General features: G+C 59.3%; 59 protein-coding genes and 3 pseudogenes (1 of these 62 running past the window's edge). 37 read left to right on the top strand and 25 right to left on the bottom strand.

The annotated features are described in order from the left end of the window. The 3 genes from ahpC to galU form a co-directional block, all read right to left on the bottom strand. Nucleotides 1–443: the 5' portion of an alkyl hydroperoxide reductase subunit C gene (ahpC, locus tag GKKCFE_RS09110; protein ID WP_047227636.1), read on the bottom strand. 121 nt of this gene lie to the left of the window's left edge; 443 of the gene's 564 nt are visible here — the first part of the coding sequence; it begins with the start codon at nt 441–443; the stop codon falls past the left edge of the window. A gap of 177 nt (nt 444–620) precedes the next feature. Next, the gene (gorA, locus tag GKKCFE_RS09105; protein WP_139050580.1) at nt 621–1,979 is read right to left on the bottom strand and encodes a glutathione-disulfide reductase; all 1,359 of its coding nucleotides are present in this window, start codon (nt 1,977–1,979) and stop codon (nt 621–623) included. 305 nt (nt 1,980–2,284) lie between these two features. Further along, nucleotides 2,285–3,124, bottom strand: a complete 840-nt coding sequence (gene galU, locus GKKCFE_RS09100) for a UTP--glucose-1-phosphate uridylyltransferase GalU (protein WP_047227638.1) — start codon at nt 3,122–3,124, stop codon at nt 2,285–2,287. Nucleotides 3,125–3,357: 233 nt separating this feature from the next. On the opposite strand from galU, the gene GKKCFE_RS09095 reads away from it, so the two are divergent. Both GKKCFE_RS09095 and GKKCFE_RS09090 read left to right on the top strand, forming a co-directional pair. Then, on the top strand, nt 3,358–3,573 hold the full coding sequence (locus GKKCFE_RS09095; RefSeq protein WP_047227639.1) for a hypothetical protein: 216 nt from the start codon (nt 3,358–3,360) through the stop codon (nt 3,571–3,573). Between the two features lie 116 nt (nt 3,574–3,689). Beyond that, entirely contained in the window at nt 3,690–3,971 is a 282-nt protein-coding gene (locus tag GKKCFE_RS09090) for a hypothetical protein (protein ID WP_047227640.1), read from the top strand. Between the two features lie 16 nt (nt 3,972–3,987). Here GKKCFE_RS09090 and GKKCFE_RS09085 read toward each other — a convergent pair whose 3' ends face one another. Both GKKCFE_RS09085 and GKKCFE_RS09080 read right to left on the bottom strand, forming a co-directional pair. Continuing rightward, nucleotides 3,988–4,218 carry a hypothetical protein gene (locus GKKCFE_RS09085; protein WP_047227641.1) on the bottom strand — a complete coding sequence of 77 codons (231 nt, stop codon included), beginning with the start codon at nt 4,216–4,218 and terminating at the stop codon, nt 3,988–3,990. Nucleotides 4,219–4,327: 109 nt separating this feature from the next. After that, on the bottom strand, nt 4,328–4,678 hold the full coding sequence (locus GKKCFE_RS09080; RefSeq protein ID WP_139050581.1) for a hypothetical protein: 351 nt from the start codon (nt 4,676–4,678) through the stop codon (nt 4,328–4,330). A gap of 199 nt (nt 4,679–4,877) precedes the next feature. Here GKKCFE_RS09080 and GKKCFE_RS09075 point away from each other — a divergent pair, with 199 nt between their 5' ends. Both GKKCFE_RS09075 and GKKCFE_RS09070 read left to right on the top strand, forming a co-directional pair. Beyond that, the gene (locus GKKCFE_RS09075) at nt 4,878–5,180 is read left to right on the top strand and encodes a DUF1883 domain-containing protein (RefSeq protein ID WP_003182962.1); all 303 of its coding nucleotides are present in this window, start codon (nt 4,878–4,880) and stop codon (nt 5,178–5,180) included. Nucleotides 5,181–5,207: 27 nt separating this feature from the next. Then, the gene (locus GKKCFE_RS09070) at nt 5,208–5,378 is read left to right on the top strand and encodes a hypothetical protein (protein WP_171061392.1); all 171 of its coding nucleotides are present in this window, start codon (nt 5,208–5,210) and stop codon (nt 5,376–5,378) included. A gap of 201 nt (nt 5,379–5,579) precedes the next feature. Here the strand turns inward: GKKCFE_RS09070 and GKKCFE_RS09065 are convergent, their stop codons facing one another. The 6 genes from GKKCFE_RS09065 to GKKCFE_RS09040 form a co-directional block, all read right to left on the bottom strand. Continuing rightward, on the bottom strand, nt 5,580–6,833 hold the full coding sequence (locus GKKCFE_RS09065; protein ID WP_445577759.1) for a hypothetical protein: 1,254 nt from the start codon (nt 6,831–6,833) through the stop codon (nt 5,580–5,582). A gap of 411 nt (nt 6,834–7,244) precedes the next feature. Next, the gene (locus tag GKKCFE_RS09060) at nt 7,245–8,306 is read right to left on the bottom strand and encodes a hypothetical protein (protein WP_445577758.1); all 1,062 of its coding nucleotides are present in this window, start codon (nt 8,304–8,306) and stop codon (nt 7,245–7,247) included. Nucleotides 8,307–8,554: 248 nt separating this feature from the next. Next, entirely contained in the window at nt 8,555–8,914 is a 360-nt protein-coding gene (locus tag GKKCFE_RS09055; RefSeq protein ID WP_419417383.1) for a DUF6124 family protein, read from the bottom strand. 344 nt (nt 8,915–9,258) lie between these two features. Beyond that, nucleotides 9,259–10,602 (bottom strand): hypothetical protein, encoded by a 1,344-nt coding sequence (locus tag GKKCFE_RS09050; protein WP_445577757.1) that lies wholly within the window; start codon nt 10,600–10,602, stop codon nt 9,259–9,261. 24 nt (nt 10,603–10,626) lie between these two features. Then, nucleotides 10,627–12,228: a hypothetical protein gene (locus GKKCFE_RS09045; protein ID WP_445577756.1), complete on the bottom strand. Its 1,602-nt coding sequence runs from the start codon at nt 12,226–12,228 to the stop codon at nt 10,627–10,629. 142 nt (nt 12,229–12,370) lie between these two features. Beyond that, nucleotides 12,371–13,813, bottom strand: a complete 1,443-nt coding sequence (locus GKKCFE_RS09040) for a hypothetical protein (protein WP_139050583.1) — start codon at nt 13,811–13,813, stop codon at nt 12,371–12,373. Nucleotides 13,814–14,049: 236 nt separating this feature from the next. Here GKKCFE_RS09040 and GKKCFE_RS09035 point away from each other — a divergent pair, with 236 nt between their 5' ends. The 3 genes from GKKCFE_RS09035 to ada all read left to right on the top strand — a co-directional run bounded on the left by GKKCFE_RS09035 (nt 14,050) and on the right by ada (nt 16,607). Further along, nucleotides 14,050–14,778, top strand: coding sequence for a 2OG-Fe(II) oxygenase (locus tag GKKCFE_RS09035; protein WP_139050584.1), 729 nt, complete (start codon nt 14,050–14,052; stop codon nt 14,776–14,778). Further along, the gene (gene alkB / locus GKKCFE_RS09030; RefSeq protein WP_409078012.1) at nt 14,765–15,445 is read left to right on the top strand and encodes a DNA oxidative demethylase AlkB; all 681 of its coding nucleotides are present in this window, start codon (nt 14,765–14,767) and stop codon (nt 15,443–15,445) included. The genes GKKCFE_RS09035 and alkB overlap by 14 nt, the downstream gene beginning before the upstream one ends. 88 nt (nt 15,446–15,533) lie before the next feature. Further along, entirely contained in the window at nt 15,534–16,607 is a 1,074-nt protein-coding gene (ada, locus tag GKKCFE_RS09025) for a bifunctional DNA-binding transcriptional regulator/O6-methylguanine-DNA methyltransferase Ada (RefSeq protein ID WP_047227644.1), read from the top strand. Here ada and GKKCFE_RS09020 read toward each other — a convergent pair. Continuing rightward, nucleotides 16,571–17,059, bottom strand: a complete 489-nt coding sequence (locus GKKCFE_RS09020; protein WP_188252373.1) for a GyrI-like domain-containing protein — start codon at nt 17,057–17,059, stop codon at nt 16,571–16,573. The two genes, ada and GKKCFE_RS09020, sit on opposite strands and share 37 nt — an antisense overlap. A 149-nt stretch (nt 17,060–17,208) precedes the next feature. On the opposite strand from GKKCFE_RS09020, the gene GKKCFE_RS09015 reads away from it, so the two are divergent. The 7 genes from GKKCFE_RS09015 (at nt 17,209) to GKKCFE_RS08985 (ending at nt 23,680) form a co-directional block, all read left to right on the top strand. Continuing rightward, nucleotides 17,209–18,276: an NAD(P)H-dependent flavin oxidoreductase gene (locus GKKCFE_RS09015; protein WP_445577755.1), complete on the top strand. Its 1,068-nt coding sequence runs from the start codon at nt 17,209–17,211 to the stop codon at nt 18,274–18,276. A gap of 611 nt (nt 18,277–18,887) precedes the next feature. Then, on the top strand, nt 18,888–19,640 hold the full coding sequence (gene modA, locus GKKCFE_RS09010; protein ID WP_445577754.1) for a molybdate ABC transporter substrate-binding protein: 753 nt from the start codon (nt 18,888–18,890) through the stop codon (nt 19,638–19,640). Beyond that, on the top strand, nt 19,641–20,321 hold the full coding sequence (gene modB / locus GKKCFE_RS09005; protein ID WP_047227648.1) for a molybdate ABC transporter permease subunit: 681 nt from the start codon (nt 19,641–19,643) through the stop codon (nt 20,319–20,321). A gap of 3 nt (nt 20,322–20,324) precedes the next feature. After that, nucleotides 20,325–21,404 carry a molybdenum ABC transporter ATP-binding protein gene (gene modC, locus GKKCFE_RS09000; RefSeq protein ID WP_445577753.1) on the top strand — a complete coding sequence of 360 codons (1,080 nt, stop codon included), beginning with the start codon at nt 20,325–20,327 and terminating at the stop codon, nt 21,402–21,404. A gap of 232 nt (nt 21,405–21,636) precedes the next feature. Continuing rightward, nucleotides 21,637–22,674, top strand: coding sequence for a DNA topoisomerase IB (locus GKKCFE_RS08995; protein ID WP_445577752.1), 1,038 nt, complete (start codon nt 21,637–21,639; stop codon nt 22,672–22,674). Between the two features lie 133 nt (nt 22,675–22,807). After that, nucleotides 22,808–23,374, top strand: a complete 567-nt coding sequence (locus tag GKKCFE_RS08990) for an ATP-dependent Clp protease proteolytic subunit (RefSeq protein WP_139050588.1) — start codon at nt 22,808–22,810, stop codon at nt 23,372–23,374. 126 nt (nt 23,375–23,500) lie between these two features. Then, on the top strand, nt 23,501–23,680 hold the full coding sequence (locus GKKCFE_RS08985; protein WP_139050589.1) for a con-10 family general stress protein: 180 nt from the start codon (nt 23,501–23,503) through the stop codon (nt 23,678–23,680). A gap of 70 nt (nt 23,681–23,750) precedes the next feature. On the opposite strand, the gene GKKCFE_RS08980 is transcribed toward GKKCFE_RS08985, so the two are convergent. Continuing rightward, a complete protein-coding gene (locus GKKCFE_RS08980) occupies nt 23,751–24,284 on the bottom strand; it encodes a DUF3087 family protein (protein ID WP_445577751.1) in 534 nt (177 codons plus the stop codon). A 217-nt stretch (nt 24,285–24,501) separates the two neighbouring features. Between GKKCFE_RS08980 and ppnN the strand changes: the two genes are divergently transcribed. Further along, nucleotides 24,502–25,875, top strand: coding sequence for a nucleotide 5'-monophosphate nucleosidase PpnN (ppnN, locus tag GKKCFE_RS08975; protein ID WP_047227654.1), 1,374 nt, complete (start codon nt 24,502–24,504; stop codon nt 25,873–25,875). 133 nt (nt 25,876–26,008) lie between these two features. Here the strand turns inward: ppnN and GKKCFE_RS08970 are convergent, their stop codons facing one another. After that, nucleotides 26,009–26,677, bottom strand: coding sequence for an HAD family hydrolase (locus GKKCFE_RS08970; RefSeq protein ID WP_139050591.1), 669 nt, complete (start codon nt 26,675–26,677; stop codon nt 26,009–26,011). A 184-nt stretch (nt 26,678–26,861) separates the two neighbouring features. Then, nucleotides 26,862–28,208, bottom strand: a complete 1,347-nt coding sequence (locus tag GKKCFE_RS08965) for an MATE family efflux transporter (RefSeq protein WP_047227656.1) — start codon at nt 28,206–28,208, stop codon at nt 26,862–26,864. 301 nt (nt 28,209–28,509) lie between these two features. On the opposite strand from GKKCFE_RS08965, the gene GKKCFE_RS08960 reads away from it, so the two are divergent. The 9 genes from GKKCFE_RS08960 to GKKCFE_RS08920 are packed head-to-tail and all read left to right on the top strand — an operon-like array spanning nt 28,510 to nt 37,218. Further along, entirely contained in the window at nt 28,510–29,727 is a 1,218-nt protein-coding gene (locus GKKCFE_RS08960; protein ID WP_445577750.1) for a methyl-accepting chemotaxis protein, read from the top strand. A gap of 11 nt (nt 29,728–29,738) precedes the next feature. After that, nucleotides 29,739–30,107: a response regulator gene (locus GKKCFE_RS08955; RefSeq protein ID WP_047227658.1), complete on the top strand. Its 369-nt coding sequence runs from the start codon at nt 29,739–29,741 to the stop codon at nt 30,105–30,107. A gap of 15 nt (nt 30,108–30,122) precedes the next feature. Beyond that, nucleotides 30,123–30,407 carry an STAS domain-containing protein gene (locus GKKCFE_RS08950; protein WP_047227659.1) on the top strand — a complete coding sequence of 95 codons (285 nt, stop codon included), beginning with the start codon at nt 30,123–30,125 and terminating at the stop codon, nt 30,405–30,407. Nucleotides 30,408–30,446: 39 nt separating this feature from the next. Next, nucleotides 30,447–32,546, top strand: coding sequence for a chemotaxis protein CheA (locus GKKCFE_RS08945; RefSeq protein WP_445577749.1), 2,100 nt, complete (start codon nt 30,447–30,449; stop codon nt 32,544–32,546). 33 nt (nt 32,547–32,579) lie between these two features. Then, nucleotides 32,580–34,238 (top strand): methyl-accepting chemotaxis protein, encoded by a 1,659-nt coding sequence (locus tag GKKCFE_RS08940; protein ID WP_047227660.1) that lies wholly within the window; start codon nt 32,580–32,582, stop codon nt 34,236–34,238. Between the two features lie 40 nt (nt 34,239–34,278). Further along, a complete protein-coding gene (locus GKKCFE_RS08935; protein WP_047227661.1) occupies nt 34,279–34,815 on the top strand; it encodes a chemotaxis protein CheW in 537 nt (178 codons plus the stop codon). Then, a complete protein-coding gene (locus GKKCFE_RS08930) occupies nt 34,812–35,648 on the top strand; it encodes a CheR family methyltransferase (protein ID WP_047227662.1) in 837 nt (278 codons plus the stop codon). The genes GKKCFE_RS08935 and GKKCFE_RS08930 overlap by 4 nt, the downstream gene beginning before the upstream one ends. Beyond that, a complete protein-coding gene (cheD, locus tag GKKCFE_RS08925; RefSeq protein WP_047227663.1) occupies nt 35,645–36,142 on the top strand; it encodes a chemoreceptor glutamine deamidase CheD in 498 nt (165 codons plus the stop codon). Before GKKCFE_RS08930 ends, cheD begins: the two co-directional genes overlap by 4 nt. 2 nt (nt 36,143–36,144) lie before the next feature. Continuing rightward, nucleotides 36,145–37,218 (top strand): protein-glutamate methylesterase/protein-glutamine glutaminase, encoded by a 1,074-nt coding sequence (locus tag GKKCFE_RS08920; RefSeq protein ID WP_047227664.1) that lies wholly within the window; start codon nt 36,145–36,147, stop codon nt 37,216–37,218. Nucleotides 37,219–37,733: 515 nt separating this feature from the next. Here the strand turns inward: GKKCFE_RS08920 and GKKCFE_RS08915 are convergent. Both GKKCFE_RS08915 and GKKCFE_RS08910 read right to left on the bottom strand, forming a co-directional pair. Beyond that, nucleotides 37,734–38,222, bottom strand: coding sequence for an RES family NAD+ phosphorylase (locus tag GKKCFE_RS08915; RefSeq protein ID WP_139050596.1), 489 nt, complete (start codon nt 38,220–38,222; stop codon nt 37,734–37,736). Beyond that, nucleotides 38,219–38,728, bottom strand: coding sequence for an antitoxin Xre/MbcA/ParS toxin-binding domain-containing protein (locus GKKCFE_RS08910; protein ID WP_139050597.1), 510 nt, complete (start codon nt 38,726–38,728; stop codon nt 38,219–38,221). Before GKKCFE_RS08910 ends, GKKCFE_RS08915 begins: the two co-directional genes overlap by 4 nt. A 355-nt stretch (nt 38,729–39,083) precedes the next feature. Between GKKCFE_RS08910 and GKKCFE_RS08905 the strand changes: the two are divergent. Continuing rightward, nucleotides 39,084–39,227 (top strand): annotated as a pseudogene (locus tag GKKCFE_RS08905) (HIT family protein); the annotation flags it as partial. Between the two features lie 61 nt (nt 39,228–39,288). On the opposite strand, the gene GKKCFE_RS08900 reads toward GKKCFE_RS08905, so the two are convergent. Further along, nucleotides 39,289–40,212, bottom strand: coding sequence for a LysR family transcriptional regulator (locus GKKCFE_RS08900; RefSeq protein WP_188252378.1), 924 nt, complete (start codon nt 40,210–40,212; stop codon nt 39,289–39,291). A gap of 345 nt (nt 40,213–40,557) precedes the next feature. Between GKKCFE_RS08900 and GKKCFE_RS08895 the strand changes: the two genes are divergently transcribed. Next, entirely contained in the window at nt 40,558–41,586 is a 1,029-nt protein-coding gene (locus GKKCFE_RS08895) for a D-cysteine desulfhydrase family protein (RefSeq protein WP_139050598.1), read from the top strand. A gap of 236 nt (nt 41,587–41,822) precedes the next feature. Here the strand turns inward: GKKCFE_RS08895 and GKKCFE_RS08890 are convergent, their stop codons facing one another. Further along, nucleotides 41,823–42,320 carry a winged helix-turn-helix transcriptional regulator gene (locus GKKCFE_RS08890; RefSeq protein ID WP_171061393.1) on the bottom strand — a complete coding sequence of 166 codons (498 nt, stop codon included), beginning with the start codon at nt 42,318–42,320 and terminating at the stop codon, nt 41,823–41,825. A gap of 222 nt (nt 42,321–42,542) precedes the next feature. Here GKKCFE_RS08890 and GKKCFE_RS08885 point away from each other — a divergent pair, with 222 nt between their 5' ends. The 6 genes from GKKCFE_RS08885 to GKKCFE_RS08860 all read left to right on the top strand — a co-directional run bounded on the left by GKKCFE_RS08885 (nt 42,543) and on the right by GKKCFE_RS08860 (nt 47,220). Beyond that, on the top strand, nt 42,543–43,169 hold the full coding sequence (locus tag GKKCFE_RS08885; RefSeq protein WP_139050600.1) for an isochorismatase family cysteine hydrolase: 627 nt from the start codon (nt 42,543–42,545) through the stop codon (nt 43,167–43,169). 12 nt (nt 43,170–43,181) lie between these two features. After that, nucleotides 43,182–44,390, top strand: coding sequence for an MFS transporter (locus tag GKKCFE_RS08880; RefSeq protein WP_139050601.1), 1,209 nt, complete (start codon nt 43,182–43,184; stop codon nt 44,388–44,390). A gap of 300 nt (nt 44,391–44,690) precedes the next feature. Further along, on the top strand, nt 44,691–44,912 hold the full coding sequence (locus GKKCFE_RS08875) for a tautomerase family protein (RefSeq protein WP_139050602.1): 222 nt from the start codon (nt 44,691–44,693) through the stop codon (nt 44,910–44,912). Continuing rightward, entirely contained in the window at nt 44,909–45,565 is a 657-nt protein-coding gene (locus GKKCFE_RS08870; protein ID WP_445577748.1) for a DsbA family oxidoreductase, read from the top strand. Before GKKCFE_RS08875 ends, GKKCFE_RS08870 begins: the two co-directional genes overlap by 4 nt. Before the next feature lie 39 nt (nt 45,566–45,604). Further along, a complete protein-coding gene (locus tag GKKCFE_RS08865; protein ID WP_139050604.1) occupies nt 45,605–46,315 on the top strand; it encodes an SDR family NAD(P)-dependent oxidoreductase in 711 nt (236 codons plus the stop codon). 62 nt (nt 46,316–46,377) lie between these two features. Then, nucleotides 46,378–47,220: an oxidoreductase gene (locus GKKCFE_RS08860; RefSeq protein WP_139050605.1), complete on the top strand. Its 843-nt coding sequence runs from the start codon at nt 46,378–46,380 to the stop codon at nt 47,218–47,220. On the opposite strand, the pseudogene GKKCFE_RS08855 reads toward GKKCFE_RS08860, so the two are convergent. Then, nucleotides 47,203–47,429: pseudogene (locus GKKCFE_RS08855) on the bottom strand (multidrug ABC transporter ATP-binding protein); the annotation flags it as partial. The gene GKKCFE_RS08860 and the pseudogene GKKCFE_RS08855 overlap by 18 nt on opposite strands. Between GKKCFE_RS08855 and GKKCFE_RS08850 the strand changes: the two are divergent. Continuing rightward, nucleotides 47,415–47,633, top strand: a pseudogene (locus GKKCFE_RS08850) (NmrA/HSCARG family protein); the annotation flags it as partial. The pseudogenes GKKCFE_RS08855 and GKKCFE_RS08850 sit on opposite strands and share 15 nt — an antisense overlap. A 58-nt stretch (nt 47,634–47,691) precedes the next feature. Here GKKCFE_RS08850 and GKKCFE_RS08845 read toward each other — a convergent pair. Both GKKCFE_RS08845 and GKKCFE_RS08840 read right to left on the bottom strand, forming a co-directional pair. Further along, on the bottom strand, nt 47,692–48,324 hold the full coding sequence (locus tag GKKCFE_RS08845; protein WP_139050606.1) for a pyridoxamine 5'-phosphate oxidase family protein: 633 nt from the start codon (nt 48,322–48,324) through the stop codon (nt 47,692–47,694). A gap of 125 nt (nt 48,325–48,449) precedes the next feature. Then, nucleotides 48,450–49,388, bottom strand: a complete 939-nt coding sequence (locus GKKCFE_RS08840) for a DMT family transporter (RefSeq protein WP_445577747.1) — start codon at nt 49,386–49,388, stop codon at nt 48,450–48,452. 111 nt (nt 49,389–49,499) lie between these two features. On the opposite strand from GKKCFE_RS08840, the gene GKKCFE_RS08835 reads away from it, so the two are divergent. Further along, complete coding sequence (locus GKKCFE_RS08835) at nt 49,500–50,366, top strand: LysR substrate-binding domain-containing protein (protein ID WP_445577746.1); 867 nt, start codon at nt 49,500–49,502, stop codon at nt 50,364–50,366. Nucleotides 50,367–50,529: 163 nt separating this feature from the next. After that, complete coding sequence (locus tag GKKCFE_RS08830; RefSeq protein ID WP_445577745.1) at nt 50,530–51,051, top strand: HIT family protein; 522 nt, start codon at nt 50,530–50,532, stop codon at nt 51,049–51,051. Here the strand turns inward: GKKCFE_RS08830 and GKKCFE_RS08825 are convergent. Then, nucleotides 51,005–51,676, bottom strand: coding sequence for a DUF2268 domain-containing putative Zn-dependent protease (locus tag GKKCFE_RS08825; protein ID WP_445577744.1), 672 nt, complete (start codon nt 51,674–51,676; stop codon nt 51,005–51,007). The genes GKKCFE_RS08830 and GKKCFE_RS08825 overlap by 47 nt on opposite strands. 279 nt (nt 51,677–51,955) lie before the next feature. On the opposite strand from GKKCFE_RS08825, the gene GKKCFE_RS08820 reads away from it, so the two are divergent. Continuing rightward, nucleotides 51,956–52,228 (top strand): hypothetical protein, encoded by a 273-nt coding sequence (locus GKKCFE_RS08820; protein WP_139050611.1) that lies wholly within the window; start codon nt 51,956–51,958, stop codon nt 52,226–52,228. A gap of 241 nt (nt 52,229–52,469) precedes the next feature. On the opposite strand, the gene GKKCFE_RS08815 is transcribed toward GKKCFE_RS08820, so the two are convergent. Both GKKCFE_RS08815 and GKKCFE_RS08810 read right to left on the bottom strand, forming a co-directional pair. Further along, nucleotides 52,470–52,730 carry a hypothetical protein gene (locus GKKCFE_RS08815; protein ID WP_322834479.1) on the bottom strand — a complete coding sequence of 87 codons (261 nt, stop codon included), beginning with the start codon at nt 52,728–52,730 and terminating at the stop codon, nt 52,470–52,472. 21 nt (nt 52,731–52,751) lie between these two features. Next, nucleotides 52,752–53,657, bottom strand: coding sequence for a LysR family transcriptional regulator (locus GKKCFE_RS08810; RefSeq protein WP_445577743.1), 906 nt, complete (start codon nt 53,655–53,657; stop codon nt 52,752–52,754). Between the two features lie 89 nt (nt 53,658–53,746). Here GKKCFE_RS08810 and GKKCFE_RS08805 point away from each other — a divergent pair, with 89 nt between their 5' ends. Next, a complete protein-coding gene (locus GKKCFE_RS08805) occupies nt 53,747–54,862 on the top strand; it encodes a TauD/TfdA family dioxygenase (protein ID WP_322834478.1) in 1,116 nt (371 codons plus the stop codon). Nucleotides 54,863–54,880: the final 18 nt, after the last annotated feature.

The raw sequence follows: 54,880 nt of genomic DNA, 5'->3' as shown, positions 1-54,880 counted from the left end.
AGCTCGGAAGCGTCACGGCCTACACCACCGTCGTTGATTTCAACGATCTTGATCTGACCTTCAGGGTTGATCACGAAAGTACCGCGGTCAGCCAGGCCAACTTCTTCGATCAGCACGTCGAAGTTGCGGGAGATGACGTGGGTCGGGTCACCGATCATGGTGTACTGGATCTTGCCAATGGCTGGCGAGGTGTTGTGCCAGGCAGCGTGAGCAAAGTGAGTGTCGGTGGAGACGCTGTAGATTTCGACACCCAGCTTCTTGAATTCAGCGTAGTTGTCGGCCAGGTCTTCCAGCTCGGTTGGGCAAACGAAGGTGAAGTCGGCCGGGTAGAAGAACACCACGGACCACTTGCCTTTCAGATCGGCATCCGAAACCTGGACGAATTCGCCGTTTTTGAAAGCGGTAGCGTTGAACGGTTTAACTTGGCTGTTGATGATAGGCATCGATGACTCTCCGTCAGGGGTTGAAAAGTTGATGGGGTGAATCTTAACCACTCATCCCCCGGCAGGCTCATTGGCAAACCTGATGTGAATGATTGGTTTTGGCTATCAGCCGCTTAATAGATAGAAGAAAACCTAATATGGCGAGCGGGCTCGCTCGCCATAGGTGAGTCCCAAGGATCAGGACGCTACGGGAGTTCGCATCGTGACGAATTCCTCGGCGGCAGTCGGGTGTACGCCGATGGTCTCGTCGAAATCACGCTTGGTGGCGCCAGCCTTGAGCGCGATGGCAAGCCCCTGGACGATTTCCCCGGCATCCGGCCCGACCATGTGGCAGCCCAGCACTTTGTCCGTGCGGGCATCCACCACCAGCTTCATCAGCGTGCGCTCCTGGCAGTCGGTGAGGGTCAGTTTCATCGGGCGGAAGCGGCTTTCGAACACCTGGACTTCCTTCCCCTCCTCCCTGGCTTGCTCTTCAGTCAGGCCGACCGTGCCAATATTCGGCAAGCTGAACACAGCCGTGGGGATCATCCGGTAATCCACCAGGCGATATTGCTCGGGCTTGAACAGTCGCCGCGCCACCGCCATGCCCTCAGCCAGGGCGACGGGGGTGAGTTGTACGCGACCGATGACATCGCCGATGGCCAGGATCGACGGCTCGGCGGTCTCGTACTTTTCGTTGACTTTGACGAAGCCCTTCTCGTCCAGCGTGACGCCGGTGTGTTCAAGGCCGAGATTGTCGAGCATCGGCCGCCGGCCGGTGGCGTAGAACACGCAATCGGTGGCCAGTATGCGGCCATCCTTGAGCTCTACCTCCAGGCTGCCATCGTCCAGTTTTTCGATGCGTTTGATGTCCGCGTTGAATTGCAGATCCATGCCTCGACGGCTCAGTTCTTCGGCCAGATGCTTGCGTACGGCGCCATCAAAGCCGCGCAGGAACAGCTCACCGCGATACAGCAACGACGTCTGCGCGCCCATGCCATGGAAGATTCCGGCGAACTCCACGGCAATGTAGCCACCGCCCACCACGATGACGCGCTTGGGCAGTTCCTTGAGGAAAAACGCCTCGTTGGAGCTGATCGCGTGCTCACGGCCCGGAATGTCCGGTATCACCGGCCAGCCGCCCGTGGCGATCATGATGTGTTCGGCGGTGTAGCGCTGGCCGTTGATCTCGACCTCATGGGGCCCGGTGAGCCTGGCGTGGCCCTCGTGCAACACCACGCCGCTGTTGACCAGCAGGTTGCGGTATATCCCGTTGAGGCGATTGATTTCCCGATCCTTGTTGGCAATCAGCGTGGCCCAGTCGAAACTCGCTTCTCCCGTCGTCCAGCCATAGGCCGACGCTTGCTCGAGGTCCTCGGCATAATGCGCACCGTAGACCAGCAGTTTCTTCGGCACACATCCCACGTTCACGCAGGTACCGCCCAGGTAGCGGCTCTCCGCCACGGCCACCTTGGCCCCGAAACCGGCCGCGAACCGCGCAGCCCGCACACCGCCGGAACCGGCGCCAATCACATACAAGTCAAAATCGTAGGCCATTTTCTATCTCCTTCGGCAGGCCATCAGCATACCTGCTGTTTTCACGCGAGGCAGCGTTGCGATGGTTATGGGGGCGGGAAATGAAAAATCCAGGCGAGATGGGTAACACCGATCACTTGAGCCAGAACCTGTGGGAGCGAGCCTGCTCGCGATAGCGGTGGGTCAGTTTGTGGTGATGCTGGATGTGCCGGCGTCATCGCGAGCAGGCTCGCTCCCACAGGGGTTTTGTTGGAGTGAGAGCATTTTCCAGACAAAAAAAACGCCCCGAACCAGTCGGGGCGTTTTTCAAGGTGCGGCGCAGGCGATCAGTACGCCTTACCCGTCTTGTAGAAGTTCTCGAAGCAGAAGTTGGTCGCGTCGATGTAGCCTTCGGCGCCACCGCAGTCGAAACGCTTGCCTTTGAATTTGTAGGCCATGACGCAGCCGTTCTGGGCCTGCTTCATCAGGGCGTCGGTGATCTGGATTTCACCGCCCTTGCCTGGCTCGGTCTGTTCGATCAGGTCGAAGATGTCCGGGGTCAGGATGTAGCGACCGATGATCGCCAGGTTCGACGGTGCATCTTCAGGCTTTGGTTTTTCAACCATGCTGTGGACGCGGTAGATGTCGTCGCGGATCATTTCGCCGGCGATTACGCCGTACTTGTTGGTTTCCTGCGGATCGACTTCCTGGATAGCCACGATGGAGCAGCGGAACTGTTTGTACAGCTTGACCATCTGGGTCAACACGCCGTCGCCTTCGAGGTTGACGCACAGGTCGTCCGCCAGGACCACGGCGAAAGGTTCGTCACCAATCAGTGGGCGACCGGTCAGGATCGCGTGGCCCAGGCCTTTCATTTCGGTCTGGCGGGTGTAGGAGAACGAACATTCGTCCAGCAGTTTGCGGATGCCGACCAGGTACTTCTCTTTGTCGGTGCCCTTGATCTGGTTTTCCAGCTCGTAGCTGATGTCGAAATGGTCTTCCAGGGCGCGCTTGCCGCGGCCAGTGACGATGGAGATTTCCGTCAAGCCCGCAGCAAGGGCCTCTTCGACGCCGTACTGGATCAGTGGCTTGTTCACCACCGGCAGCATTTCTTTGGGCATGGCTTTAGTCGCTGGCAGGAAGCGAGTACCGTAACCGGCTGCTGGGAACAAGCATTTCTTGATCATATAAGTCCTTGAAAAGGCGGTGTGTACGAGTTTCGGCGCAGTCTAATCAGGCCATAGGCACCTTACAATGCCCAAGCTGGCCAACCGATGCCATCATAGAGAAATAAAAAATGGCGGATAGTTCAATCATCTTTCATTGCGATGGCCAGGCGGTCTCACTGTACGCTCATGGGCGCTGTTTGCGAGCATTTGACGTATCATGGCGCTCTTGATCCCGCCAATGAGGCAGTTAGATGTCGGCAACAAAAAACGCAAACGGTTATTCGGTCAGCCAGGACAAAGACGGTCAGTGGTGGATCATCAACTACCACGGTGAACAGGTCGCCGGCCCCTTGCCCAGCAAAGCGATGGCGGTGGAAGTGGCCGCCGTGTTTCAGGACGAGCGCGCTGCCCCGGCAACCAAAGAGCGTGAAACGGCTCCAGCGCGCAGCCCCCGTCGTAAAAAGTAACGAGACAAGCCTCAAGTAAATGTCGCCTGGACATGGAACGGGGCTTTGTTTATCTGTACCGAAATGGCCATTCGCTATAACCTCGCGCCAGCCCCTTCCTTCTCGATGACGATTCCATGAAAAAATTTCTGGCGCTGTTTGCAGTCCTGGCCCTGGCGGGCTGTGCCACAGCCGAAAAAACCTACCTGAACACCGGCGAACAAGGCCTGACCATCGATTGCTCGGGCGAAGCGAACTCCTGGGCCACCTGTTATGAAAAGGCTGACGCCTCCTGTGCCGGCACCGGCTACCGCATCGTGGGTACCGATGGCACGCCGCAAGCCAAGGAAAGCGACAAGACCCTGGGTGTGGATGTCGGCAACTTCACCAGCCGCAGCGTCCTGGTGGTGTGTAAATAAACCCGTGGTCTGACGCTCAGATGTGGATCTCGGCGAACTTGATCCCCAGGCCGCGGATGATCTCGATCAGGTCATCGAGGCGGCTGAAGGATTCAACTTCGTCCTGGTCGTCCACCAGAAAAAAGCTGCGTCCTGCGCTTTTCTTGAAAAAGACGATCCACTCCCCCGGGGTCGCCGGGTTCTGAATCACATGGGTGGCGCAGATAAGACCTTCTGCATGGCGCTCACGCACCTGCTCGCGCTTCATCGACTGACTCCATAAATGACAATGCCGCCAACGTCGACCGTGGCGGCATTTATTGTCGAGGGCAGCAGTTTATCCGATGCCCGGCCTGCTCGTCAGGCCGAGCCCGGGCTCAACCGGAAATGCAGGCGTTGGCCGCATCCTGCACATCACCCGGACGCACGGGCACGTTGGACAGGCTTTCGTGCAGCTTGATGCTGCTGCCACTGGAGCGCTCGTCAATGTCGAACACCGCCGCCGGCAGCGTCGACAACTTGCCGGGGACGATCAAGCGCACGCCATTCTTGTGAGGTTCCATTTGCAGCGGACCACGGGTGCTGGCCAGCTTGTCAGCGACGCACTTGGCATATTCCTGAGGTTTCTTTCCGGAGATGACATTCATGGTGGGCGGCGTCTGGTTGATGTCCGATACCGATGCACATCCACTCATGGCCAATGCCAACACCCACACGCTGCGCTTCATATGATTCCTCCGATAAAGATCCTCCGACAATGCAAACGCTGCTTTTCTCCAGCGTCCTGCGTCTTTTTTTGCGCATCCTGCGATAAATGAACAAAGCGTGGGGCGCAGGCCGGATATTAGCATCCGGTGCTGATAAACTGCGCAGCATTGACCTTGCTATCGTTTTGATTTGGTAGAAAAAGCCCTTCTGGAGGCGCCCATGAAATTCATACACCAGCGCGAACACCTCAACGAAGACGATATCGTCGTCATCGAATGCTCTCAAATGTGCAACATCCGCTTGATGAACGACGCCAACTTCCGCAGCTTCAAGAACGGCGGCCGGCACACTTATCACGGCGGCGCGTTCGACACGTTCCCGGCCAGGATCACCGCACCGAGCACCGGTTTCTGGAACATCACCATCGACACCGTCAACCGCCGTGCCATCAGCGTCACGCGCAAGCCGACCCTGACCCACAAAATCAAAATCATCCGGCGTTCCAGCTCGAAACTGAGCTGAGCATCGCCCTTCAAGACAGGCAAAACCGTGGCCCAGACAACCAAATACGTCATCAATTACAAGCTCAACGGCGAACGCCGCTTCGAATTCGCGCAACTGGAGACCGGCACAGTGGACGAAGCCATGGCAGCGCTGCAGGCGATGCATGGCCAGACCGATGATGTGATCAGCGATGTCAAAGTCAGCAAAGCGCTTTAACAAGCTGCGCTCCCCCGGTGTATGTGGCGAGGGGATTTATCGAAACGTCGCACCGCCCCGCTCGGCTGCGCAGCAGGTCTGGGGCCGCTTCGCGGCCCAACGGGGATAAATCCCCTCGCCACAGAACGTCCTTATGACGCTTGCTCCCCCCGGCAGCGCATCAGACGTAAAACCGCAAGCGCCCTCACCCCATTTGCGACCTTAGCGAGCAGTACCGGTAAGCTTCACGAGGGTATCGACGGTGATCCCACCCTCTGGGATCTCATTGCCTTTGGAGTCCTCTATCCGGGTGATGACCGGTTCAACATCGGGAGCGCCCTGGCCAATGACGGTCGCAAATGCGGTTCTTGAAGAACCCACCAACGGAATACCCCTGAACACCCTGTACGACGCTTGCACCGAACTCCCGGCAATGACCTTGTCGTTAGGGACCTCCAGAATGCACACCTGCTTCTGCCCGAAACCATCCGTTTCAACGGTGCCCGACACCGGCACCGTGATATTCGGTTGGCCCGCTACCCTCACCACGTATGTCCCCTCGATCGAGTCTCCGGGCAGAATACGCGGGTCGGCGGTCAAGACCACGAACAGCAAAGGATTGGTACCCAGTTTGTCGAGATCGATGATGCTCGGGTCATCACCGGTATCGGTGAGAACTTCCCGCAGGATCGGCATCGGCAGCCTGCTGCCGGCCTGGTCCACGTCCACGAGCTGTTCGGCCGAATACGGTGAATTGAGATCGGGGGTGTTGCCCAGCTGGTCGGTAACCGTGAAGGAGAATACAAATTCGGGATGGTCAGCGCCCAGGTCGGCGCTGGTGACATCGAAACAAATCGTGGTCGGTGTCGGCGAGCCATGGTCCGGCGGCTCGGGCGCCTCGGTTTCCAGTACCCTGCGAGTCAGCTCCTTGCCGTTGCAATTGAGGCGAATGGTGTCGTAGGCCCGGCAATACGGGTAACTCACGCACACCGTCGCCCTGGTGAAGCCCGGGCCTACACCATTCTTGATTTCGTCCGGTAGCAACAACACCAGCTCGGAATGCCCAGGCTCGCCCGGCGACCGATCCACGTTACCGGGGCGGATCAGGTTGTACAACAGCTCCAGTGGAGGCGTGGAGGTTTCAGGGGCTCCGCCACGACTTGCCACGGTGTAAGTCAGTCGATTGACCGCGTTATGCAAAAGAAACCCGGGTGGGAGATGCAACTCGACCGAGTCATGGGGGCCCTGCGTGTATCCGCTGTCCAGATCCTCGAGGCCGTTCAAGTTGAGCGAAATCCTCTCGCCGCCCACTTGACCGACCAAAGCATCAACCACCACTTTGCAACCGCGGGGTGCTTCATCATAAATACGTTTGGGAATGCCGAAATCGCCGCCTACGACGGGATCCGTGGCATCGGGCAGCAAAGGGTCGTCCAGGACTCTGGGTTGGACGGCGGGTGTTGATGAATCGGTCATGATCGGATTCCCCTTGTTCTGAAGCACTGGACTGTGGGGTTATCAGACCTCCGAAATATGGGTGCTGGCTACTGTCAGAACTAACAGGTTAGAGCGGGTTGAGACGAACGGTTGGAGTGGATTGGCTGATGAACACGCGGATTTTGCTCGGAGTGCCGACTTCTGTGTCGAGGGAACTTGCTCCTGCTCAGCGGCGAAGCCGTGGTAAAGCCTGCTGACGTGGTCCACTTGGAAGATTGTGTCAGGCTCATTTGGGACAGTTGCACCACCCCGCGGGGTAAACTCTCTCGCTACAGAGGAATGGCGAGCCGACTAGCGTGGATCGACGTTTGATCGTTCCCACTCGGAGCATACTCAGATCGTGGAAACGATCTAAATCGGTGGCAGCCAGTCGCTTTGAGGTGTCGGTCTCTATTCTTGAATCAGGCTCAAGAGTAGGTCAGGAGAACCCCCGGCACCTCCCGCCAGACGGTGGACCATACTCCAGGCCCAGACACCCGGTCCTAACGATGAATAAGAAGCCGGCACGCCAAGCACTATTTGACCTGCGGCAATGTCCGAGGGCTTTACCTCATGACGCAGCACAAATTCAGTGCCGAGGAAACTACCAACGAAAAATAGTATCGCCACATCTCCAGGAACCATTCCTTGGGTCTTGAGCCGCATTGGAATACGGCCGCTTTCAGTGATCGGCGGAAGAAGAGCCCCCGAACGCACCTCTGGCCTTTGTACATAGACCCCCTCAGGGACAGCCAAGTCACCGCCGACCGTGAGCCCAAGGAGAGGAGATGTTAGAGTTGCCGTCGTTGATTGCACCGTATAGATAACTCGGACCTTTCCATTCTTGGTCGGTGTCAGATAAACAGGCCCGACAGGCAAAACCAGATCTTCGATCGGCCCTGGGCCGATAACCAGATGTTTGACGAAACAGGCATCTGCGCTGGAGCCCCACCAATAGATGGAAACGAGAGCCCCCGGTGTGAGTGATGACGCAGCTCTGATTCGTAGATTTACCCCTTGCGAAAGTGCCGATGACGGAATCTCCCCACCGACAGCCTCATCCACCAAAGGTTTGTATATCAATCCCTCTACCGAGAGTTGCGTCACTGGTGAGGCACCCTCTTCAGGCGGGTATTCAAGATAGTCCCAGGACAGCTCAATCTGCTGCCCTCGAAAAGCCAGCGCCCGATCAGCCGGCACTTCTACTGTAGTGTCCTTATTTTCCTCCGGGATTGTTCCGAGCTGGCCAAATCCTTGTAGGCGATCCTCTGCAGAAATTTTCACGTGATATCGACCACCCTCCCGCATTCCCTCAGTAAAGGGAAAGCGAATGGTCAGCCCCTTCTCCAGATCGGCATATGAGATCTTTCCATCTACGGCTTCGTCAATTGAAGCTGCACCTAAAGGTGCCTGATTCCGGCGCAATGCATCGGCAATTCGGTTTCTTTCTTCCAGGTTGATGAACGTGATCATCTTAATCTCCTGTTTTACGAAGCAGCCATGGCAGATGACCGTCCACCACGAATCTAGGAGAGAAGTCCTGAGGAATAACCTGTAAGAAATAACAGTTCAGACAAGCGGGAGCTTGCTCCCGCTCAGTGGCGCAGATGTCGTAAAGCCCAGTTGACGCGGTGTGTCTGAAAAGCGCATCAGGCCATTTTGGGGACGGCTGCTCTGCCCAGCGGGAGCAAGCTCCCTCGCCACAGGATGCACTGTGTCGACTAGCGCGGGTCGACGTTATCCAGCGCGCGGTTTGCCAGCAATCCGCCCAGTTCGATCAATTGCTGAATACCCAGCGCCACATGCCGTCGCGAGCCGTCCAGCTCGAAGGCCAAATCGCTGATCATGGCGTCGGCCGAAGCCAGGGTTTCGCGCAGGTTGGCGAGCAGGCATTCGGTGTCGACGCCGTTGACGACAGTGAAGAGTTGGCCTGGAGGCGGATCAGTTTCGGGTTGGGTCGGTTTGGGTTTCAGGTAAAAGTCGAGGGCGCGTTCGGCGGCTTGGTCGAATGCTTTTGAATCGAGAGTGTCACAGGGGGATGACGGGGCGGTGTCTGGTGGGTTGGGGGTTACTTTGAACATGATGAAACTCCTTGATGAGTGGAGCCGTCATCCATCGCTGCTAAACGAAGAAGGTGGCGGCTGTACGCGGGTTAGCAGACCAGGCATCAAGGAACCCGGCGCACCGAAGTGCCCCACGCATAGCCGCCATAATGCTGACCAGCCGAAGATGATCGACTGATCAATGGCGACACTGGCGTGCCTTGATGGTTCGAGCTGCTAAACCCGATCGCTGATTCATCAGCGACCAGGAAACGATAAAGCCCGACCCCAAGGCGCACAAGCCGGCGGATTCTGGCGCAGTTGTAGGCAATGGCGCAAGAATCTGTGGCTTGAGGGCTGGGCGCACAGGGCCTCTTACCGGCTTAGTGGATTATTCCTTCAGTCGCTTCTGCTTCTCGGCTGCGGGCCTGACGTTTGAGCGCTGCACCGCGTGATGCCGCGGTGGCGTAGTAAGAAACTTGACCGCGCAGTTGGTTCTGAACAGCGTCGCTGTTGCCGCCAGCATCGGCCAAGCCCCAAGTGACCACGCGTCCATCGTTTGTCAGCGCCGTAAATGCCTGATTGTTGGCGTAGACAGCTTGAACGTCGAAGAGCTGATCAGCCACTGCCCCAGTGTCGCCGCCCCAGGCCGTAAGCCCCCATGCCACCACTGTGCCGTCGGCCAGCAGGGCAGCAAAAGCGCCTCGTGTGGAGGTCACTTGCACGATGTTATCAAGTGTGAGGATCGGCCCCGGCACCGCTGCGCCATATTCCGGGAGGCCCCAGGCAACTACATGTCCATCGGCCTGTAACGCAGCAAAGGCCCCCGAGCTGGATGTCAGCTGTAAGATGTCGTTCAGCTCGGCGATATCCTGAGGCACTGATCCACCTAGAGATGGATGGCCCCACGCGACCACATGCCCGTTGGCACGGAGTGCGGCAAAGGCGCCGTGGTCGAGATCGGCATTAGCGTCCACATGGGTGGCGGCTACGTCGATGATGTCGTCGAGCGTGGCGATGTCGCGCGGCACCTCACCGCCTCCGCCGGCATGGCCCCACGCGACCACACTGTCATCGGTACGCAGTGCTGCAAAAGCCGCGGCCGAGGCTACTACCCGTTCTACGTTGTTGTATTGGGGGTCGTTCGGCACCGTGCCGCCTGCAAAAGCAGGACCCCAGGCGACCACCTGACCATTGGTGCGGCGCGCAGCAAAGGTCCAGTGGGCTCCTATGACCTCATCAATGCCAGCCAGTGCCTCGATGGGCCCTGGCAGCGCGCCACCAAATCTCTCATCACCCCAAGCAACCAATCTGCCATCGGTGCGCCGCGCCGCAAACCCGTAAGCGTTAGCGTATACCGCATTGATATCTTTGAGCCTGGCGATCGACTCCGGTACCTCTCCACCATGCACTGAACTGCCCCAGGCAACCACATGGCCATTGGCGCGCAACGCTGCAAAGGAAAAGGCCGAACCAGCGACTTCGACAATGTCGGTGAAGGTCCTGATTGTCGACGGGATATCACCGCCATACAGTGCCATGCCCCATCCGACCAGATGACCACTGTCACGGCGAGCCACAAAAGCGGCATAGGGCGCCATGTGGTCGGTGTACACATTGTTGCCATTGCTGAAGACATTAACGGGATTGATACGAACCCAATCATTACCACTGCGCACGTGCAGCAATTTTGATGGTTGGGTATCCGGAAAGTGGCTTGCATTCACACTTTCGCTGTCCCCGTCGTACTGTCACAGCGCCTCGCGTGGCTTGCGCGTCGTTGAATCCAATGCCGTCAGCTGGCGTATCTCGCTGGTTGCCCAATGTTTGAAAAACACACTACGCGCACCCATGACCAACAACTGTCCAGAACCCACCTGCCGCCGTATGTCATAGACCGCCGGATCCGAAGGTAGAGGCGACCCTCCCTGACGCCGCAGCATGTAGTCCAACGTGATGGTCTGATCGATATTCGCCTCCACCACCGACTTCGGCACGGGCACGGTCTTGGCCTGCCCAGCTTCGCTGGCTGAAATGGTAAACGGCACGTTGATGCTGCCCGCACCGGGTAGTCCTACCCAGCGCACTTCTCCAGAATCACCCTCCAGCAGATTGACCTCGGCCGGTATCCGCACCGTGGCGCCGTTGGGCGTATTGGCAGGGTCGAGCTGGTCGCCCAGGGCCTCGTCAATGGTCGGGGGAAGCAGGTCCTGTGATACCCCGATGACGGTCGCAAATGCGGTTCTTGAAGAACCCACCAACGGAATACCCCTGAACACCCTGTACGACGCTTGCACCGAACTCCCGGCAATGACCTTGTCGTTAGGGACCTCCAGAATGCACACCTGCTTCTGCCCGAAACCATCCGTTTCAACGGTGCCCGACACCGGCACCGTGATATTCGGTTGGCCCGCTACCCTCACCACGTATGTCCCCTCGATCGAGTCTCCGGGCAGAATACGCGGGTCGGCGGTCAAGACCACGAACAGCAAAGGATTGGTACCCAGTTTGTCGAGATCGATGATGCTCGGGTCATCACCGGTATCGGTGAGAACTTCCCGCAGGATCGGCATCGGCAGCCTGCTGCCGGCCTGGTCCACGTCCACGAGCTGTTCGGCCGAATACGGTGAATTGAGATCGGGGGTGTTGCCCAGCTGGTCGGTAACCGTGAAGGAGAATACGAATTCGGGATGGTCAGCGCCCAGGTCGGCGCTAGTGACATCAAAACAAATCGTGGTCGGTGTCGGCGAGCCATGGTTCGGCGGCTCGGGCGCCTCGGTTTCCAGTACCCCGCGAGTCAGCTCCTTGCCGTTGCAATTGAGGCGAATGGTGTCGTAGGCCCGGCAATACGGATAGCTCACGCACACCGTCGCCCTGGTGAAGCCCGGGCCTACACCATTCTTGATTTCGTCCGGTAGCAACAACACCAGCTCGGAATGCCCAGGCTCGCCCGGCGACCGATCCACGTTACCGGGGCGGATCAGGTTGTACAACAGCTCCAGTGGAGGCGTGGAGGTTTCAGGGGCTCCGCCACGACTTGCCACGGTGTAAGTCAGTCGATTGACCGCGTTATGCAAAAGAAACCCGGGTGGGAGATGCAACTCGACCGAGTCATGGGGGCCCTGCGTGTATCCGCTGTCCAGATCCTCGAGGCCGTTCAAGTTGAGCGAAATCCTCTCGCCGCCCACTTGACCGACCAAAGCATCAACCACCACTTTGCAACCGCGGGGTGCTTCATCATAAATACGTTTGGGAATGCCGAAATCGCCGCCTACGACGGGATCCGTGGCATCGGGCAGCAAAGGGTCGTCCAGGACTCTGGGTTGGACGGCGGGTGTTGATGAATCGGTCATGATCGGATTCCCCTTGTTCTGAAGCACTGGACTGTGGGGTTATCAGACCTCCGAAATATGGGTGCTGGCTACTGTCAGAACTAACAGGTATGCATAGATTTAAGACGAACGGATGAACCGCCTGATCGACACGAAACAAACGCTATTTCGCTCTAATGCCAAAGCCATCCGCCCGACTATTACCCAACACATATTCAAGTGCCATTTCCGCGCCTGTCTCGGTTTGGATACCGTACATATAGGCAATGCCCCACGTAGTCGATGACCATGTCCAATTGGGACTGACGCCGGGGAGACCGTTGTAGTCCAGCCTCATTCGATGCCATTCATCGCGTGTCGGAATCCGTCCCCCTTGAGCGCTCGCCGCAGCGCTACACTGCTTATAGGTGCCATTAATGCCCGTCCCGAAGGCCACGAACACATTGGATACAGCAACCGGATAGGACGCGTGCTCACCGTTCTTATCCACGGCGTAAATGATGGCTGCACCGTTGCCAAAGGAAGTGACTTTTCCGGTATTCACATCAACATGGGCAATATTAGGAGCGCTTGAGCTGTATTGATAAGGAGGCACGCCGCCGGTGGGCTGGCGATAACCATATGCGCCCTCGTAAGGATTGGGCGGCACGGCTCCCGTACTGCTCAAGAAGGTCCAGGTGGACAGGACCATCTGTGTCGGATCTATCGTTATGGGTCTCACTACGGTGAAGCCTTTTACCGCCGACTCCTGACCGCTACCGTAGAGGGCCTTGGCCTTCAGGCTATAGGCCTTGGCGTCCAGCCCGGTAAGCGTGGTGTCCCAAGTTGTAGTGTTGGCGGGAATATCAACAGCATCGCCAATAGCGCTATTACCGTCCATCAACTGAATCTGCTGGCCTTTGCTGCCCGTACCGGTAACGGTCACGCTGGTCTCGGTCGTTGTCCCGTCAACCACAGTCCCCTTGGAGTCGGTGATATCGATGAGGGTTGGCGCAACCACCTCCACCGTCTTGATCGCATAAGTCCGGAGCGGGAAGACAGCGGCGCCATCTTCCACGGTGGAACCGTTGAACTGGACCTTGAGCTCCACCGTCAACCCAGTGTTATCCCCCAGTAATTCCAGATCCGCGCGCGCCAGCGTTCTGGAAAGTCCAACAGTCAGCTCCGGATCACCAACGGGCCACGCTGTGTAAAGGGTGATGACATGATCATCACCATTGGTCTTTTTGCCGCGGCAGCTCAACCAGACTTTCTGCCCAAGCGCGATACCCGGCCAGGCGATAGCCTTGACCGTTGCATCACCGGAAAAAGTGCCCAGATCAAGCGTCATGCCACTGCCATTGTTCTCGGCTTGCTGGATATACGGTTTATGCTGATCGGTCAGGGTAATGACATTAAAGGTTCGCGCCGCTGACACAGGCTCGCTGCCGTATTTGGCTTGGGCAGTAAAACTGTGAGCACCGGGCGCCACGCTAATGGGAGTAGTGGTCCAGGTGCCATTGGTGGCGGTGAACGTACCCTTGGAGTCGCCATTATCGGATATTTCAACAGTGGAGTCCGCGGCGATGCTGCCGTCGTTGGGAGCTTCAGATGGGGGACGAGTCATGGCGAACTCCGGTCAGGATTAACGATAACGTTATTGGGCACCGTGAAAAGGGAATTGGCTACTGTCAGAAGTTACAGGTGGCAATGAAAAAAGAGGTCACTGGTCGGATGCAAGCCTGTGCTTGGCTTCCGCGCAAGATCGCCAGCCCCTTCGACAGACATTGACCGCAAGCCCCGGAGTGGCGACCGCCCGGGCGCTTGCCAGACTGCTCCTTCCTCTCTGCCAAGGTTGCGATCATGCCCCCTACCCCGCACACACTCTCGCTGGCCCAGCGCGTAAACACCCTCGACTGGCCCTCCCTGGAACAAAACCTCGACCAGGACGGCAGCGCAATCATCCGCAACCTGCTTACGGCCGAGCAATGCAGGATGCTCAGTGGCCTATACGCCGAACCCAACCTTTTCCGTTCGAAGGTGATCATGGCCCGCCACGGATTCGGGCGCGGGGAGTATCAGTATTTTCGCTATCCGCTGCCCGATGTCGTCGAGCAATTGCGACAGTCGTTGTACCCGGCGCTGGTGCCGCTGGCCAATCGCTGGAACGAATGCATGGGCCTTGAGGTGCGCTACCCCTACGAGCATCCGGCTTTCATTGAACGCTGTCACACCGCCGGGCAACGGCGTCCTACGCCGTTGTTGCTGCAATACGGCCCGCAGGACTACAACTGCCTGCATCAGGACCTGTACGGCGAGCACGTATTCCCGTTGCAGGTGGCGATTCTGCTGTCGGAACCGGGCCAGGACTTTACCGGCGGCGAGTTCGTTCTCACGGAGCAGCGTCCGCGCATGCAGTCACGTGCGCAGGTTATCGATCTGAAACAGGGCGATGCGCTGGTATTTGCCGTGCATCAACGGCCGGTCAAAGGCGTTCGCGGTTATTATCGGGTGAACATGCGCCATGGCGTCAGCCGCGTGCACAGCGGTAGCCGGCATACACTTGGAATCATTTTTCATGATGCGCAGTGACGACACCCCTATCACGCTGGACCTGTTCGCCGACGAGACGCCGACGACACCCGGCCTGACCGAACAGATCGGCGAGCAAGCGTTTGTGTTGCGCGGTTTCGCCCTGCCCTGGCTCGAACGTTTGCTGCCGGCCCTGGAAGCGGTGTTGCTGGCCGCGCCGTTCCGGCAGATGGTCACGCCTGGCGGTTTTACCATGTCAGTGGCCTTGAGCAGTTGCGGCGCGCTGGGCTGGACCACCGACCGCACTGGCTATCGCTACACGGCCCATGACCCACAGACCGGCGACCCCTGGCCCGACATGCCAGCGGTGTTCCGCGAACTGGCCCAGGCCGCCGCCCGACAGGCCCACTTCGAGCACTTCGAGCCCGACGCCTGCCTGATCAACCGTTACGTGCCCGGCGCGCGAATGTCGCTGCATCAGGACAAGAACGAACGCTGCCTCAGCGCCCCCATCGTCTCCATGTCCCTGGGCTTGCCGGCAGTCTTCCAGTTCGGCGGGTTCGAGCGCAGCGACAAAAGTCTGCGCGTTCCACTGTTCCACGGCGACATCGTGGTCTGGGGCGGCGTGGACCGGTTGCGTTATCACGGCGTGCTGCCGCTCAAGCAAGGCCAGCATCCGAAGCTGGGCGCCCAGCGGATCAACCTGACGTTCCGCACCGCCGGGTAACCGTGCAGAATTCAACCGCAAGACCCGGAGTGTTGCCATCTCACAGGCTCGCTACCTTAGCCAAAACGGGCCAATGGACATAACGACCATGAACAGCACTTCGAACACCCTCACCGCTGAACAGGATCCTCGCTGGGCCGCCGTGCTCGCCCGGGATCCGCGCGCCGACGGGCAATTCGTCTATGGCGTGAAAACCACCGGCATCTATTGCCATCCCAGCAGCCTGTCGCGCCTGCCCAATCCGCGGAACGTGGAATTTTTCGACACGCCGGAACAGGCCCAGGCGGCGGGGTATCGTCCCAGCAAGCGAGTGGCCAGGGACCAGACCCAGCTCGCCGCCCAACAAGCGGCCCGGGTCGCGGCCGCCTGCCGACAGATCGAGGCTGCCGAAGAACTGCCTGGGCTCAATGAACTGGCGCAAAGCGCAGGCTTGAGTCCCTTCCACTTCCACCGGGTGTTCAAGGCCGTCACCGGCCTGACACCCAAGGGTTATGCCGCCGCCCACCGCTCGCGCAAGGTGCGCGAACGCCTGAGCGATGGTGGATCGATCACCCAAGCGCTGTACGACGCCGGCTTCAATTCCAACAGCCGCTTTTATGAAGCCGCCGACAAAGTGCTGGGCATGAAACCCGCCGATTATCGCGCCGCCGGGCAGAACACCGACATTCGTTTCGCCGTCGGCCAATGTTCCCTCGGGGCGATTCTGGTGGCACAAAGCGAACGCGGTGTGTGCGCGATCCTGCTGGGGGACGATCCGGACGCGCTGGTGCGGGACCTGCAAGACAAGTTTCGCCGCGCCAACCTGATCGGTGCCGACCGCGAATTCGAGCAATTGATCGCCCAGGTGGTGGGCTTTATCGAGGCACCGGCCCTGGGCCTGGACCTGCCGCTGGACCTGCAAGGCACGGCTTTCCAGGAACGGGTCTGGCAGGCCCTGCGGGATATTCCGCCGGGCAGCACCGCCAGCTATGCCGAGATCGCCCAGCGCATCGGCATGCCTAAAGCCGTGCGCGCCGTGGCCCAGGCCTGCGGGGCCAACAGCCTGGCAGTGGCGATCCCTTGCCACCGGGTGGTGCGCAGCGACGGCAACCTGTCGGGCTATCGCTGGGGCGTGGAGCGTAAACGTCAGTTGCTGGCGCTGGAGCGCTCGTCCGCGGACTGAACGCCGATGTAGATCGCCACCGAGTCGGGGCCGCTGTAGACCTCGAAATCGGTGGTGAAGCGGCGCAGCGTCTGCGGGTTGTCCGCGAAATATGCCCAGATCAGGCCCCAGGTCTGGATCACGCAATCGGGCATCGGCCCCTTGGCCGAAAACATCAGGTAATCCCCGCCTTCGATGTCCACGGCGGCGTAGCCTGCGCTGGTCGCATCCACCTGCACCCCGGCCGTCACATCAAAGTAGCCGGTGGCGTCGGATTCATAGTTGGAATAGACCCCGTAGACAAACGATTCCGACTGCCTGGCGGGGATCTTGTCGAACAACCCTTCGCTGAAGAATTGCTGCCACATCGGACCGATCCGTGCCGTGTCGGGCTGCTGTTCGTCAGCGTTGCGCGTGTGTACCTGCAGGCCGGCCACGGTAAAGGGTTCGACTGCCTTGAGTTTGACGTCCATGGGTCAGGCTCCTTGAGAAATGAAGCGCGCATGGTAACCCGCTCGCCGTCGGGATCAAGTTGCCGCATCCGATTGAAAAACTCGACTGGCCCTGGCCGGGTCACACCTGCTAAAAACGCTGTTTTCCCTCTGCCGTCGGAGACCCGTACATGAGCCAGTGGCCAGACACTCGCATTCTTGACCTGCTTGGCATCGAGCTACCCATCATCCAGGGGCCGATGGCCGGAGTGACGGGGCCGGCCATGGTGATCGCCGCCTGCAATGCCGGCGGGCTGGGTTCGATGCCGGCGGCGATGCTGGATGTCGAGCAGTTGCGCCAGGCGCTGACGACGATCAGCGAACAGACCGACAAGCCGTTCAACGTGAATTTTTTCTGTCACCAGCCACCCGTGCTCGATGAGCCGCGCGCCGAGGCCTGGAAGCAGCACCTCAAGCCCTACTACGAAGAACTGGGCGCTGACTTCGACGCGCCGACGCCGGTGTCCAACCGCACGCCGTTCGATGATGCAGCCTGCCGGGTGCTGGAGCAGATGCGTCCTGAAGTGGTCAGCTTCCACTTCGGCCTGCCGGAGAAGTCCCTGCTGGATCGGGTGAAAGCCACCGGCGCTAAAGTCCTGTCGTCGGCCACCACCGTCGAGGAAGCCATCTGGCTGGAACAGCACGGTTGTGACGCGATCATCGCCATGGGCTATGAAGCCGGCGGCCATCGCGGGATGTTCCTCAGCGACGACCTCAACACCCAGGTCGGCCTGTTTGCCTTGCTGCCCCAGGTGGTGGACGCGGTGAGCGTACCGGTGATCGCTGCGGGCGGTATTGGCGATGCGCGGGGTATTGTCGCGGCGTTCGCTCTGGGCGCATCGGCGGTACAACTGGGCAGCGCCTATCTGTTCACCCCCGAGGCGAAGATCAGCGCGGCCCATCACCGGGCGCTGCGCACGGCCAAGGAAAGCCAAACCGCAGTCACCAACCTGTTCAGTGGCCGCCCAGCCCGGGGCATCGTCAACCGGGTGATGCGCGAGATCGGGCCGATGAGTCCGATAGCGCCGGCCTTCCCCCTGGCTGGCGGTGCGTTGCTGCCGTTGCGCGCCAAGGATGAAGCAGACTTCAGCAACCTGTGGGCCGGCCAGGCATTCCCCATGGGTCGGGAGCTGTCGACCGCGGAGCTGACCCGGCGCTTGGCCGAAGAGGCACTGGCCCGATTCAACAACCGCGGTTGATCCTGAAGGAGCTCATCGTCTGTTGGAATGCCATCGCGAGCAGGCTCGCTCCCACAGGGGATCGGTGGTGAACACAACATCTGGGCACACCACTGGACCTGTGGGAGCGAGCCTGCTCGCGATGGCGGCCGCCCTCTCACACCAACGTCCGCAAAATGCCGCGTTCCGTTTATCGGCCATTCGCTATATATTTCCGTATATAGCGAAACCGACCTTTCGGAGCCTTTATGCACCTCACCCGCTTCGCGCCGTTGCTGCTGACTACACTCTTTTGCGCCATCGCGAGCAGGCTCGCTCCCACAGGGGATCGGTGGTGAACACAACATCTGGGCACACCACTGGACCTGTGGGAGCGGGCTTGCTCGCGAAAGCGGTGGGTCAGCCAATAGAAATGTTGAATGTACCGCCGTCTTCGCGAGCAAGCCCGCTCCCACATGGGTTCTGGTGTGGCAGAAAGAGGTGTGTTCGCCACAGATGATCCCCTGTGGGAGCGAGCTTGCTCGCGATGGCGGCCGCCCTCTCACACCAACGTCCGCAAAATGCCGCATTCCGTTTATCGGCCATTCGCTATATATTTCCGTATATAGCGAAACCGACCTTTCGGAGCCTTTATGTACCTCACCCGCTTCGCGCCGTTGCTGCTGACTACACTCTTTTGCGTTGGCGCCGTCCAGGCCGATGAGCTTCAGGTGGCCGTGGCGTCCAATTTCACCGCACCGGTCCAGGCCATCGCCGCAGGCTTCGAGAAAGACACTGGCCACAAGCTGGTGGCGGCCTATGGCGCGACCGGGCAGTTCTACACCCAGATCAAGAACGGCGCACCGTTCGAAGTCTTCCTCGCCGCCGACGACACCACCCCGGCCAGGCTCGAAAGCGAAGGCGACACCGTGAAGGGTTCGCGCTTCACCTATGCGGTCGGCACGCTGGCGCTGTGGTCGGCCAAGGACGGTTATGTCGACAGCCAGGGCCAGGTGCTCAAGGACAACGGCTTCCAGCACCTGTCCATCGCCAACCCGAAAACCGCGCCCTACGGTTTGGCCGCCACCCAAGTGCTGGACAAACTGGGGTTGACCGGGCAAGTCAAAGGCAAGCTCGTCGAGGGCCAGAACATCACCCAGGCTTATCAGTTCGTTTCAACCGGCAACGCAGAACTCGGCTTCGTGGCCTTGTCCCAGGTGTACAAGGACGGCAAGGTGGCCAGCGGTTCGGCATGGATCGTCCCCGCCGAGCTGCATGACCCGATCAAACAGGACGCGGTGATCCTCAACAAAGGGCGAAACAACGCCGCCGCCTCGGCGTTCATGGATTACCTCAGAGGCCCGAAAGCCACCGCCATCATCCAAGCCTACGGTTATCAACCCTAAATGCCACTGACCAGTGCCGACTACGCCGCCATTTGGTTGACCCTGAAACTGGCCTCGCTGACCACGGTGATCCTGCTGCTGATCGGCACGCCCATCGCCCTGTGGCTGTCACGTACCCAGTCCTGGCTACGCGGGCCGGTGGGCGCGGTGGTGGCCCTGCCATTGGTGCTGCCGCCCACGGTGATCGGCTTTTACCTGTTGCTCGCCCTGGGCCCCAACGGCTGGATCGGCCAATTCACCCAGGCCGTCGGGCTGGGCACCCTCACCTTCAGTTTCACCGGGCTGGTGATCGGCTCGGTGATCTATTCCATGCCGTTTGTGGTGCAGCCATTGCAGAACGCATTCTCCGCCATCGGCAGTCGTCCCCTGGAAGTGGCGGCCACTCTGCGGGCGGGTCCCTGGGATACGTTCTTCAGTGTCATCCTGCCCTTGGCCCGCCCCGGTTTCATCACTGCGGCAATCCTCGGCTTCGCCCATACCGTCGGCGAATTCGGCGTGGTGCTGATGATCGGCGGCAATATCCCCGAAAAGACCCGGGTGGTGTCGGTGCAGATCTACGACCATGTCGAAGCCCTGGAGTACGCCCAGGCTCATTGGCTGGCGGCGGCAATGCTGGTGTTTTCATTTCTTGTGCTGCTGGCGTTGTATTCCAGCCGCCGAACCCGGGCCGGCTGGAGCTGATCGATGATTCAAGCGCGTTTTCAGCTCGACCATGGAGACTTCTCCCTGGACCTGGATGTGCAACTGCCGGGCCGTGGCGTGACCGCGCTGTACGGCCAGTCCGGTTCCGGCAAGACCACTTGCCTGCGCTGCATCGCCGGGCTGGAACGGCCGACCCGGGTTTTCATCGAGGTCAACGGCGAAGTCTGGCAGGACAGCGAGCGCGGCGTGTTCGTGCCGCCCCATCGACGGGCGCTGGGGTACGTGTTCCAGGAAGCGAGCCTGTTCGCGCATCTGTCCGTGCAGGCCAATCTGGCGTTCGGCCTCAAGCGCATCGCGCCGGCGCAACGGCGGGTGGACATGGACCAGGCCACCGAACTGTTGGGCATCGGTCACTTGCTCGATCGACAGCCACACAACCTGTCCGGCGGTGAACGCCAGCGGGTCGGCATCGCCCGAGCCCTGTTGACCAGCCCGCGACTGCTGCTGATGGACGAGCCCCTGGCCGCCCTGGATACCCGGCGCAAGAACGAAATCCTGCCTTACCTGCAACGCCTGCACGATGAGCTAGACATCCCTGTGCTGTACGTCAGCCACTCGCAGGACGAAGTGGCGCGCCTGGCCGACCACATCGTGCTGCTGGAGGCCGGTCGTGTGCTGGCCAGCGGGCCGATTGGCGAAACACTGGCGCGACTCGACCTGCCACTGGCGTTGGGCGATGACGCGGGCGTGGTGGTCCAGGGCAAGGTCAGCGGGTATGACGCGGCCTATCAATTGCTGTCGTTGACACTGCCCGACAGCCTCTTGAACGTGCGTGTCGCCCACACGCCTCTGGCCATCGGACAGCCGCTGCGCTTCAAGGTCCAGGCGCGTGACGTCAGCCTCAGCCTGGCGAACGATGCCCAGACCAGCATCCTCAACCGTTTGCCCGTTACCGTGGTCAGCGAACTGGCCGCCGACAACGCCGCCCATGTGTTGATTCGGCTGGAGGCTGCTGGCACGCCGCTGTTGGCGCGCATCACCCGTTACTCCCGGGATCAGCTCAAGCTTCATCCGGGGCAGTTGCTGTGGGCGCAGATTAAGGCGGTGGCGGTGTTGGCGTAGGGTATCGCCCCAGACAAATCCCTTGTGGAAGCGGGCTTGCTCGCGATGGCGGTGGTTCAGTCAACATGGGTGTGAACTGATCTGACGCTATCGCGAGCAGGCTCGCTCCCACAGGTCCGGCGGTCCAACCCTGATTCGTGGGTGTTGCGGGCCACCTCAGAAACTTGGCACGACCGCAATGGGCTGCGGTCAATCGATCACAGGCCCCGGATTTGCTGCCAAGGATTCTTTCATGCCCGACACCCTGCCGCCGGATGCGCTGCCGGCCGATCTGCATTATGTCGATGACACCGCCCCTGGTATCTCCCGCAAAAAGTTGCGGGGCAAGTTCTGCTATTTCGATCCTCAGGGCCAGCGGATCACCGATGCGGCCGAAATCCAGCGCATCAACGCCTTGGCCGTACCGCCGGCCTACACCGATGTATGGATCTGCACCGACCCGCGCGGCCATCTCCAGGCCACCGGTCGGGACGCTCGTGGGCGTAAGCAGTACCGCTATCACCCACGCTGGCGGGAAGTGCGCGATGCCGACAAATACTCCCGAATGCTGGAGTTCGGCCGTACCCTGCCGCGCTTGCGCAAACGCCTGGAGCAGATCCTGGCCACGCCCGGATTCAGCCGCGACAAGGTCATGGCCACGGTTATCACGTTGCTGGACGTCACCCTGATCCGGGTCGGCAACACCCAGTATGCCCGGGACAACCGCTCCTACGGCCTGACCACCCTGCGCAGCAAGCATGTGGAGGTCAACGGCAGCGCAATTGCCTTCCAATTCCGTGGCAAGAGCGGCGTCGAACACCAGATCACCGTGAAAGACCGGCGTCTGGCGCGGATCATCAAGCGTTGCCAGGAGATTCCCGGGCAGAACCTGTTTCAGTACCTGGACGACAACGGCGAACGCCACTCCGTCAGCTCGTCCGATATCAACGCCTACCTCAAGAGCCTCACCGGCGCGGACTTCACCGCCAAGGACTACCGCACCTGGGCCGGCAGCGCGGCGGCTCTGGCGGGGCTGCGACTGCTGTGCTGGGAAACCGAGAGCGAGGCAAAAAAACACCTCGCCGAGATGGTCAGGCAGGTTGCCCGGCAACTGGGCAATACCCCCTCCGTCTGTCGTAAATGCTACATCCATCCCGCCGTGGTGGAGGGTTTCCTGCTGGGTTCGCTGAGTGAGCTGCCCAACCCCCGGGTCCGCAAAGGCCTCAGCGAGGAGGAAGCTGCGCTGGCGATGTTCCTGCAACGCATGGCCCAAACTGCCGAAGCGTGCTGAACCCGGCGAACCACACCTGCGCGAACGCCAACATCCGGCCTCAGACGAGGAACATCCGCGCACCTGCGAACTCCCAACTGTACGGCGCCACCGCTGCGCAGACCGTTCAACGGGAAGTCGACAGGAGTTTGAAATGTCCGAACACATTGTCCATTTTCATTGCCAGATCGATCAGGGAACGACCGAGCGCTTCCGGGACAACTGCCTGGAAGCCATTGAAAAAGGCGCCGACTCACTGATGCTCAACCTCTCGACGATCGGTGGCAGTACCAACTTCGGCTTTACCCTCTACACCTTCATCAAATCCCTTCCGGTGCCGGTGCGTGCCGTGAATGCCGGCAATATCGAGTCCATGGGCATCATCATGTACCTGGCCGCCAGCGACCGCACCACCACGCCTCACTCGCGTTTTCTGATTCACCCGATGAACTGGTATTTCGGCCAGAAGTCGGTGGATCACTCGCGTTTGCGGGAATACCTGTCCAGCCTGGACAACGACGTGGCGCGGTACGTGGAAATCTACGTCAAGGAAACCGCGGGCGCCGCCACTCAGTTGGACATTTTCAAATGTCTTTGCGCCGAAGAACGGGTCATCCCGGCCGAAAACTCTTTGGCCTTCGGCATTGCGCACCGGGTCGAGCAAGTGGTTTTCCCGGCGGATGCCAAGCATTGGAAAATCAGTGGTGGCGAGGACCAGTGACCCCGTGCGGTCAGTGCGTGCCGTTCGTCATCTGACGAAGCGTTCTCATTAAACTTTTGCCGGCCATTATCTTTCACAAATTATGCGAGGCTCGTTGCTCGCGTAACCAAAATGAGGATGCTCGAAATGGCCAGTAGCGGAAACAAAAACCAAGGCAACTTCGCACATGATCGGGAAAAAGCATCGGAAGCCGGCAAGAAAGGCGGCCATGCGTCGGGCGGCAACGTTGCCAATGATCGTCAGAAAGGCTCTGAAGCGGGCCGCAAAGGAACTGACCGCAACCAAGGCGCGGGCAGAAAATCGTAACCTGGAAAATCGCTGGGGCGCACGCCTGCTGCGCCCCGGCGCTTAATCTGTCATTGCCCTGAGGCGTCGATCAGCGTCCGCTATAAGCCTTTTTCACCGTGTCGATCCAGATCGGGTCCAGCCGAGCTTGCTCGCTGTCGAGATTGAGCGCCTGCATCCTTGTCAGATGCTCATCAGCCTCGCGGGCGAGTGAGCCCTGGGCGCTGGAGTTGGCGTCCAGTTGATGCATCTGCGTCAATCCCAGATGATAAAACCGTAGCAGCTTCATGGCCGCCACGTCCTGGGCCTGCACACCGGCCTTCACCTGGTGGATCACATTGGTGATGCTCATCAGGCTGCGCTTGAGCTGCCAGCCGTACACCGCCGCGGCCATCCACGGCTGCGACCAGAAATACAGACGCATCAAGGCGACCATCACCAACACCGCGGCAATCACCCCGCCGAGATTGAAGCGAAAATTATCCCCCCCGGGTGTGCCGAACAGCATCACCGAAAGGCTGGACAACAGCATCGCCAGTGCCAGGAACGTCACGGCGACGATGAGGGTACTGCGTCGGGTCTGGCGTCGGTAGACTTCGGCGTCCCACGGCTTGAGCTCGAACATCGCGGTGCAATTTCCTTGTGCGGGGTAAAAAAAGTCCCGCATTATCGCCTGCCCGGTGGATTTAGCTATGCTGGAGCTCATTTTGTGTTGCAACCGACCCGAAGGATCCGGATCAAAGTCCATGGCGATACCGCAAGGATCGTGCGATCTTTCTGCGTGGACGTTTTTTTCAAGATGCCGTCGTTGTGAGTACGGCATCGTTTTCAAGGAAAGCTGAATGAATCAAAGACATGTAATCAACGCCTCGGTCAGCCCGAAGGGCAGCCTGGAGACTTTGTCCCAGCGTGAAGTCCAGCAACTGAGTGAGGCCGGTTCCGGCAGTATCTATACCCTCTTCCGCCAGTGCGCCCTGGCCATTCTCAACACCGGCGCCCATGTCGATAACGCCAAGACCATCCTGGAAGCCTACAAGGACTTCGAGATCCGTATTCACCAGCAAGACCGCGGCGTACGCCTGGAACTGCTGAACGCCCCGGCCGACGCCTTCGTCGATGGCGAGATGATCGCCAGCACCCGCGAGATGCTGTTCAGCGCCCTGCGCGACATCGTCTACACCGAGAACGAACTGGACAGCCAGCGCATCGACCTCAGCTCCTCCCAGGGCATCAGCGACTACGTCTTCCACCTGCTGCGCAACGCCCGCACATTGCGCCCTGGGGTGGAGCCAAAAATTGTCGTGTGCTGGGGCGGCCACTCGATCAACACCGAAGAATACAAATACACCAAGAAAGTCGGCCACGAACTGGGCCTGCGCAGCCTGGACATCTGCACCGGCTGCGGCCCGGGCGTGATGAAAGGCCCGATGAAAGGCGCCACCATCGCCCATGCCAAACAGCGCATCCACGGCGGCCGTTACCTGGGCCTGACGGAGCCCGGCATCATCGCCGCCGAAGCGCCGAACCCGATCGTCAATGAGCTGGTGATCCTGCCGGACATCGAGAAGCGCCTGGAAGCTTTTGTGCGCGTGGGCCACGGCATCATCATCTTCCCGGGCGGCGCCGGTACGGCGGAAGAGTTCCTCTACTTGCTGGGTATCCTGATGCACCCGGCCAACCAGGACCTGCCCTTCCCGGTTGTTCTGACCGGGCCCAAGAGCGCCGCGCCGTACCTTGATCAACTGCATGCCTTTGTCGGTGCGACCCTGGGCGAGGCTGCGCAGAAGCACTACCAGATCATCATCGACGACCCTGCCGAAGTGGCGCGCCAGATGACCCAAGGGCTCAAGGCGGTCAAACAGTTCCGCCGCGAACGCAACGACGCTTTCCACTTCAACTGGTTGCTGAAAATCGACGAAGGCTTCCAGCGCCCGTTCGACCCGACCCACGCCAACATGGCCAGCCTGGGCCTGAGGCGCGACCTGCCCGCCCACGAACTGGCCGCCAACTTGCGCCGGGCGTTCTCGGGGATCGTGGCCGGTAACGTCAAGGACAAGGGTATCCGCCTGATAGAAGAACACGGTCCTTACGAGATCCACGGCGATGCCGCCATCATGGAACCCCTCGACCGGCTGCTCCAGGCCTTCGTCGCCCAGCACCGCATGAAACTGCCGGGCGGCGCGGCGTATGAACCGTGCTATCGCGTGGTGACCTGACTGATTCAACGATCACCACAGATCCAACTGTGGGAGCGAGCCTGCTCGCGATGGCGGCGGATCAGATTGCATCAATGCTGAATGTGCCGACGCTATCGCGAGCAGGCTCGCTCCCACAGGGGGTCTGCTGCGATCACAGCGTCGGGTTCAGTCGCATCCGTCCGGCCTCATCCACCTCAAGGCCAAGCCCACGGTAATCCTTGATCAGCGGATGGGGGGTGGCCACCGGATGCGTATGCGTCGCCGTCACCACCCACACATCCGCTCCCGCCGCCTCGCCGGCCTTGATACCCGCTTCGGCATCCTCGAACACCAGGCAGTCCTGGGGGGCGACTTGCAAGCGCTCCGCTGCCAGTCGATAACAGGCCGGATTGGGTTTGCCGTCGCTCACATCCTCGGCGGTGACCATCACCGCCGGACGTGGAATGCCGGCCGCTTCCATGCGCCGCAAGGCCAGCGCCATGGGCGCCGAGGTGACGATGGCCCACTGCAGGGGCGGCAGGCTGTTGAGAAATGCTGCAGCACCGGGCACCGGCACCACACCTTCCACGTCTTCGATTTCCTCGCGGGTAATCTGCTCGGCCTCGGCCAGGGCATCTACCCCTGGCAGGCGCTGGCGGGCAATGGTGTCGATGGCGCGCACGCCGTGGATGGTCGGCAGAAAGCTCGCCACCTCCACACCGTGACGAAGGGCCCAGCGCGTCCAGATCCGCTCGGCCGCGGCGATGGAATTGAGCAGCGTGCCGTCCATGTCGAAGAGGAAGGCGCGATAGGAAACACTGGAGGGCGGGCGGGCAGACATCGAAATCCTCGGTGATGGCGGTAGGAGAATGCCGGCCACTGTAACATCGCCAGGCACCGAATCCCTGTGGGAGCGAGCCTGCTCGCGATGGCGGTGAGTCAGCGCGCATCGATGCCGAATGTGCCGACGCTATCGCGAGCAGGCTCGCTCCCACAGGTTTTTTGTTGTGTCAGAAAGCGCAGAGCTACACCAACCGCTCAATCCGCTGATGCTGCCAGACCATCTTGTAGTACAGGGTCTGCAACACCAGCATGCTCAAGTAAGCCACCGGAAACGCCATCCATACCCCTTGCAGGCCGAACTGCGCGTCCAGCAGGTAGGCCACTGGCAGCTGAACGCCGACGATGCAGAAGATCGAAATCGCCACCGGCATCAGCACCGTGCCGCTGGCGCGCATGATGCCGCCGACCACCGCCTGGAAGCCGAAGACCAGCAGGCTCCAGAGCATGATGTGCAGCAGATGTTCGGCCTGGATTCGCGCCGCCGGGTCGGTGATGAACAGCCCCAGCAGCCAGTGAGACAACAGATATCCCAAGACCACCAGCCCACCGGTGAGCCAGACGTTGATCAACAGCCCGGTACGCAGGATCGGCCCCAGACGCTCCAGACGCCCGGCACCGATGGCCTGGGCGCCGAGGATCGAGGCGGTGATGGCAATCGACAACGCCGGGAACTGCACGTAATTGACGATCTGCGTCACCGCGCCATAGGCGGCCGTGGCCTGGGACCCGTGGCCATTGACCAGCGCCAGGATCACCAGCTCCGACAGTGAGATCACCACCATCTGCAACCCCGTGGGCAGGCCGATGCGCAGCACCTTGCCGAGGATGTCCATGTCCAGGCGCATCGCCGCGAACAACGCCCGGTCCGGCGCCAGGGCGTGCTCGCGACGGTTCAGGCGCCACGCGAGCATGACCATGGCCGACGCCGTACCCACCAGCCCCGCCAGCGCCGCGCTCTCGATGCCCATCTGCGGCAGCCCCAGCCAGCCGCGAATCAGCGCCGGCGTCAGCAGCAGCCCGACGCTGGTGGACACCAGCAAGGCCAGCATGGGCGACAGCGTATCGCTCACCCCGCGCAGCAACTGGGTAAACACCACGAACACCAGCAGTATCGGCAGGATCCACATCATCACCCGGGCATAGGACACCGCGTCCTCCAGCACATCGGCCGGCGTCCCCAGCCCCTGCAGCGCCTGGCGCGCGAACACGGTGCCGAGCACCGCCGCCACCAGCCCGATGATCGCCGCCAGCAATAACGTGGTACCGGCAATCGCCTTCACCGTGCCGGTTTCCCCGGCGCCGTAAGCCTGCCCGATCAATACCCCTGCTCCCGCGCCCAGGCCAATCACCAGCGCGATAAAGAAAAACAGGATGGGAAACATGCCTGATACCGCCGCCAATGCCTGGGTGCCGAGCATCTGGCCGATGTAGATGCTATTGAGCGTGCCGGACATCGATTGCAGGAAATTGGACAGGACCATGGGGGCCAGGAACAGAAGGTAGATTTTCCAGAGAGGCTGGGTGGGCATGAGGGCTCGTGATGGGAGGTTCAAAATCCGATGCGGGGTAATTTAGCTTATTCCCGGATGGTGGTGAGGGAATCTGTGGGAGCAAGGCGCAAGGGGTTGTGGGCGACTCATCTGTTCGTCAGGGCGCCTCGACATTTCAGCGACTGCGTCTAATCTCAGATAGCACAGTGCCACTCACTGGGCAGGTCAACGCCCTCGGCCATACCGGAATCGGACGACCGGTCTTAAAGTCCGGGGTGGGGTCGCAGATAACCAGTTATTCGTAAATAACCTGTTAGCAACACTGTTCAAGGACCGAACCATGACGTCGTATTCACACGGTCATTCCCATTCCCAAACTCCGCCGCGCATCCTTTGGTCCAGCTTGTTTGTGGCCCTGATCGCGAGCGTCGTCCTGCTGGTTCTCAACGGCCCAAGTACACAAAACCTGGGGTTGTGTGCCGTGCTCCTGGCCATTGGCGCCGGGGTCGGCGTGTGGGCTGCCCGCGCCCAGCACCAGCAGATCGACAGAGCCGTCGCCGCCGCCATTGCCCATCACGCGCTACACGCCGCCGACCACTTGAACCATAAGGCCAGCGCGCAACTCAACGAAGTCATCCTCGGTGCCATGCCGATCTGGGCCAAGCAGGTGGAAAGCTCCCGGCAGCAGACCGAAACCGCGATCGTCTCGCTGACCAATCGCTTCACCGGCATCTCTTCACGCCTGGAAGATACCGTGCAAGCTTCGCAACTGGCCGCCGGTGAGCTGGCCGGCAACAGCAGTGGCGGCGCCGTGCAGGTGCTGGCCCAAAGCGAAGGTGAGCTGGTCCAGGTCATCGACTCCCTGAAAGCCACCCAGGCCAGCCGCGATGAAACCCTGGCCCAGGTGCGCAACCTCACCGCCTACACCGGCGAGCTGCGGACCATGGCCGCCGATGTCGCGGCCATTGCCGCGCAAACCAACTTGCTGGCCCTCAACGCCGCCATCGAAGCCGCCCGTGCGGGCGAAGCCGGGCGCGGTTTTGCGGTGGTGGCCGACGCCGTGCGCAGCCTGTCGAGCAAGTCCAGCGAGACTGGCCAGCAGATGTCGGCCAAGGTCGACATCATCAATAGCGCCATCACTCAATTGGTCCAGGCCGCCTCCAGCGGCGCGGATCAGGACAGCCAGTCGGTCAGCGTCTCCGAGGACAGCATCCAGCGCGTGCTGGAACGCTTCAAGAGCGTCACCGGGCGGCTGGCCGAATCGGCCGACCTGCTGCAGCAGGAAAGCTTCGGTATTCGCGACGAGCTCACCGAAGTGCTGGTCAACCTGCAATTCCAGGATCGGGTCAGCCAGATTCTCAGCCACGTGCGCGACAACATCGAGGACCTGCATGTGCATATGCAGCAGGCCAGTCAGTCGCCCGACCAGGCCGTTTCCATCGATGCCCGCCAATGGCTGGCGCGCATGGAAACCACATACGCCACCGAAGAACAACGCCGCAACCATCACGGCGAATCGGGCACGCAACAGAATTCACAGGAAATAACCTTCTTCTAGGAGAGCCGTTCATGGCTAAAAGTGTATTGGTTGTCGACGACTCAGCGAGCGTCCGGCAGGTCGTCGGCATCGCGTTGAAAAGTGCCGGCTACGACGTGATCGAGGCCAGCGATGGCAAGGATGCACTGGGCAAGCTCAATGGCCAGAAGGTGCACCTGATCATCAGTGACGTGAACATGCCGAACATGGACGGCATCACCTTCGTCAAGGAGGTCAAGAAGCTGGCCAGCTACAAGTTCACGCCGATCATCATGCTCACCACCGAATCCCAGGAGTCGAAAAAACTCGAGGGCCAGGCGGCGGGTGCCAAGGCCTGGGTGGTCAAGCCGTTCCAGCCGGCGCAGATGCTGGCGGCGGTGTCCAAGCTGATTCTTCCTTGATTCGCGGAGAGTGAAATGCCCTTGCTGTACGAAACACAGGACGACACCGCGCAGGTGCAGATCGACGGCGAGCTGACGATCTACACCGCCGCCGACCTCGCCGCGCAGTTGCTGCCGCGCCTGGGGGCGACGCCGCGCATGGCGCTGGATCTGTCGCAGATTACGGAAATGGACGGCGCCGGCCTGCAACTGCTGATGATGGTCCAGCGCGAGGCTCCCAAGGCCGGTACCCGCCTGGAAATAACGGGCCACAGCAAGGCCGTCACGGAAACACTCGCCCTGTGCAACCTGGTTGTATAGAGACCTCGCAACACGTCGGACACGACAAAGGATATGAGCGTGAGCATCAATCTCGATCAGGCACAACAAACGTTCATCGTCGAGGCACGGGAACAGTTGCAGGCGATGGAAGAGTCCCTGCTGCAACTGGAAAGCGACCCGGGCGACGATGATGCTATTGGCGCGATCTTCCGGGCGGCCCATACGATCAAGGGATCGGCCGGGCTGTTCGGCCTGGAACCCATCGTCAGTTTCACCCACATCGTCGAAGACGTGCTCGATCGGTTGCGCAATGGCAGCGTCGAAGTGGACGCCGGCCTGATCGCCGTGCTGCTCAAGTCCAGTGATCACATGCTGGAGCTGATCAATGTGGTGGCCAACCAGGGCGCGAAACTGGCGCCCCCGGCCCTGGCCCGGGAAATGGAGCTGTGCCAGATCCTTCAGGAATATCAGGCGCCCTCGCCTGCCGAAGCCCCGAAGCCCGCCGAAGCAAGCGACACACAAGCGCCCGCCGAAACGCGCCTCTGGCATATTGCCCTGCGTTTTGGCCCGGAGGTGTTCCGCAACGGCATGGACCCGCTGTCATTTCTGCGTTACCTGCAAACCCTCGGTGAGATCATCCACATCACCACGCTGACCGACGCAATGCCCTCGGCCGAAACCTGGGATGCCGAGTCCTGCTACCTGGGGTTCGACATTGAGTTCAGTTCGGCTGCCGGCCACGGGGCGATCAACGAAGTCTTCGATTTCGTGCGCGAAGATTGCCAGATCCAGATCGTCGCCATTGATGACCCCGTGCCGCAGATGAACACCGGGCTGGTTGCAACCACTCAAGAGCAGGCTGACCCCAACACGGCAATGGTCACCACCGGCGAACTGATGCCGGACCAGCGTTCGGCTGCGCGCATGCCCGCTCAGGTCTCGCCCGACAAGCAACCGACGACCAGCGACGGCAAGGCCAAGGACGGCGCCTATGTGCGGGTCAACGCCGACAAGCTCGACGAGTTGATCAACCTGGTGGGCGAGCTGGTCATCGCCAGCGCCGGCGCCAGCCTGCTGGCCCGCCACTGCAACGACGACTCGTTGCAGGAATCGACTTCAACGGTGTCCGGGCTGGTGGAAGAGATTCTCGACGGCGCCTTGCGTCTGCGCATGATCCCCATTGGCGAAACCTTCAACCGGTTCCGCCGGGTGGTGCGCGATGTCAGCCAGGAATTGGGCAAGGACATCGACCTGATCATCAGCGGTGCGGAAACCGAGCTGGATAAAACCGTGGTGGAAAAAATCGGTGACCCGCTCATGCACCTGTTGCGCAACGCCATGGACCACGGCATCGAGACCGCCGAGGCGCGGCTGGCGGCCGGTAAACCGGCCAAAGGTCATCTGCACCTCAATGCCTATCACGACTCAGGCAGCATCGTGCTGGAAATCGCCGACGACGGCGCCGGCCTGAACCGTGACCGGATCCTGGAAAAAGCCCAGGAACGTGGTCTGGTTGCCCTTGGCGCCAGCCCCACCGACCAGGAAATCTACAACCTGATCTTCGAGCCGGGTTTCTCCACCGCCCAGGCCGTCACCAACCTTTCCGGGCGTGGCGTGGGCATGGATGTGGTCAAGCGCAACATTACCCTGCTGCGCGGCACTGTCGACCTGGACAGCCAACCGGGCCAGGGCACCGTGGTGCGCATCCGCCTGCCGCTGACGCTGGCGATCATCAATGGCTTTCTGGTGGGCATCGGCCAGTCCACGTACGTCATTCCCCTGGACATGGTTCAGGAATGCATCGAGCTGAGCGAGGACGACGGGGTTTGCAGCCGCGAACAAGGCTACCTCGACCTGCGCGGAGAAGTGCTGCCGCTGGTGTACCTGCGCGATCACTTCAACCACGAAGGCCCGGCCTCGCGCCGGCAGAACGTGGTGGTGGTGCGCTACGCCGAACTCAAGGCCGGGCTGGTGGTGGATGACCTGCTCGGTGAATTCCAGACCGTGATCAAACCCCTGGGCAAGTTGTTCGGCGCGCTGCGCGGCATCAGCGGCTCGACGATCCTGGGCAGCGGCGCTGTGGCGTTGATTCTCGACGTGCCGGCGCTGCTCACGCAGATCGCCCAAATAGACAACCGCTACACCTCGACTCAATCACAACAAGCCACTGCTCGCTGACGCTTTAGCAATTCCATGGAGAGGTACTTCCCAATGAAATGGTTCTACGATCTTAGAATCGCCACCAAACTGATCACCTCGTTTCTGGTGGTACTCGCGTTGACCGCCGTCATGGGGGTGTTCTCGATTATCCAACTCAACGAGGTCAACGGCACAACCATCGAGATCCGCGAAAACTGGATGACTTCGATGCGCGCCGCCTCGGGCATGCGCTTCTACGCGGCGAACTATCGCCTCAAGGAAAATCGCCACATTTCCGCTGACTCCGAGCAGGAGCGCACGGCCATCGAAAAAGAAGCGGACGAAGCCAAGCAGGGTTTCGAAACGCGTCTGGCGACCTATGAAAAACTGCTGTCCAGTGCCGAAGATCGCCAGCTGTTCGACACTGCCCGCAGTGACTGGGCCGCGTACCTGGCCGTTAGCAAAGACCTGTTCGCACTGTCCCGACAAAATCTGCTCAACGAAGCCCAGACGTTGCTCAAGGGCGAATCCAAACGTCATTTCGACCTGGTGACCGCCGACCTGCAGAAACTGGTTGAGCTCAATGCCGCCGGGGCCGACGTGGCCAGCGCCCATGGTACGGAACTGTATGAGAATGCGCGTCTGTCGATCATCGCCGTGCTGGTTGCCGCCCTGCTGGTGGGCCTGGGCCTGGCACTGTTCATTTCCCGGATCATTTCCCGCCCCCTGAAACAGGCGGCCTTGGTTGCCGAGCAACTGGCCGAAGGCAACCTGAACGCGAAAATCGAAAGCGGCTCCAAGGACGAAACCGGCATGGTGCTCAACGCCATGCAAAACATGGTGGGCAAGCTGTCCCATATCATCGGTGAAGTGCGCAACGCCGCCGACAACCTGGCCAGCGCCTCCGAAGAAGTCAGCGCCACCGCGCAATCCATGAGCCAGGCCACCAGCGAGCAGGCGGCCAGCGTCGAAGAAACCAGCGCCTCCATCGAACAAATGAGCGCCAGCATCAACCAGAACACCGAGAACGCCAAGGTCACCGACGGCATGGCCAGCAAAGCCGCCAAGGAAGCCACCGACGGCGGTGAATCGGTGCAGCAGACCGTGGTGGCGATGAAGAAAATCGCCCAACGCATCAGCATCATCGACGACATCGCCTACCAGACCAACCTGCTGGCGCTCAACGCTGCAATCGAAGCGGCCCGCGCCGGTGAGCACGGCAAAGGCTTCGCGGTCGTCGCCGCCGAGGTGCGCAAACTGGCTGAACGCAGCCAGGTGGCGGCCCAGGAGATCGGCGAGCTGTCGTCCAGCAGCGTCGACATGGCCGAGAAGGCCGGGCATCTGCTCAACGAAATGGTCCCGTCCATCAACAAGACCTCGGACCTGGTGCAGGAAATCAGCGCCGCGTCCGAAGAACAGGCCGCCGGCGTGGCGCAGATCAACACAGCCATGACCCAGCTCAACCAGGTGACCCAGCAGAACGCTTCCAGCAGCGAAGAATTGGCCGCCACCGCAGAAGAGATGAGCAGCCAGGCCGAACAGCTGCAACAGGCCATGAGCTTCTTCACCCTGGACGCGCCGGCCAAATCGGCCAGCCAGCCACTGAAGGTGGACAACACGCCCGGCCCGTCCAGTCGCAAGACAGCCCGTGCGCCCGCGGCGGTGATGCCCAAGGCATTTGCCTACAACATGGCCAGCGCGCCAGACGAATCCGAATTCACCCGGTTCTGACGGTCCGGCCCTACGGGCTTCGCTTAAAAGGAGAAAAGGCATGGGCGCCATCGCGACCACACGTCAAGCCGCCATCGCGGTTGAGGAAGAAGCGCAATACCTGACGTTTATGCTCGGCACGGAGATGTTTGCCATCGGCATCCTGTGCATCAAGGAAATCATCGAGTACGGCAACCTGACGGTGGTGCCGATGATGCCGGCCTTCGTACGCGGGGTGATCAACCTGCGCGGCGCGGTCGTGCCGGTGGTGGACCTGTCGGCCCGGTTCGGCCGACAGAACTCGGCGATCACCCGGCGTTCGTGCGTGGTGATCATCGAGGCCAACACCGAGGACGGCCCCGCCCAGGACATCGGCCTGCTGGTGGACACGGTATCGGCGGTGCTGGAGATCCCAGCTTCGCAGATCGAACCGCCACCGAGTTTCGGGGCGAAGATCCGCGCCGATTTCATCAGCGGCATGGCCAAGGTCGACGGCAAGTTCGTGATCGTACTGGAGGTGGACCGAGTGCTGTCCATCGATGAAATGTCGCAGCTGGCCCAGGCCAGCCCTGCCGCGCTGGAAGCTGAAAACCAATGAACGCAGACACCTGCAAGGAACGCACTGTGAACTCATTGGCGCTCAATGACCGTGAGTTCAGCCAGTTTCAAGCCTGGCTGTATCAAGCCGCGGGCATCAACCTGTCACCGGCCAAGAAGGCCTTGGTGGCCGGGCGGTTGTTCAAGCGCCTCAAGCACTATGAGCTGGGCAGTTATGGCGAGTATTTCAAGCTGATCATGAGCGGCCAGCGCACCGAGGAATTGCAGGTGGCGCTGGACCTGCTCACCACCAACGAAACCTACTTTTTCCGCGAGCCCAAGCACTTCGATTTCCTGCGCGAACATGTGCTGCCCCATGCAACGCCGGGTAAAACCTTTCGCCTGTGGAGCGCCGCCAGTTCCTCGGGTGAAGAGCCCTACAGCCTGGCCATGACCCTGGCCGAAGGACTGGGCACCACACCTTGGGAAATCATCGGTTCAGACATCAGCAGCCAGGTACTGGCCAAGGCCCGTTCCGGACATTACCCCATGGAACGCGCCCGTACCCTGCCCCAACCGTTGCTGGTGAAATATTGCCTGAAGGGCACCGGCAGCCAGCAAGGCACATTCCTCATCGACCGGGCGTTGCGCAGCCGGGTCAACTTCATCCAGGTCAACCTCAACGACACCTTGCCGGAGCTGGGCGAGTTCGATGTCATTTTCCTGCGCAACGTCATGATCTATTTCGACCAACCCACCAAAAGCAAAGTGGTCGCCCGATTGCTCCCACGGCTCAAGTCCGGCGGGTATTTCATCGTGAGCCACTCCGAAAGCCTCAACGGCGTATCCGATGCGTTGAAACTGGTGGCACCTTCGATTTATCGCAAGCCATGAGCGCCGCGCTCAAGCAAATGCCCGAGGTGTATCTGGCGCCCGGCGAGTTTCGTTTCGCCACCAGCCCGACTCGCCTGCGCACCATTCTCGGCTCTTGCGTGGCCGTCACCCTGTGGCATCCGGAGCGCAAGATCGGCGGCATGTGCCATTACATGTTGCCCAGCCGGGCGCGCTGCTCCACGGCGCTGAACGGCATGTACGCCGACGAAGCCATCGAACTGTTCGTCCGCCAGGCAAAGGCCCATCGCACCGAACCCGAGGATTACCAACTCAAGCTGTTCGGCGGCGGCGAAATGTTCCCGGAGCTGCAACGCCAGGTGCCGTTCGGCGACGTGGCGCGGATGAACGTCAACGCAGCGCTGGAAATGGCCGCGCTGTACCGCCTGGACCTGATCGCCCAGGACATGGGCAGCACGGGCTACCGAAGCATCATCTTTGACCTGTGCAGCGGCGACGTGTGGGTCAGGCATCAACCGATAAGGACCCGGCATTAACCATGTCAAAAAAGATAAATGTACTGCTGGTGGATGACTCTGCCGTGGTTCGCCAGGTACTGCTGGCGATCCTCAGCGACACGCCGGACATCCATGTGATGGGTGCGGCGTCCGATCCGATTTTCGCCATGGACAAACTGGCCCGGGAGTGGCCCGACGTGATCGTGCTGGATGTGGAGATGCCGCGCATGGACGGCATCACCTTCCTGAAGAAAATCATGAGCGAGCGTCCCACACCGGTGGTGATCTGCTCGTCCCTGACGCCCAGGGGCGCCGAAACCACCTTGCAAGCCATGGCCGCCGGCGCGGTGGAAATCATCACCAAGCCCACCAGCGGCTTGAAGAATTTCCTGCTGGAGTCGGCACCGGAGCTGATATCGGCTATTCGCGCCGCCGCCCAGGTCAACGTCAAAAACCTGGGCCGGCGCCCTGCCCCGGCGCCGCTGACCCCAGCCACCAAACTCACTGCCGATGCCATGCTGCCAGCCGCCAACGGCCATGCCATGGCCCAGACCACCGAACGCATCGTCGCCCTCGGCACGTCCACCGGCGGCACCCAGGCCCTGGAGGCGGTGCTGACCGCCTTGCCACGGGTGTGCCCTGGGATCGTCATCGTCCAGCACATGCCGGAAAAATTCACCGCCTCGTTTGCCGCCCGACTCAACAGCCTGTGCCAGATCGAAGTGCGCGAAGCCCGCAACAACGACCGCATCCACCCAGGCCTGGCCCTCATCGCCCCAGGCGGCAAACACATGATGGTGACCCGCAGCGGCGCGTTCTATCACGTACAAGTGGTGGATGGCCCCCTGGTCAACCGCCACCGCCCATCGGTGGACGTGCTGTTTCGCTCAGTAGCCAAATTCGCCGGCCGCAACGCCACCGGCATCATCATGACCGGCATGGGCGACGACGGCGCCCGCGGCCTGAAAGAAATGCTCGACGCCGGCAGCAGCACCGTGGCCCAGGACGAAGCCAGCTGCGTGGTCTTCGGCATGCCCAAGGAAGCCATCAAACTCAACGCCGCGCAGCGGGTGATGGGGTTGCAGGAGATTGCGCAGGTGATTTTGCATCGGTAGGCGCTAAGGACTGCTCCCCCGATCCACACAGAACTCATTGTGGGAGCAAGGCTTGCCCGCGATGCAGGCGATACAATCTTTCAGCAACCGAGGCGCCTACTTCGCGAGCAAGCTTTGCTCCCACAACGGGGATAAATCCCCTCGCCACAAAAAGCGACCGGGTTTGCTTCAGTATTCCGCTGAAGCATTCCTTTGCTACAGGGCCACCTTGTCTGCGGGCTTGTGTCTACACCGGCGAAATCGTCGCCAGCACGCCAATCAAAAGGGTCAGTGCCAAAAAACCACCCAAAAAAATCGCCATCTTCGTCATGAGCCCACCCGATAGAAAAGTTTGCAGTACACGGGCCGTCTGCCAGGCAAACCGCAACGCTATTCTGGGGTGGGGATTGGGTTCATTACAGAGTCAGGTGTCGCGAGAAAATGCGGATCAGCATACAAGGCACTAAGAGTCGGTGAATGCTGCGCCACTGGGGACGTATTGCACAGCCAATGAGTTTCGTAGGGAAACCTTTTTGCTACTTAACCAACCGGGTATCCAGTCCGAACCGCTCCTGGGAAACAAGCCTGAACCGATCCGCCGCCAAATCGCAGCTCACCAGCAGATTCCAGGAATGCTGAGTCACCGCCGATGGAATCAGCACGAAGGGATGCTGCGCCAGCAGCTCTTCAGCAAACTGCTGCTGGTTGGGCGAGGGTCGAGCCGGAACAAGCCAGTTCGGGTTCGGCACGTCTTCGGCCTGAACCACTTTGATAAGCGCCGGATCCAGCACTTCAAAACATGTCAGTAGGTAAGGTACCCGGTCTAACGCGTCGAATCCCAGATGGGCCGCGACCTCCAGAATAGCCGTAGACGGGTCAGCCGAAGCATAGATGACCCGCCGCCCGGGGGGATTCCAACGCCCACCGGTTCGTTGCGCGCCAATGCCGCTGTCCCACGTCTGCTTGTAGACCTCGCGGTCAAGACGCCAGGCGTGCCACCGTCCATCCCAGGGCAGAGGATTCATTGATAAACCCCGTGCTCAATCCGGGTCAGGTAATCCTCCAGCACCTGAAAACCCAGTGAACTGTCGATTAGCTCCAATGGCACATAACCGTCCAGGTATTTGCAGGGTTTCTTCAGCCAGTCCTCAGCCAACGACTGGCTACCAAAGACATTGGTAGCGTGCTCCAGGGTCTGGGCATACTGAAAAGCCACCGTACTCTGCTGCTGGTTCAGGCGTATCGGCTTGGTCTCCTTCGCCAGACGCTGGACGGTTCTGACGGACCTTCCAGTGATGCGCTGAACCAGGTCGTGCTCCATGTACAGAGCGGACGTGGAAAGCATGTCCTTGACGTCGCTCAGGTAAAAGCCCTCCTGCGTGTACCGGATGATCAGCAAGCGCTCATCACCTTTGCGGCCATGCAGCAGCACCTCCGTTGGCTTTCTGGCGACGTCTGTTACCCTCGTCCCCGCCCCAGTTTTCGCCGTGGATTTGACGGCGGGTTTGTCTGCTTGTTTGGCTTCGGACATGACGTTGACCTCAGTGCGACATTTGACGCAATCATAGCGCCAAATGTCGTCACAGCGAAAACTCCGTTTGTCAGCCTTTGCGTATAAGGTTTCAGGCATCGATCTGTCCTCACGATATAAAACGAAGCTGAGCGTGCCGGATTCCACACCGAGCGCAGCGACAACGTCAGATCGTAAGTGCGGTGCTTCCCAAGGCCAACCCTAAAAAGTTGTCAGAGACTTCCTCGATTTATCCCAACGTGATCATTGGTCGTAAGACGCTATTCAATGACGGCCCATGCGGCGACAACATCCGACGTCATTGCCTACAACCACTACAGAATCAGCTGGCTTTTGCCCCGTTCGCTGCCCCGATCCCCGCTACCCCATCCACTTCCATTTCATCCCGGTTTACGACTGGGTCGAGGAACTGTTTTGGAAAGATGCGCGGTATAGGCTGCTGGAGACGTTTGGCACTCAAGAGAATGCCCTAACATTGACCGATGGCGCAGAGCTGAGCTCCCCGAGGCATCCAGTCAGTGCAGCGTCCACTTCTCCATAACCCTCTCCTTTGCCAGTAGTCAAACATTCCATTGGTTCTTGCACTCCATCAGGAAATCGATAAAGGCACGCACGCGCAGCGGAACGTGACGACCGTGCGGATACAGCAGAGTAAAGGGTCGGGACCGACCACCGAACACCTGGAGAACCTCGACTAGACTGCCCTCCTCCAGTTCTCGCTCGACGATAAAGCGATAGGTCTGGAACAGGCCTGCGCCGTTCTTGGCCAAGGTCACGCCGCCGAGAACATCGTCGGAGCAACAATAATTACCGGTGGCCAGGATCTCGCGTTCCTTGCCATTCTCGCTAAATAGCCAAGGAATACGCCGGCCACTACTGGGCAATTCGAACTGGATGCACTCGCAGTTCTCGAGGTCTTCCAGGCTCGACGGGATACCATTCCGAGTCAGATACTCCGGTGTTGCCACCACGACCAACCGGGCATCTTCAAGATGGCGCGCAATGAGCGTAGAGTCGGGCTGAGCTCGCACCCGAATTGCCAGATCATAGCCCTCCCCCACGAAATCTATATTTCTGTTGCTCAGGTGGATGTCGATGTTCACTCCCGGGTGACGCTCCCTGAAACGCGGCAACAACGGGAGGATTCGGTGGTGGCCGTAGGTTGTAGGAATGCTGATGCGCAACTCTCCCGTCGGTTCGAGCTGTTTGCCCATCACTTCACGCTCAGCCTCCACCAATTGGGCCAACGCCTCGCGACACTGCTCAAAGTAAGCACGACCGCTTTCCGTCAATCTAATACTGCGCGTCGTTCGCACGAACAGACGTGTCGCAAGACGCTCTTCCATCCGCGATATCGAACGACTCACCGCCGCTGGGGTGACGCCAGCGCAAAGCGCTGCTGCAGTAAAACTCCCCTCTTCAGCGGCGAGGCAAAAAAGCTCGATGCTGCCAAGCTGAAGGTCATCAAAGTGGCGCTTGACCATTAGTTACACCAAGTATCAACTGAAGTGTAAAATCCTACATTTATCTAAACTCCTAGTACAAATATAGTTCCTCCAACTACGACGAACAGGTACTTGCCGGAGTCGGCCTCATGGCATGAGTTGTTTCGGCTGGTGGGCAGGTGCTGATCAAGCTTCTTGCGAATATGGTGCATTGTCTCGCTGGGCCAGCGGCAAGGGTCTGCAACGCCACCTCGCACATGCCGCTGAACCAATGCGGACGTGAAAACGATCAGAAATTACCGGGTTTCCCGAGTCTGACGAGTCCTTCCCGAAGGCCGTTACGGCTGCGGTACTTCTCTTTTGCTACCTGCGAGGAATGCTCACATGCGACTCGACATTGAACACTTACGAACGGCTCTGTCTGCCTATCCGCGAATCGCTCTGCTGGAAAGCGCAACCCCGATCCAGAAACTGTCACGGCTCAGTGCCCTGCCAACGATGAGGGGGTGCAACCTCTACGTAAAACGAGACGACCTCACCGGATTGGGCGGTGGTGGCAACAAACTGCGCAAGCTCGAGTTTCTGCTAGGTGAGGCAATCGCTGCTGGAGCAGATACCTTGGTGACCTGGGGCGGGCTGCAATCCAATCATGCCCGACTGACCGCTGCAGTCGCCGCCCGCCACGGCCTCGCCTGCGAGCTGATTCTGACCCAATCGCCAATCCGCGACGATGAAGACTACCGACTGAACGGCAACGTGCTGCTCGATACACTGTTCGGCGCCGGCGTCCATCAACTGCCCGTGGGGGAGGCTGCCGAACCCTACGCGCTGGAGTTGGTCGAGCAATTGCAGCGCCAAGGCCGCAGGACCTTCGTAATGCCTCTCGGTGGCTCCAGTGCGCGCGGGAGCCTGGGCTATGCGGCTTGCGCCGCCGAGATTCTCGGGCAGGCCGACACCTTTGGCCTGCAGTTCGAGCGGATCATTATTCCCAATGGCAGCAGCGGCACCCACTCAGGCCTGTTGGCAGGGCTCACTATCGCCGGCTCATCAACCCAGGTGCAGGGCTATTCCGTGCTAGGCCCGGTGGGGCCAACGCTTGACGTGACGCGGGAAAAAACCCAGGCCGTCCTGAAGCTACTTGGTAGCACTGCGGTGTTGCCCACTGAGGCGCTGCAAATCGACGACTCTCAACGAGGAAGTGCTTACGGCGCCCCGACCGATAGCATGCTGGCGGCAACCAGAATCCTTGCTTCCCAGGAGGGGCTGCTAATCGACCCAGTCTATGGTGGCAAGGCCTTCGCGGGTTTGCTGGAATCCGTCACCCGTGGTGATCACTCTGCCGGCAGCAACCTGCTGTTCATCATGACTGGTGGATTACCTGGGATCTTTGCCTATAGAACCGCCTACAGCTGACAAGCATCGCCCCAGTTAACATGCTGGCGTCATCCTGCCCAAGCCCTTCATCGACTACACCCCGAGGATCTGGAGAGCCTGTTAGATACAAACCCTACAGATCCGGGCGGAACATTCGTTCGCAGCTAGCGTAGATGGGGCCGATGGCGAATTCAGGTGATCGCTATTTATTCAACAAAATCTGCCAAGTGTAGCCGCTGGTATAGTCAAAATAGTCGCCAGTCTGCCAGGGTCAGCTACTTTCGCTTGAAGGCCTTCCAACGAGCCTCGCGTTCGCCAAGGAAGCGATTGCTTATCGACGCTTCGAGGTCCTTGCGTTCCACGGAGACGCCACAGTGAGGGCAAACGTTGGCCACTCCAACGTCATGACCACAATCGCGATGCACGAAACGTACTGCTAATCCCTCATCCCCATTCTTGCACCACTTTTCGCCCCAGGCTCGCAACGCGTAAATCACCGGATAGAAGTCCCCTCCCTTGCCGGTGAGGTGGTATTCGTAGCGCAGCGGCTTTTCGCTGTAAGGCCGACGTTCGACCAGACCGTCGGCTTCCAGCGCTTTCAGGCGCGAGGTCAGCATCTGCGGCGTAGCCCCGGTCTGGATCTGCATTTCCTCGAAGCGTGTCGCGCCCATGTACAGCTCGCGAAGAACCAGAATCGTCCATTTGTCACCTACCACATCCACCGAGCGTGCAACCGGGCACACCGTACTATTCGTCTTGTCCTGCATCGTCATCACGCTGTTTGTCCCACTATAACTATGTTTTTCACAGTAACACTGTCACGCCTGCCAAGCCTCAAGAAACCAGATATGAGACCGATAAATCCGCTGTTACTATGTTTTTCATAGTCTCATGAGTCATACTGAGGTTCACGCCGCCGCAAGGGCAAATTGAAGCAGATGTCCGTGCAGGCAAAAAACCTCTCACTCCAACATCCTTTCAACTGGAACACTGCCATGACTCATCCTGTGTATTCCCCTGCGCGAACCGGCCTGCTACTAGTCGATCCCTATAACGATTTCCTGTCCGAGGGCGGTAAGCTGTTCCCCATGCTGAAAGGCGTCGCGGATGACGTTCATCTGCTCGACAACCTACGCACCTGCCTCGCCGCCGCTCGGGAACACAGCTTCCAGGTGTTCTACGTACCGCATCGGCGCTGGCAGGTCGGCGACTACGATCACTGGGATCACCCCAACCCGACCCAACGCTTGATCCAGCAACGCCATACCTTCGCCAAAGGTACCTGGGGCGGTGAATGGCATCCCGACTTCGTACCGCAACAGGGCGACATCATCATCCAGGAGCACTGGGGTCAGAGTGGGTTCGCCAATACCGACCTCGACTTCCGGCTCAAGCAGCAAGGCATCACGCATGTGATCGTTGTTGGTCTGCTGGCAAACACTTGTATCGAATCGACGGCGCGCTTCGCCATGGAGCTCGGCTATCACGTCACTCTGGTACGCGATGCGACAGCGGCATTCAACAAGGAAATGATGCACGCGGCGCACGAACTGAACGGGCCGACTTTTGCCCACAGTATCGTCGACACTCAAGGGCTTCTACTGGCCCTACTAAAGCAGTAAAGGGGCCACGCCATGCCTGTCTCATCCGCAGCCCCGCAAGCAATCTCCAGTCGCCTTGTCGCCCTGATGGCCTTCTGCTGCGCCCTTGCCGTATCGACAATCTACTATCATCAGCCATTGCTGCCCCAGATAGCTGCGTCGTTTGGCTTGGCGCCAACACACGCTGGCCTGATCGCCACGTTGACACAGCTCGGCTATGCGGCGGGCCTGCTGCTAATCGTGCCACTCGCCGATTGCCGGCAGCCACGCCAGATCGCGCTGCTGGCCATTGCTGTGAATGCCGTTGCTTTGATCGTCTGCGCCGCCGCGCCGAGCTTCACGCTGCTGTGCGTGAGCTGCGTCGTGGTTGGCGTGACCGCTATTACCGCACAGATCATCATTCCAGTACTCTCGGGATTGGCCACACTGACTGAACGCGGGCGGATAGTCGGCGGCCTGCTCAGTGGTCTCTCGGCAGGCCTTCTGCTGGCACGCACAATAGGAGGGGTAGTCGGTGCATACACCGGATGGCGAGTCGTCTTCATAATGGCTTCGCTCACCGATGTACTACTGCTGATAATTGTTGCCAGGAGCCTGCCCGCTACCGCGAACTTGACCGCTATCCCATATGCCGGGCTCATGCGGTCGCTGGGCAGCTTGGTCCTTGAGGAACGAGTATTGCGCTACTGCGCAGCGGGCGGGCTTATGACGTTCGCTGGGTTCAGCGCGCTATGGGCCAGCCTCGCCGCGCTGCTGGCACAGCCACCTTACGAGTTCGACTCTGCCACCATCGGCTTGTTTGGTCTGGTCGCATTGCTGGGCATTGCCCTGTCGCCATGTATCGGTGTCCTGGCTGATCGCCTGGGCGCACGCACCATGGTTCTCGCCGGGGCGGTAGCCCTCACTGTGGGATTTGCGTTCATCGCTGCAGGCGGACAAAGCCTCGGCTCCCTGATCGTCGGCATGGTGCTGCTCGACTTTGGCAATCGTGCCGGCCTGATTGCCAACCAGGCACGCGTATTCACCTTACGCCCTGAGGCCCGAAGCCGACTCAATACCGTGTTCATGGGAGCGTACTTCCTGGGCGGAGCCGTCGGTGCTGCACTAGGGAACTACGGAGTGCACCAGTCTGGCTGGATAGGTCTTGCCGTAGTTGGCACCTTGCTTGCTCTTGGGGCCACGGTGATCAATGTTCTTTCTCCCCGTGAGCCGAGCTCAACGCCCGCAGAGGCTCGCTCGTGAGCCAACTGCTCACTATGCGCTTAAAACAAAAGGACAGGCGGCAACGGTATCGCACTCTCTGGGATCCCACGCCGGACGACGGCGCGACCGCCCTTACTAATGCCGATTCACATACCGAGTTGCTTGCCGAATATGCGCTGACGAACCTGGCAAGCATTTCGGACAGGCTCTCATTCAAACTCATTACATCATGTTACTAGTTATATTCTATAACACGCATTTATTGCGAAATAGTTAAGGCTTAAATTGCAATCCATTGCCTAGCCCATCCTGTTGATGGGCGGCCACTGGAGAGTAGTTATGCCTTTCGTCAGCGTCCGCATTACCCGCGACGGCATCACTTCCGAGCAGAAAGCTCAGGTGATTGCCGAAATCACAGAAACACTGGAGCGCGTCCTTAACAAACGCCCTGACCTGACCCATATCGTGATTGAAGAAGTCGACACCGATAACTGGGGTTACGCAGGCATCACCACCACCCAATACCGAAAGCAACTAGTTGAAGCGGAGGTTAAGTCATGACTTCCACCGTCAGCATCGATTTCGTCTCTGACGTGGTCTGTCCTTGGTGCGCACTGGGCGCAACGGCGCTGGAGCAAGCGATCAAAAACGTGGCAGGTGAAGTGTCGGTGGAACTGACCTACAAGCCTTTCGAGTTGAACCCGGACATGCCGGCCGAAGGCGAGGACGCGGTCCAGCACATGATACGTAAATACGGACGCAGTGCTGAGGAAGTCACAGCGAGAAACCAGATGGTGATTGCCCGCGGTCAGGCCATTGGATTCCGGTTCGATCTGGAGAAGCGTAGCCACTTCTACAACACCTTCGATGCTCACCGATTGTTGTACTGGGCGTTGCAGGAGGGGCGGCAGATCGAGCTCAAGAAGGTCCTGTTTGCTGCTTATTTCACCGACGGTCAGAACCCAAGCGATCGTCAGACGCTGGTGCGTCTAGCCGCTAACGCGGGGTTGAATTCGGCCCGTGCACTTGAGGTATTGGCGTCAGAAGTGTTTGCCAAGGAGGTGCTTGAGCTTGAAAAGTTTTACCGCCAGCGCGGCATCACTTCGGTTCCGGCCATGATCCTCGACGGTCGTCAGCTGGTGTCCGGCGCGCAATCGATCGAGGACTACGAAAAAATTCTGAGACACATGGCGCAGGCACCCGCCCAAGCCTGATTAGTCCCTTTCAACCCATATATCTAGTAGAGGTCCATCATGGGCAATTCGAAAAAAGTCATTGTTATTACTGGCGCATCTCAAGGTCTCGGCGCGGGTATAGCTAAGGCCTTCCGTGATCTCGATTACCGGGTGGTTGCCACCTCGCGCTCAATCAAACCCTCCACCGACCCTGACATCCTCACCGTGGCGGGCGACATCAGCGACCCGGCTGTTGCTCAACAAGTCATCAGTGAAACGATTGCACGTTTTGGCCGCATCGACACTCTGGTCAATAATGCCGGTATATTCATTGCCAAACCGTTTACCTCTTATAGCGCTGAAGACTACGCCAATGTGCTGGCGGTGAATCTGAACGGCTTCTTCTATATCAGCCAACTCGCGATCACCGAGATGGAGAAACAAGGCAAAGGGCACATCGTCAACATCACCACCAGCTTGGTCGATCATGCCATCGACGGTGTACCGTCGGTCCTGGCTTCGCTGACCAAAGGTGGGCTGAACGCGGCGACCAAATCCCTGGCCATCGAATACGCCAAGCGCGGCATCCGTGTGAACGCGGTCTCCCCAGGCATCATCAAAACACCGATGCACGGCGAAGAAACCCACGACGCACTTGGAAGTTTGCACCCGATCGGACACATGGGCGAGATCAGCGACATTGCGCAGGCGGTAGTGTATCTAGAGAGCGCCAACTTTGTTACGGGTGAAATCCTCCACGTCGATGGCGGTCAGAGCGCGGGGCACTGAAGACTGACCTATTCGCACCGCCGTCGATCAATACCGACGGCGTTTTCCTCGGAGAGCGCACCATGAACACCCACGTTCACAAGATTTTTCTGATCACCGGGGTGAGTTCAGGCTTCGGCCTGGCCTTTTCTCAAGCAGTGCTAGCAGCGGGACATACTGTGGTTGGTACGGTACGGCGTGAGTCCGAGCGTACTGCGTTCGAAGCGCTAGACACCGATCGCGCCAAGGCCGTCGTGCTCGACGTCACCGATTACCAGGCGATAGAGCCGCTGGTGGCTGAGATCCTAGGAAATGTGGGCCGGATAGACGTGTTGGTGAACAACGCGGGTTATGGCCATGAGGGAATTCTTGAGGAGTCACCGCTAACGGAGATGCAACGCCAGTTCGCCACCAACGTGTTCGGCGCGGTGGCAATGATCAAGGCGGTTCTGCCAGGTATGCGTGAGCGGCGCAACGGACATATTGTCAACATCACCTCCATGGCCGGTTTTATCACCTTACCGGGCATCGCCTACTACAGCGGTAGCAAATTCGCCCTTGAAGGCATCAGCGAAGCACTGGCCAAAGAAGTGGAACACTTGGGTATCCATGTGACTGCCATGGCCCCAGGCTCGTTTCGTACCGAATGGGCGGGGCGCTCGATGATCCGTTCAGTTCGCACCTTGAGTGACTACGACTCTGTGTTCGATCCGCTTCGCAAGACGCGTGAAGAGAAAAGTGGCAAACAGACGGGCGATCCGCACAAGGCGGCGCAGGCCTTATTGGCTCTGGTGGCTGCTGAGAAGCCTCCCATTCATCTATTGCTCGGTCAGGATGCGTTGAGACTGGTGCGCGAAAAAATCGCGCGTCTTCAAACGGAAATAGCCGCCTGGGAGCGTCTTTCAGAATCAACTGACTTTGACTGACAATTCGGTGCGGGTGCCTTGTTCGACGATGCGTCCATCGTCCATGACGATGAGCATGTCCATCGCCGCAATCGTGGACAGCCGATGGGCGATGGCGATCACGGTCTTGCCATTTCATCGAGGCTTTCCTGGATGGCTACTTCGACCTCTGAACCCCACGCACTGGTGGCCTCGTCAAGCAGCAGGATCGGGGCTACTTCATGCAGAACGAGCCCATGGTCCAACAAGCGATTCAGAACCTCTCGTTCTACCCGATGCCAATCGGTTCGGCGGGAGTGTCGATGATTGATGCACGCGACATCGCTGACGTCGCCGTGGCGGAGTTATTGCGACCTGACAGGCTCCAGACCCTCATCGGCCACCCGCTACGCACCTATGAAGACTTCGTGCGCGAGGCCGTTGCCGGGGTTTAAGCGGCTACGGCAAAAAAGGGGGTGGATTAGCCAATTGCCCCCTGGCGCGGCGAACTCCTCAGTAAAGTGTGCTCGCAATGCGCCCTGACAGGGCCTTGTCGTAAGCGTCGCCATCTACTTTCGAGGGGCAGATACGTTTGAATACCTCGCCTGCCGTGGGCAGTGCGCTGCGTTCGATCTGCCGCGTCACATCCCACAGCCCCGCCCTGATCACAGCCCTGCTGCACTGGAAATAAACGCTGGCTACGGTGATCTCCAGCACCGTTCGAGGAAGCTGCCCATTTACCGCGAACCGAGCCAGCAGTGCTGGCTCGACCGATATCCTGGCTGTGCCGTTCACGCGCAAGGTTTCCCCTATGCCAGGCACGAGAAAGAGCAGCGCAACCCGGGGGTCCTCAACGATGTTGCGCAGCGAATCGATGCGGTTGTTGCCGCGGCGGTCGGGTAAATACAGGGTCTTGCTGTCGTGGACATGAACGAACCCGGTCGCGTCGCCCCTCGGTGAGGCATCCAGCCCTCCGGGGCCTGAGGAAGCGAGGATCACAAAGGAGGCAGCCTCTATGAAGGGCTGGTAAACCGGATGGATATGATCGACTTCCTTGAGGATCGAGGGCGCCGCGACGGGGCCGTAAAGGCTTTCCAGCGCTTGTGTGGTCGTGATGTAGGCGCTGCTGTCGTTGTCGCGTTCCATGCTCATCTCCTTTGTAGATGTCTAAAAATCACATTCAGTTGATCGCTTCCTGCTCACCCGTTCCGACCAAGTGAGCAGCGGTAGGTTTGGCCAGGAGCAGGTTTGCGGGATTATTCATCGCTCGGTTATGCCTTGGGTTTAGAGCTTGCAACCGGAACGGCAGCTTTTACCGGCTCTAGATTTAACGCAAACACACTCACCAACACGATAACAGCCCCAATAATGACCATCACTGACGGGCGCTCGGCCAGCACCAAAGAAGCCATCAACATCGCGGTGGGCGGTATCAGGTAAAGCGCCATGGAGGCGCGGCTTACATTGCTATGCGCCAGCACGTAAGCCCATGCGAGGTACGCCAGCGCGCTGGGAAAAATACCCAATATCAGCACCGCCAGGTTCACCGAAACAGAAGCGTGTTGTGCTTCAATTAGCAGGCCCGGCGCGAAAATAAATAGCAGGACTGTGCCCGACCAGACGGTGTAGCAAACCATGGTCAATCCATCGTATCGATAGGCATGACGTTTCTGGAGAGAGAAATACAGACTCCAGGACAGCGCCGCCAGCAGGATCAATAGTCCATGGGCGTTCATATCACCCAAGCCACGATCCCCCGCCACGACCACGGCAGCGCCAAACAAGCCGCACACTACGCACCCCCACTGCCAACCACTGACTCTGTCCTTGAAGAAAAAATGTGCGAGTAAAGCGCTGAACAAAGGCGTGGACTGGGCGAGCACACTGGCGGCCCCGGCACTGACGCCACGCTGACCGTAATTAAGCGCAATGTGGTGCAAGCTCACAGCGAAGAAACCCAGCACCGCCAGCAATGGCAGGTCCCTGAGACGCGGCCGGGAAATACCCTTGACCATCGCGACCAGGGCCATGAACACCGAAGCGATGAGAAACCGCATCAGCGCCAAGTGACCCGGATCGTAAGCCTGCAAGCCGATGCGAATGCCAATCGGAGAATAGGCCCAGCAAAAAATCACGAACGTCGTCGCGAGGATAATTCTCGCACCGGGTTTGCTGGAGGAACCGTCGAACGACACACAACGCGTTTCCATTTAGAAGTCCCTGCCCCATTGAGCGTCTGCCGATTTGCCTCGAAGTATCGAAACCACCCCACATCAGCACAAGTGACTTAAACTCAACCCACCATTCACTTTGGGTGAGCTATGGAACTGTCCCAACTGCGCATGCTCAAGACGGTCTGCGACACCGGCAGCATCGCCCGTGCCGCTGAAGTGCTGCACTGCGTGCCGTCCAACATCACCGCACGCCTCAAGTCCCTGGAACGGGAGCTCGGCACGCCGTTGTTCTTCCGCGAAGGTCGCGGACTGCGAGTCAGCCCGGCGGGCGAAGTGTTTCTCGAATACACGACAAAAATACTGAACCTGACAGAAGAAGCCCGCCGCGCAATAGCCCCTGACAGCGCGCCGAGCGGCCCGTTGCGCATTGGCGCGATCGAGTCCAGCGCCACGGGGCGTCTGCCCCAGTTGCTGGCTAAATACCACGCGCAGTACCCGCAAGTATCCCTGGAACTGAGCACGGGCACCTGGGCTCAGCTGCTGGACGATGTCCAGCATCACCGGCTCGATGGCGTGATCGTAGCGGTGGACATGGAGCGACCTGGACTCAAGCGAGCCGTGATGTACCGCGAAGATCTGGTGCTCATCGCCTCCGAGTCTCACGGCCCACTGCGCAGCGCGGCAGATTTGCGAGGCAAAGCGATCTTCATGTGGCCCACGGGCTGTCCGTACCGCTTGGCGCTGGAGCAATGGCTGCTACGCCATGAGCAAACGCAGCCGATCATCAGCATCGCCAGCTACGGCGCCATCGTCGGCTGCGTCAGTGCAGGTGCAGGTGTCTCGCTGGTGCCCCGTGGGATCTATGAGCAATACCGCCAGGGGGCTGGTTGTACGGGGTATGAATTTCCCGAGCTGGCGGGGATCGATAACCTTTTTTATTGGCATGAAAACACCGGTCGGCATCCTGCCAGGGAGGCGTTTTTGGCGATGCTGCAAACGGAGTTCGAAGGCTAGCTGCACCGCTCTTCCATTGTGGCGAGGAGATTTAGCGAAACGTCGTACCGCACCGCTGGGCGGCGAAGCAGTCCCAAGAATGTTGTAGGTGATCGACTGGTAAACCGAGATGTAAGCTTTAGTCGCATGTAAGCCCAAACCGAACGATGACAGGGAGTCTATTTTGGAATTAGCACCACGATTCGCCCTCCATGAAACCACCCATTGGATCGTCAACCACCACTTGGCATCCGCCCTGCCCGGCTACCTCATGCTCGGTTCCAAGGTTCACGTAAACTCATTGGCACAATTGCCGGACGCGGCGCTCGCAGAGCTGGGTGGTCTGATGGCAAACATCCAGCGCACTCTCGAAACACAACTGAACCCAAAATGGCTTTATATCAGCCGATTCGGCCACGATTCCCGCTACCCCATCCACTTCCATTTCATCCCGGTTTACGACTGGGTCGAGGAACTGTTTTGGAAAGATACGCGGTACAGGCTGCTGGAGACGTTTGGTACCCAAGAGAATGCCCAAACATTGACCGATGGCGCAGAGCTGACGTTGTTCATTTGGCGTGAATTCGGCGAGAGCCCTACGCCGCCGGCAATCCAAGGGCCTTCGATCAGCCAGGTAATTGAACGGTTGCGGGAGGCGTTCAAGACTCGGCCGACACCAAACCTTCCTCCAGCGCAATGGCCATGATGTCTGCTGCTGGTACGTTGACCCAGGTTGAAACATCAACCTCCCCCCGCGACGCAAGCCAGCGTCCGGCCATTTGATAACCCAACGCGTAACCGAGCCATTTGGGCTTGTCGCCGAAACCAAAGAACCACTCGTTGTGATCGTAATACCTTGATTCGAGAGCCTGGAGTCCGACCGGTGAGTTTGAAAGATCAGCCAACGCTATGGCACGTTCCCAAGGCTCCGGATCGCTACCGAGCAAATGCCGAACAAATTGACCGGCAAGCCCTTCGCTGACCAGAGCCTCGCCCAAAGTCCAACCATAGCCAGGACCGCCCATGCGCAGGCAATGATGAACCTCATGAATAACATGTCGACGCAACGCGCCGGTGCGTAGGCTGGAAAGGAAATTGGGATTATCGGGATCAAGGGTCATGGAAAACATGGAACTGCGATACGCCCGCCCTACCAGACCCATTTCCGGAATGGTTTCGCCCGGTAGCCTCTGAATCAGAACATCGAGCCTCGGCGGGGGCATCAGGCGAGCAACGGCCTCGTACGCCGCATCAAATTCATCAGTCAGCTCGCGGCGAAACTCGGCCAGGCTCCCCGAGGCTTCCAGCCAGTGCAGCGTCCATTTCTCCATAACCCTCTCCTTTAATCACAGTACTGGCTCGATAGATCCATGCCGCTCGCGACAGTAAATTTCCCTAGGGCAGCTGTCCAGTGTCGATAGATTCGACCGCCCCTCTGTCTGTAGGCCCTCTCTGGCAAAAAACTATCGCGATTCCTACAAAGCTCTCGGAACCCGGAGCCTTGTCCGTCGAGCGCGGGGAAACCTATAGTCATTCCGTCGCCCAGAATGGCGATCAGGTTTGGCGACCTGTGAATCGGATCAGCCCTTTAACCTGATCGGAGCAATCCCATGCAAAGATACATCCCCATTACCGGCATCGACTGCACGCCTGCCTCTCTACTCATCGATACTCAAGCCCCGCTGGACGTCTTGCACGCAACCGCTGATTACCGCATCCGTGTGGTGACTCAAGTACTGGAAAACATCGCGTTCCGATCCGAGATCGCCAGCGAAACAGTGGTGCTTTCGGACTTGGCGCAACTTCTGGTAATTCCGTTGCGTGATGGGTGTGATTTGCTGGAAGTGATTGGTCGACGGCTTCAGGCGCAGGTTGAACATTGACAGAGTTTCGGGCGCTTAAAGCGCCCGTTTCTGCTTAGCTGGCCGATGAGTTCTGCACGGACTTCCCCCGTGGCATGCATTCGACCTTACCTGCCATTTACATCGGATTTGACCACCTATGATTGGCAGAGAATGGCTATGTGCAGACGTTGGTCAAGGTCTGCATTCGGCCAAGAGCAGACTGTCGTTCACCTCGGGAGCGGACAAGGTATCGTTCATGGATGTGATCTACTAGAAGAGATCATCGACAGGTTTCAATCAAAAAACTCAACAAACCACTCTCGGGAACGGTTGAAACTGTGGAAAAAATCAAGTTGATCAAAGCGATGATGAAAGCCGGCCGGGCTAAAGATCTACTGTATTGGTTTAATGAAACCGGACACCCATTTAGGCGAGAAAGCTCGCCAGATAGACGAGTCTGATCCCTGGCGGGATCGGCATCGAGTAAATCTAATACCTCGCCAGCACGATTTTCAGCAGCGGAAACGGATTTGGCGGACATTCAACGGCGCAGGCTTCAAGGTCAGCTTGCCGCAATCAGCCACTGAAGGACATCCCTCACCAGAAGTGTCTCGTGATAGTTCGATCTCACAATGTAACCCCGGTGAGGCCGGTCTACTGAAGGCCCGAGAGCGATCAATTTGCCCGCCTTGATCTGCTCTTCGATCAGCCCAGCCCAGCCCAAGGCGATACCTTGACCCTCCTGCGCAGCGGTCAGCAGCAACGGATAGTTATTGAAGCAAAAAACTGGCGCTTCCTCTGGCGGAGTGATCTTCGCGTGCAGGCACCAGTGATGCCAATCCAGCCACCGGGAGTCATCGCTGTCCTTATGAAGCAGCGGTAGATCCTCGATACTGCTTATTTTCTTACCTTCCAGTAGCCCCAGTTTTTCAGCCAGATCTGGACTGCACACTGGGAATACCGTCTCGGGGATCAGTAGCTTTTCAAATCGGAAGTCACCGTCGAGGGATCCAAACTGAATGGCGATATCGGCATCTTGAAGCATCGGATCATCGTCAAGGTTTACTGGGCGAATCTTGAATTGGATCTGGGGGAACTGGCCCTGGAGCGCAGGCAATTTCGGCATAAGCCAGAAATAGCAGAATCCAAAATTCGCAGCGATCGAGATGGTAGGTTTCTGCTTGTTGAAATGGCGACGCATGCGCTTGACCGCTGCCTTAATTTCACTCACCGGGGATGCTAGGCCTGAATAAATCTGCTGACCCTCATAGGTGGGTCGCAACAGCTTACCGTTACGTTCGAAGAGTACACACCCAAGCGACTCCTCCAAGGTGCGAATCCGCTGAGAAATCGCCGGTTGAGTAGTGCCCAATTCAACAGCTGCGGCCGTCATCGAACCCAAGCGGATTGTGGCCTCAAAGGCGACCAAAGATTTAAGTGGCGGGAGGTCCTGTTCGCTCGGCTCCATAACGTTTATGCATACCTCTAATAAGGGGATTGCGGGTGTTTATCCCCTGAGCACGTAAGGATACTGAGACCACCTATTTGGAGGTTCTCATGGTACAGGTCACTTTTGAAATCAAGCAACAACCGGCATCCGTGATCGCACAGTTGCCAGGGGAAACCATTGTGCTAGCGCCTCTGTGGTTGCGGGAGCGCTGCCAGGACGCTGTCAGTCTTGATGTCACTACTCAGCAAAGACTGTTTAACCCGCATAACCTTCCTGACGGCATCACTCTGGTTGAAGCAGAGGCCAAAGGCGTAGATCAGGCATGGCTGTCATTCAGTGATGGTTATGCGGGGCTGTATGACCTCACGGAGTTTCGTGCCGACTTCGATCCGTTGGATGGCCTGCCAACGCCCATCAGTTGGAAGAGCAACATTGACACCCAACTCATCTACATCGACTTCAACCGACTGACCGACTTCGATTATCGATTGGAGGCATTCAGCAAGTTTTTGACCTATGGGGTTGTCGTTATCCAGAACGTGCCTACCGAAGCCGAGTCAGTTCTGGATGTAGGCAGAGTCTTTGGCCAGGTGCGCGAAACCAATTTCGGCAAGTACTTCGAGGTGTACTCCCGGCCGAACTCCAATGACCTGGCCTATCGCTCAATTCACCTCGATCCTCATACCGATAACCCTTATCGCGATCCGATGCCTGGCATCCAGCTTTTGCACTGCCTGATCAACGAAACATCGGGGGGGCTCTCTACACTCGTTGACAGTCTCGCGGTCGCAGAGCAGCTTAAATTGGAAGATCCCGAAGGCTTCGAACTGCTGGCCAACGTGCCTGTGCGTTACCGCCACGTCGATAACGACGTTGAGCTGATTGAGCGGCGGCCAATCATCATGACCGACGCGCTGGGCCGAATGACAGGTGTCAGCTATAGCCCACGCCTCGACTATCTACCGTTGCTGAATGAACACGACGTGGCCGTATTCCACCGTGCACGTCGTCGCATGGGCGAGCTCTTTGTGGATCCGGCATTTGAGCGACGTTTCAAGCTGGAGAAGGGCGAGCTGCAAATGTTCAATAACACGCGTGTCCTCCATGGCCGGACGAGCTTTGATACCAATGAAGGTCGCCGTCATCTGCAAGGTTGCTACATGGATATGGATGGCCCCAAAGGCATCTACAAAGCCATGAAAAGAAGCTTGAAAGCTCAATAAGATTCGAAAGCCTGAGGA

It is taken from the genome of Pseudomonas sp. E141 (genome assembly GCF_052659885.1).
Note: the sequence above shows the minus strand (reverse complement) of the source record. Positions and strands in the feature narration are given on the sequence as shown.

Bases quoted from the DNA above. Each gene is read 5' to 3' on its own strand.
- gorA (WP_139050580.1), bottom strand. From the start codon at position 1,979: ATGGCCTACGATTTTGACTTGTATGTGATTGGCGCCGGTTCCGGCGGT.
- galU (WP_047227638.1), bottom strand. From the start codon at position 3,124: ATGATCAAGAAATGCTTGTTCCCAGCAGCCGGTTACGGTACTCGCTTC.
- GKKCFE_RS09095 (WP_047227639.1), top strand. From the start codon at position 3,358: ATGTCGGCAACAAAAAACGCAAACGGTTATTCGGTCAGCCAGGACAAA.
- GKKCFE_RS09090 (WP_047227640.1), top strand. From the start codon at position 3,690: ATGAAAAAATTTCTGGCGCTGTTTGCAGTCCTGGCCCTGGCGGGCTGT.
- GKKCFE_RS09085 (WP_047227641.1), bottom strand. From the start codon at position 4,218: ATGAAGCGCGAGCAGGTGCGTGAGCGCCATGCAGAAGGTCTTATCTGC.
- GKKCFE_RS09080 (WP_139050581.1), bottom strand. From the start codon at position 4,678: ATGAAGCGCAGCGTGTGGGTGTTGGCATTGGCCATGAGTGGATGTGCA.
- GKKCFE_RS09075 (WP_003182962.1), top strand. From the start codon at position 4,878: ATGAAATTCATACACCAGCGCGAACACCTCAACGAAGACGATATCGTC.
- GKKCFE_RS09065 (WP_445577759.1), bottom strand. From the start codon at position 6,833: ATGACCGATTCATCAACACCCGCCGTCCAACCCAGAGTCCTGGACGAC.
- GKKCFE_RS09060 (WP_445577758.1), bottom strand. From the start codon at position 8,306: ATGATCACGTTCATCAACCTGGAAGAAAGAAACCGAATTGCCGATGCA.
- GKKCFE_RS09055 (WP_419417383.1), bottom strand. From the start codon at position 8,914: ATGTTCAAAGTAACCCCCAACCCACCAGACACCGCCCCGTCATCCCCC.
- GKKCFE_RS09045 (WP_445577756.1), bottom strand. From the start codon at position 12,228: ATGACCGATTCATCAACACCCGCCGTCCAACCCAGAGTCCTGGACGAC.
- GKKCFE_RS09040 (WP_139050583.1), bottom strand. From the start codon at position 13,813: ATGACTCGTCCCCCATCTGAAGCTCCCAACGACGGCAGCATCGCCGCG.
- GKKCFE_RS09035 (WP_139050584.1), top strand. From the start codon at position 14,050: ATGCCCCCTACCCCGCACACACTCTCGCTGGCCCAGCGCGTAAACACC.
- alkB (WP_409078012.1), top strand. From the start codon at position 14,765: ATGATGCGCAGTGACGACACCCCTATCACGCTGGACCTGTTCGCCGAC.
- ada (WP_047227644.1), top strand. From the start codon at position 15,534: ATGAACAGCACTTCGAACACCCTCACCGCTGAACAGGATCCTCGCTGG.
- GKKCFE_RS09020 (WP_188252373.1), bottom strand. From the start codon at position 17,059: ATGGACGTCAAACTCAAGGCAGTCGAACCCTTTACCGTGGCCGGCCTG.
- GKKCFE_RS09015 (WP_445577755.1), top strand. From the start codon at position 17,209: ATGAGCCAGTGGCCAGACACTCGCATTCTTGACCTGCTTGGCATCGAG.
- modA (WP_445577754.1), top strand. From the start codon at position 18,888: ATGTACCTCACCCGCTTCGCGCCGTTGCTGCTGACTACACTCTTTTGC.
- modB (WP_047227648.1), top strand. From the start codon at position 19,641: ATGCCACTGACCAGTGCCGACTACGCCGCCATTTGGTTGACCCTGAAA.
- modC (WP_445577753.1), top strand. From the start codon at position 20,325: ATGATTCAAGCGCGTTTTCAGCTCGACCATGGAGACTTCTCCCTGGAC.
- GKKCFE_RS08995 (WP_445577752.1), top strand. From the start codon at position 21,637: ATGCCCGACACCCTGCCGCCGGATGCGCTGCCGGCCGATCTGCATTAT.
- GKKCFE_RS08990 (WP_139050588.1), top strand. From the start codon at position 22,808: ATGTCCGAACACATTGTCCATTTTCATTGCCAGATCGATCAGGGAACG.
- GKKCFE_RS08985 (WP_139050589.1), top strand. From the start codon at position 23,501: ATGGCCAGTAGCGGAAACAAAAACCAAGGCAACTTCGCACATGATCGG.
- GKKCFE_RS08980 (WP_445577751.1), bottom strand. From the start codon at position 24,284: ATGTTCGAGCTCAAGCCGTGGGACGCCGAAGTCTACCGACGCCAGACC.
- ppnN (WP_047227654.1), top strand. From the start codon at position 24,502: ATGAATCAAAGACATGTAATCAACGCCTCGGTCAGCCCGAAGGGCAGC.
- GKKCFE_RS08970 (WP_139050591.1), bottom strand. From the start codon at position 26,677: ATGTCTGCCCGCCCGCCCTCCAGTGTTTCCTATCGCGCCTTCCTCTTC.
- GKKCFE_RS08965 (WP_047227656.1), bottom strand. From the start codon at position 28,208: ATGCCCACCCAGCCTCTCTGGAAAATCTACCTTCTGTTCCTGGCCCCC.
- GKKCFE_RS08960 (WP_445577750.1), top strand. From the start codon at position 28,510: ATGACGTCGTATTCACACGGTCATTCCCATTCCCAAACTCCGCCGCGC.
- GKKCFE_RS08955 (WP_047227658.1), top strand. From the start codon at position 29,739: ATGGCTAAAAGTGTATTGGTTGTCGACGACTCAGCGAGCGTCCGGCAG.
- GKKCFE_RS08950 (WP_047227659.1), top strand. From the start codon at position 30,123: ATGCCCTTGCTGTACGAAACACAGGACGACACCGCGCAGGTGCAGATC.
- GKKCFE_RS08940 (WP_047227660.1), top strand. From the start codon at position 32,580: ATGAAATGGTTCTACGATCTTAGAATCGCCACCAAACTGATCACCTCG.
- GKKCFE_RS08935 (WP_047227661.1), top strand. From the start codon at position 34,279: ATGGGCGCCATCGCGACCACACGTCAAGCCGCCATCGCGGTTGAGGAA.
- GKKCFE_RS08930 (WP_047227662.1), top strand. From the start codon at position 34,812: ATGAACGCAGACACCTGCAAGGAACGCACTGTGAACTCATTGGCGCTC.
- cheD (WP_047227663.1), top strand. From the start codon at position 35,645: ATGAGCGCCGCGCTCAAGCAAATGCCCGAGGTGTATCTGGCGCCCGGC.
- GKKCFE_RS08920 (WP_047227664.1), top strand. From the start codon at position 36,145: ATGTCAAAAAAGATAAATGTACTGCTGGTGGATGACTCTGCCGTGGTT.
- GKKCFE_RS08915 (WP_139050596.1), bottom strand. From the start codon at position 38,222: ATGAATCCTCTGCCCTGGGATGGACGGTGGCACGCCTGGCGTCTTGAC.
- GKKCFE_RS08910 (WP_139050597.1), bottom strand. From the start codon at position 38,728: ATGTCCGAAGCCAAACAAGCAGACAAACCCGCCGTCAAATCCACGGCG.
- GKKCFE_RS08900 (WP_188252378.1), bottom strand. From the start codon at position 40,212: ATGGTCAAGCGCCACTTTGATGACCTTCAGCTTGGCAGCATCGAGCTT.
- GKKCFE_RS08895 (WP_139050598.1), top strand. From the start codon at position 40,558: ATGCGACTCGACATTGAACACTTACGAACGGCTCTGTCTGCCTATCCG.
- GKKCFE_RS08890 (WP_171061393.1), bottom strand. From the start codon at position 42,320: ATGACGATGCAGGACAAGACGAATAGTACGGTGTGCCCGGTTGCACGC.
- GKKCFE_RS08885 (WP_139050600.1), top strand. From the start codon at position 42,543: ATGACTCATCCTGTGTATTCCCCTGCGCGAACCGGCCTGCTACTAGTC.
- GKKCFE_RS08880 (WP_139050601.1), top strand. From the start codon at position 43,182: ATGCCTGTCTCATCCGCAGCCCCGCAAGCAATCTCCAGTCGCCTTGTC.
- GKKCFE_RS08875 (WP_139050602.1), top strand. From the start codon at position 44,691: ATGCCTTTCGTCAGCGTCCGCATTACCCGCGACGGCATCACTTCCGAG.
- GKKCFE_RS08870 (WP_445577748.1), top strand. From the start codon at position 44,909: ATGACTTCCACCGTCAGCATCGATTTCGTCTCTGACGTGGTCTGTCCT.
- GKKCFE_RS08865 (WP_139050604.1), top strand. From the start codon at position 45,605: ATGGGCAATTCGAAAAAAGTCATTGTTATTACTGGCGCATCTCAAGGT.
- GKKCFE_RS08860 (WP_139050605.1), top strand. From the start codon at position 46,378: ATGAACACCCACGTTCACAAGATTTTTCTGATCACCGGGGTGAGTTCA.
- GKKCFE_RS08845 (WP_139050606.1), bottom strand. From the start codon at position 48,324: ATGGAACGCGACAACGACAGCAGCGCCTACATCACGACCACACAAGCG.
- GKKCFE_RS08840 (WP_445577747.1), bottom strand. From the start codon at position 49,388: ATGGAAACGCGTTGTGTGTCGTTCGACGGTTCCTCCAGCAAACCCGGT.
- GKKCFE_RS08835 (WP_445577746.1), top strand. From the start codon at position 49,500: ATGGAACTGTCCCAACTGCGCATGCTCAAGACGGTCTGCGACACCGGC.
- GKKCFE_RS08825 (WP_445577744.1), bottom strand. From the start codon at position 51,676: ATGGAGAAATGGACGCTGCACTGGCTGGAAGCCTCGGGGAGCCTGGCC.
- GKKCFE_RS08820 (WP_139050611.1), top strand. From the start codon at position 51,956: ATGCAAAGATACATCCCCATTACCGGCATCGACTGCACGCCTGCCTCT.
- GKKCFE_RS08815 (WP_322834479.1), bottom strand. From the start codon at position 52,730: ATGTCCGCCAAATCCGTTTCCGCTGCTGAAAATCGTGCTGGCGAGGTA.
- GKKCFE_RS08810 (WP_445577743.1), bottom strand. From the start codon at position 53,657: ATGGAGCCGAGCGAACAGGACCTCCCGCCACTTAAATCTTTGGTCGCC.
- GKKCFE_RS08805 (WP_322834478.1), top strand. From the start codon at position 53,747: ATGGTACAGGTCACTTTTGAAATCAAGCAACAACCGGCATCCGTGATC.